This is a genomic window from Gordonia gummivorans, from assembly GCF_022513585.1.
Lineage (GTDB): Bacteria > Actinomycetota > Actinomycetes > Mycobacteriales > Mycobacteriaceae > Gordonia.
Genome location: NZ_JAKWBF010000027.1, coordinates 1 through 57,671, shown reverse-complemented (window position 1 = coordinate 57,671; position 57,671 = coordinate 1). Strand labels below are relative to the sequence as shown.

Genomic DNA, 57,671 nt, shown 5'->3' with positions numbered 1-57,671 from the left:
TGTCGTTCTACGCGGCCGAGATCATCTCCGAGAACGCGCAGTGCGGAAGCAAGAACACGTCAACACTCACCTTTGCCGACGGCGACAAGAAGCTGTGCATGACACCCAATTTCGAGACCACGTCGTGCTACCAGATCCCACTCTCGGGTGGGAGTCTGGTGGACTACCGCAAGGTCGCTGCGGAACCACCGCCAAGGACTCGACAATCGTCGCCCAATCGGTCACCCGCGCAGACGAATCCGTGTCCTGCACGACGGAGCAGACCAAGTGGTCGTTCAAGCAGCCGTCGTCGATCGGCTATTGCCTGCGTCCGGTGACGGCCTAGGGTCGCGTGTCAGGTGTGCGCCGGCGAGTAACCGTCTACAACGGTCCGCCTGAGGTGCCGCCGAGGGCATATTTCCCTCGGCGGCACCTCACGGCGACCGTTGTGGTTGCCGCCCTCGGCGATTCAGTGCGGATCGGCGTCGACCAGGTCGTGAGTGACATCGTAGGCCGACCGCATCCGTGTCATCTCCGCGTCGCGGATGCGGTAGGCGCGCGCAGTCAGTCGCGCGCGACCACCGAAGGCAATGGTGCGCATCGGCTGTACAAGGGACAGAACCGGTCCGACCCGCGCCAGCACCTTGGCGAGCGGATCGTCGGTGATGCCGAGCGCGTCGGCGTCGTGATCGCCGATGAACACTCGCTGGAGTCCTGCGATCAGTCGAGATGCGTTGGCCTGACGCATCTTCGACGATCCGGGTAGCACGTTGGCAAGTTCGGGGACCAGGTAGTCGTCGGTGAGTGCGGCCACGAAGGCACGGTCGTCCGGGCCCGGTCCAGGCGAGGTCAATCGGTAAAGCTCTTCGATGCGAACATGATCGGCCTCGCACGCCGGGTTGAGTTCCTCGCTCATCCCGACCACGCGCCCCACATAGCGCCACAGGTGATAGATGTCGTCGAGTTCGCGATCGGAGAAGCGCACACCCAGCTTCTCCATGGCATCGATCGCGATGTGGCCGAACTCGGCCATGGTGAACGCCATGTACGGCTGCGGAATGGGCACTCCCCAAGCGCTCTCGTCCCACTCGCCGCTGCGCCACAACATCAGACGGACATGCGCGTGGATGACGCGCACCCGCACCGTGTAGGCGAATCCCGCTCCCCCTCTGCGCATTCCACCCGGCGTGAGTACCTGACGCAGCCATTCACCCACCTCGACCGAACGAATCGCCGGCTGCGACACATAGCGTCCGGTGACGGCGAGAGGTTTGCCGGCGATGGTATTGCCCGCACCGCGGACCAGTGACGCCGCACCGAGCACGATGCCAAGCGCCGCGGTGTGCCGGATGAGGGCGTCGGCGGCACGGTCGAGGCGATCGTGGTCGAGCCACTCGGGTTCGACGTCCAGCGTCGCGAACAGCGCACGCAGCGAGGCCGGGGCGTCGTCGACCGTTTCGATCCCACCGTCGAGGGCCGCTCGCACGGCGGCCGTTGCCGATCCACCGGAGTAGACGTCGGCGACGACGGCGTCGGCGAGGTCGTCGGCCTGCCACATCGCGTCGAGCCAGTGACGGCCCGCGTCACCGTACCGCTGACGCGCGAGTGCGACGTTGACCAGATCCAAAGGGGGCTGTCGATCCATGATTCTATGGAAACACGAGGAATCCTCACTTACTATTCACTTTTTGTGGGAGTACGCGACAGCAGCAATGTACCTGTTCAGAAAGCACGAAAGGTGCCCAGTCAAGACCGGTCACGGCAGATGAGACAGCAACTGCTCACTTATGCGCTGGAGATGCTCACCGCAGATGCCGCCCGGCCGACCACCGCGCAACTCGCCAAGAAGGCGCACGTGAGCATCGGAACCGTCTACCGATACTTCGCCGACATGGACGCCATCATCGAGGAGTTGCGACTCGCCGCGGTGCACGACATCACCGCGACCCTGGCGTCGGGCATCGGCCGCGCGATGGATGCTGAGCCGATGGCCGCGATGATCACCGTCGTGGAAACTCTCACCTCGGCCTTCGAGAAGCACGGCGCGGTCCTGCGAGCGTCGGTCGCCGCGCAGGACACCGAGCTCGGCGACGCATGGGCGGAGGTCGAGGCGCCGCTGCTCCCGCTGGCCCGCATCATCCCGATGCGGCTGCGTCCCGACCTCGACGACGCCGCCATCGACGATCTGGTGTTCATCACGATGGGCGCCACCGCGAGCATGTGCCTGCGCATCGCACTGCTGCGCCCGCCGCACGCCGACCGCGATGCCCTCATCGCGACGGCAGCGCGAATGTTGTTGGCGGCCTTTGATACTCCCTGAACCGACAGAGGACTCGTCGCGACACGCCGACGACGTGCCTCGGACTCGGAACATCGTCGTCGAGCACAGAAAGAGCGGGCGCGTCCGAAGCGGTCCTCCTCAGGTGCCGCCGAGGGCATATTGCCCTCGGAGACACGTCACGGCGACCGTTTCGGACACCACGTCGATCGGCCCCAGCCATCTGGCCGCCGGCAACGCCGTCGATCTGCCGACGTCCCGAAAAGTAGGGGAAGAAACTCCTCCCCTACTCTTGGAGTCCTCCCCCAGATATTTCTAGGGGACGACTGTGAACCCCGGGGAAGAAGTTCTTCCCCTACTCTTGGTGGGACAACCACGGCGAGGGCTTCGGCATTTCCCCAGGTCAGCGAGCCGGTTGCCAATCTCTTCGGATCAGCGACCACCCGCCGACGTCGTCGGCGATCGTGGAGGCGGGAAAGAGCGGGCGCGTCCGAAGCGGTCCTCCTCAGGTGCCGCCGAGGGCATATTGCCCTCGGAGACACGTCACGGCGACCGTTTCAGACGCCAACTGCTGCGGCAACCCGGTAGGACCACAGGAACACATCGCCACCCCCCGTCGGGTATCTGTACGCCTCAGCCCGACCACGTGCACTGGGCATGTGACTGGGCTCCCTGGAACAGATTTCCGCAGTTCAGGAGGCCGAAGGCAGTACTATTCGCTGGCTTCTGGCCTCCGGGAGGAGCTGGGCGGACCGAGGGTCAGTCGGCTGCGCCTTCTGACAGACGCTCTGCCGCATACTTTTTCATCGCTTCGCGTTCCTGGTCGTGCTTGGGGTAGCCGAAGAACATCACCAGGGCGCCGGCGAACACGATGAGCACTGCCGCGCCGTAGGCCCGGGTATCGCCGTGCACAAACGCGTCGCGCGCCGCAGTGATGATCTGATCCTGATACTGCGGATATCGTTCCGCCAGTACCTCGGCGCTGGAGAACGACTTGGTCAGCGCGGCCTCGGTCTGGCTGGTCACCTGGTCGGCATTCGGCGAGTCGGAGATCTGTTCGGTCAGCGACTTCGCGTATCCCGCAGTGAGAATCGCACCCAGGATGGACTGCAGGATGGCGCCGCCGAGGTCGCGTTGCAGGTCGGACATGCTCGACGCCATACCCGCGCGCTGGACGGGCACCGAGCCGGTCAACGACCGCGACGCCGGGGTGCCGGCCAATCCGACACCAAGGCCGACGAACAGGTACACCGTACCGACATGCCAGAACTGGGCGTTCTCGTCCCACGTGAGCATCGCGAACAGCAGACCGATGATGCAGGAGGTGTAGCCGCACAGCAGCGTGAACCGGGAGCCCTTGGCCTCCACCAGCTTTGCCGACCGAGGCGCGGCGACGATCATGGCCGCGGCGCCGACGAGGATCGTCGCACCCGAAGCCAGCGTCGAATAGCCGAGCACGTTCTGCATGAACTGCTGGCCGATGAACATCGCGCCCATCAGGGTGCCGAACACGATGAGGCCACCCACCGCAGCCACCCAGAAGGTGCGCCGGGATGCAATTCTCAAGTCGAACAGCGGAACCCGCACGTGAAGCTGGCGGTACACAAACACCACCACGGCGATGACGGCGATGGCGAAGAGGATCAGCACCAGGGTCCGCATGTCGGCATCCGGCGCGAAGTTCAACCCGAGCACCAAGGCGCCGACCATGAGTACCGACACCACGCCACCGAGATTGTCCACGGGCGCGGCGTCGTCGCCACCGTCGGAGGGAATCAGTCGCCAGGCCGCGACCAGCGCGACCAACGCCAGCGGCAAGGTCACCAAGAACACCGAACCCCAGTCGAAGACCTCGAGCAGCGCACCCGACAGCAGCGGCCCCATCGCCGAGATCGCCCCGCCGATCGCCGACCACGCAGCAATGGCCTTGGTGCGTTGCGGCCCAGACCAGAGCGCAGTGATCACCGCCAACGTGGTCGGGAAGGCGAGACCGGCGGCGATTCCGCCGACGAAACGCGCCCCGAACAGCACCTCGAAATTGCCGGCCAAACCGGCGACCAACGATGCCGGAATGGTGAGACTCATACCGATGAGGACCATCAGCTTGCGGCCGTACCGGTCGCCCAGCGCTCCGAAATACAACACCGACGACGCCAGACCCAGCGAATAGCCGACGGCGATCAGGTTGAGCTGGGTCGAACTGGCGTCGAGCTCTTTGCCGATGTCCGGGAGTGCGACGTTGGCGACGGCGAGGTTGATGTTGGCGACGCCCGCGACAAGGATCAGTGCGGTCAGCACCAGCTTCGCCTTGGGGGGCGCGGTTCCTGCATCGACGGTGTCGGTTGTCGAGGTCACGTGGAGAGCCTACGACGCGAAGGGCTGGTGAAACACCATACTTTCGGTATGGCCGTGTTCTTGTCCGCACTCATCCCGCCGACACAGCGTCGAACGCTCGATGAGCTGACCGACCGGCTCGATTTCTCGGTCGGCGACAAGTCCTCGAAGCGGTCCGCATTCTGGATCATGCTCACGTTGTCCGGGATCATCGCGGTGTCGGGTGTGGTCGCCGACAGCACCGCCACGGTCATCGGGGCGATGATCGTCGCACCACTGTCCACGCCGATTCTCGGTATCGGCCTCGGCATCGTCACCGCCCGCGGTCGGTTGATCCTGCACAGCGTCGGCTACGTGTTGGCGGGCGTGGTGCTCGTGACGCTCCTCGGTGTGGTGATGTCGCAACTGCTGCCGAATCCGACCAACGTGCTGTCGAACTCGCAGGTCCTCGGACGGACGTCGCCCACGCTGGTCGACCTGCTCGCCGCGATCGCGACCGGGTTTGCCGGGGCAATCGCCATCACCCGCCGCGACGTCGGCGACGTGCTGCCCGGCGTCGCCATCGCGATCTCGCTCGTACCGCCGCTCGGCGTGGTGGGTGTCTGCCTCGGTTCGGGGGCACCGTCGTTGGCGCTCGGCGCTTTCGTCCTGTTCGCATCGAACGTGGTGGCCATGGTCATCACCGGGGTCCTCGTCCTCACGGTCGCCAGTTACGGTCGTGAGGCAGTCGCGGAAGCCCCTGAGGGCCAACGACATCCGGCGCGACGCGCGTATCTGGTCCTGGCGGTGGCACTGGTCGTCGTCATAGTTCCGATGGTGATCAATTCGCTGACGTCGTTGTGGGCCAGGCAAGTTGCGACGGCCACCACGTCGTGGCTCGAGGACGGCGGCGCAACCAACGCCGAGGTCACCGGTGTGAGCTGGAGTGGCCAGACGGTGACCGTGAGTGTGCTTGCGCCAGGAGAACTACCACCGGTGAACACGCTGCAACAGACGGTCGACGATCTGGTGCCATGGAGTCCAGAGGTGGTGGTCATCCACACCACCGGGCAACGGGAGTCGGCGAGCTGAGTAGCGCTCAGCCACTGGTCCGACGTCGAGGTCAGATGCAGATGGAGATGCTGACCGGTCCGATCGGCACGCCGAAGCAGATCGACAGCGAACCCACGGCCGGTGTCGGGGCCGGAGCCTGATCGACCGGGGACGCAGACGCAACGGCCGGAGCGGCGAGGGCCAGCCCGAACGCGGCGGCCACAGTGGCGACACTCAGCGAAATCCTGCGTTTCATGCCGGGGAGTCTACTCCCCTCACCGTGGTTGTCTCCCGTCGAGCCGAACGGCCCAACCTGTGCTTGTGTGGTTCGAGTGAGTACGACGCACCTCGGGCACATCTTCCACATCGCCGGGTCACCAACGGTCGACCTGGCCGCCGATGCGCTCGTCGAATTGCCCGACGGCGCACTCGTGGTGTCCGACACCGGGGCCATCGAGTATTGCGGTCCGCGCGCCGAGCGGCCGAAACTGCCCGGCGAGGTGGTGATCGATCACGGCTCCGCATTTCTGATGCCCGGATTCATCGACACCCACATCCACTTCCCACAGGTCTATTCGACCGACGCGTATGGCGGCGGCCAGCTTCTGGAGTGGCTCAACAACTGCATCTTCCCCGCGGAAGCACGACTGGCCGATCCGGAGTTCGCGCAACAGGCGGCACGCGACTTCACCGCCCGCCGGATCGCTTCGGGAACCACGGCCGCGATGGTCTTCGGTTCCGCCTTCCCGGCCGCGCAGAACGCGCTGTTCACCGAGACGCAGAGTGCGGGGCTTCGCATCGTCAGCGGCCGCGGTATTCAGACCGCCGGCCCCGAGACCGCCGCCTCCCTCATCACTTCCGAATCCGACGCGATCGCGTTGACCGCCGAGGAGATTGCCCGCTGGCATTGCGCCGACACGGGCGATCCGAGCACAGCACGGTTGCAAGTGGCTGTGGTACCGCGGTTTTCGCTCTCGGTCACCACCCACACCCTGCGGAGCCTCGGGGAGCTCTACGACGACGTGCGCGATCGCGGTGTCTACGTGCACAGCCATCTCAACGAGAACAACCGGCCGGGAACTGGTGAAATCGACACGGTCAAAGCACTTTTCGGCGTCGAGTCGTACCTCGACACCTACGACGGCAAGTTCCTGCCCGGCTCGGTGGTCGGTGGCCCCGGACTTCTCGGGCGTCGCACCATCATGGCGCACGCGGTGCACTGCACCGACGATGAACTCGCCCGGATGGCGCAGACCGGCACCTCGATCGCGCATTGCCCTGTCTCCCAACTGTTCCTGGGCTCGGGAACGATGCCGTGGAAGCGGACGATCGCCGCCGGGGTGACCGTGGCCGCGGGCACCGATGTGGGCGCCGGTGACGAGTGGCTGATCTCGCGGGTGCTGTCGGACGCCTTCAAGGTCCACATCACCGAGCCGGGCGATGCCAGCGTCTCGCTACACCCGGCCGAACTACTGTTCACCGGCACTCTCGCCGGGGCCCGCGCCCTCGACATGGAGGACCGGTTCGGCAACTTCGACGTCGGCAAGGATGCCGACTTCCTGGTGATCGAGCCCGACCGCTGGCCACCCCTGGCCGCGACCATCGAACGCGGGATCCGCTCCGACGATCCGGACCATGCGCGCGATCAGCTCTTGTTCGCGCTGCTCATGGGACTGCGCGAGCCCGCGATAGCCGAGGTGCACGTGGCCGGTCGGCGCGTCGAGGTCAGATCCGATGACCATCCCACTCGTGGTCGTGCATGAATCCTTCTGCCAGACCGACCTTGTAGCGGAAGCAGCTCCGCAGGATGCCCGCATAGGCGATGGGCAACATGATGGCCGGCTTCTCGTCGCCGCGGCAGGTGATCACGTCGTCGGATGACCGGAAGTCTCGCCAGAACTGACGAATCGTGTTGTCCCCCCGTCCTGCTCGACGCCAGCCGTAGAGCAGCATGCCGAGGCCGATCATCCGGTTGACGTCGGCGTCGGGCTCGATGACGGGTGCGTCCGGGTCGTCGTCGAAGAAGGCGCGGTCGACGCGATTGTGTGGCGAGAACATCATGATGCCGCTCGTCGCGCGGGGATTGCACTCGATGCAGAACAGTCCATTCTCGTCTTCGATGAAGTCGAAGCCGATCTGCCCGGTGAAACCGATGTCGGCCACGAAATCGGTGACCCACGAGAAGATTCCCTCGTGCCGCGCCGACGTGAAGTTGAGGCACGAACTGCCGTCGATCGCATAGTCCACCGGATAGGTCGCGTGGGCGCGGACGCGGCCTTCGTGGCAGACCGAGTAGGTGCAGTACTTGTCCCCCGACGCCCATTCCTGTGCGATCCACGGGTTGTCGGCGTCGTGCTCGAGCCAGGTCAGCGGTTCACCGGGAATCACCTTGTGTACCTTCTGAGATCCGCGTGAGTACACCTTCTTCAGCGCGAATGGGGCCGTGAAGTCCAGTCCCGGAACATCTTCCGGGCCGATCACCTGGGCGTACTTGCGGGTCGGGATTCCACGCTCGGTGAGGAATCGCTGGAACTCGTACTTGTGGTGAAGACGGTTCTCGAGCTCGAAATCCGAAAGGAACAACTGACATTCAGGGCCGAAGATGTCGGTCATCATCGCGATGATGTCGGTTTCCTCGTGGATCGGGATCAGCAGGTCGATCTTCTCGGCCTCGACGATCCGGGCCAGCGCGTGACAGTACTCGCGAGGAGCGAACTTCGGTGGCGGCACTCGATGAAACGACGACACCGCATTGGAGAAGCGCCCGACGCCGATCGGAATGCTGTCCACGAGGGTGACGCGATGGCCACCGGCCGCCAGCAACCGCGCCAGCTCCAGGGTGAGGAATGACCGGCCGAAAGTGATCAGGACGCGTCGAGAATCCCGCTCGTGCGCGCGTTGGAAGGAGTGCACCGGGGCGAGTGTAGACCGAGGGCGTGTAGAGATTATGTAGGGCAGCGGAATATCCAGTACAGCGCTCGCCGTTGTGTTGCTAGGTTGCTCGTCGGTGTCCGATTTGTCGGGGGCACCCGGGAGAATAGGTGGGCGTGGGGACCCAGTAGCCGATGACCTGCGGGTATTCGGGTAACAGCGGAAGGTGGGGTCATGTTCCTGGTCGGTGTCATCTCGGCGTGTCTGGCTGCGGTGGCATATGGGATGTCGACGGTGCTGCGCGCGCTCGGAGCTCGGCGCGTGGCCACCGAGGCACGCGAGGAGGGCGAGGACCACACCAATTCCGCGGGCGGACCCACGCTGCAGTCGACGATGTCGACATTCGTCGACCCGGCGTTCATCCTCGGCACGATGATGGTCGTCATCGGCTTCGCCGGCGGCGCGATCGCGGCCCGATTCCTGCCGTTGTTCCTGTCGCAGACCATCGTGTCCGCCAATCTCGTGGTGACGGCGCTGCTCGGCACGATCATGCTCAACATCGCACTACAGACCCGCGACTGGATTGCTATCTGGTTGGTGGTCCTGTCGCTGTGTCTGCTGGGGGCGTCGTCGTCGCATCAGACCGGCGGCGGCGAGGAATGCGCCTTCCACTGGGGTCTGTTCTTCGCCACGCTGGTGCTCTGCGCATTCGCGCTCTTCGGTGTGTATCGCCTCGGCCGACACGGCGCGATCGTCGGCGGCGCGGCCGCGGGGTTCCTGTTCGGCGTCATCGCGATCTGCGTCCGCGTCCTCGACGGCGTGCACCCGTTCGACGGTGTGGCACTCATCACAGATCCAGCTGCATGGACGATCGCGGTGGCCGGCGCCACCGGGTTCTTCGTGCAGACGGTGGCCCTCCAACTCGGAGCGGTGAACGGCGTCACCGCGGTCCTCGTCGTCGGTGAGACCGCCGGCCCCAGCCTGGTGGGAGTGCTGTTCCTGGGTGACACCGCACAACCCGGACTGGGCTGGCTGGCCATCGTCGGCTTTGTGGGCGCGGTCATCGGAGCGGTGCTGGTGGCCTGGTACGGCTCGGGCGATCCCGATCACTTCGGAGAGGCACCGCCGATGAAAGGCGGCTGGCGGCGCGGCCGCGAAGACGCACCCGAACCCGCCGTGTCGGCCCGCGAGGACGACATCGACAGCCTCCCCCTCGACCCGTTCGGAATGCCGATCCGGCTGACGCCGCGCACCGAACCGGGGTCCACCCGCGACGGGGACCACGAGCCGGACTGACCCGACGGTGTTGACACGGTGAGCGGTCTTGACGACTGTGGAAACCGTGTCAGATACCACCGCGTCGCGCAGCGCCTACGAAACCCTTGAACCGTTTCACGTCCTCGCCTACTTCAGCCCGCTGTTGCGGGATGCCCAGCGCGACACCGGACTCGACCCGCACGCCTTCTACGTCGGTGCACGTGGCGCCCCGCTCGGCGCATGTGTCCCGGCCGTCGTGACGTCGACGTTCTACAACTTCGCTCCCGAACTGATCGAGAAGAGCTGGACCGCCGCGCTCGACGTCGGGCTCGATCGCGTTGCCGCCCGACGCGACGCCATGCTCGACGAGCAGCTACGCGCCATCCTCGGCGACGGCGCCGACGATCCGTCCATCACCGAGCTGACCGCCGGTTACCGAGAACTCGCCGTCGGACTGCCGATCGGGGGTCGGGCGCTGGCTGCCGGGTGGTCGACCGCAACGCCGCCCGAGTCCAGCGTCGTAGCGCTCTGGTACGCGGTCGCGGTTCTCCGAGAGTGGCGCGGGGACAACCACATTGCTGCGCTCGTCCTCAACGGATTGCACGGTGTCGACGCCGTCGCATTCCACGAGGCACAACTCCCCGATCCGACGGTCAAACGCCGCGTCCTGGGCCGTAAGCTCGTTCAGCTCACGCGCGGCTGGTGCGACGACGAGTGGGAGGCCGGCGTCGACCGGCTCGTGGCGGCCGGGCTCGCCGAACGGACCGACGACGGCCACCGCCTCAGCGCCGACGGCGGGGCGCTCTACGACGACATCGAGGCCACCACCGACGCACTCGGGGAATCGCTCTGGTCATCGGACGGTGCCGCAGACCTCGTCGAGCGGACGAGACCGATCGTCAAGGCCGTCATCGACGCGGGCGTGCTCCCGGGGACGAAGAAGAAGGGCTGAATCCGCCACGGATCACGGCTGCGCGCAGTAGATGTTGACTTATGACCGACCTCGCCGACGACATCGCCGCGATCAAGAACCTCAAGTACCGGTACCTGCGTGCCCTCGACACCAAGGACTGGGACGCCTTTGCCGACACCCTCACCAAGGATGTGACCGGAAACTACGGGGAGAGCCTGCAGTTCGGGGATCGTGACGAACTGGTCGAATACATGCGCACCAACGTGGGGCCCGCGGTGATCACCGAGCATCGCGTCGACCACCCGGAGATCGACATCGACGGCGACGAGGCGTCGGGCCGCTGGTATCTACAGGATCGGGTCATCGTTCCCGACTTCTCGTTCATGCTGATCGGGGCGGCCTTCTACGCCGACCGCTACCGCCGCACCCCGGACGGCTGGCGCATCAGCGCAACCGGGTACGACCGCACCTACGAGGCGACCGTCGCGCTCGGCGACCTACCGAGCTTCACCGTCCGGACCGGACCTGCCATCCACCTCTGAGGCTCCGAGCGTCATGTCGCAGCCGCCGCCGCTCAGCGCCGACCACGTATTCCGGAATCGGCGGGACGCGGGAGTGGATCTCGGACAACGGGTTAGGGCTGCCGTCGACTCCGACGACCGCGGCCCGATCATCGTGCTGGGTCTGGCCCGCGGCGGCGTCCCGGTGGCGCGCGAGGTTGCCGACGCCGTGGACTGCGAACTCGACACTCTGGTGGTACGCAAGATCGGGGCACCCGGTCAACCCGAGTTCGCGATGGGCGCGATCACCCACGGCAACCACGTGGTGGTCAACGACGACATCCCCCGCAGACTCGGTGTGACCACAGCACAGTTCGACGCCGCGCTCGCTCGGGAGAGCCGCATCCTCGCCAACCGCGAGGCGCGCTATCGTGCAGGGCGCGAACCGCTTTCGCTTGCGGACCGGGTGGTGATCCTGGTCGACGACGGGCTGGCCACCGGGACGTCGATGTCGGTGGCCATCGACGCGGTGCGTGCGGCCGGGGCGTCGCGGGTGATCGTTGCGGTGCCCACCGGACCCACGGACATCTTCGAACAGATGGGGGCGGCGGGCGCAGACCAGGTGATCGTCGCGGTGACTCCGACGCCGTTCCACGCGGTCGGACAGTCGTACGCCGATTTCACCCAGGTAGGTGACGACGAGGTGGTTGCCACGCTGGAGAGGCGCTAACCGTCCTTGAGGAGCAGCGCCGCGATGTCGGCGCGATCGGTGACGTCGAGTTTGGTGCAGGCACGGTAGATGTGGCCTTCGACGGTGCGTACCGACACGGTGAGTCGCTGGGCGATCTCCTTGTTCGACAGTCCGGCCGCCACCAGGTTGGCGATCTCACGTTCGCGCGAGGTCAGCGGCAAGGGCCGGGCAGCCTCGACGAGCGCCGGGGTCCGCAGTCCTCCGCACTCCGACGCGAGGCGGTTGGCCACCGCCGCCGAAGCGACTGTCGCCGAACGATTCTCCTCCTTGTCGTGCATGACGCTGGCCTGGGCGGCGGCGTCTGCCGCGGAGAGCCGAATGCCGAGTTGCTCGAAATCGGCTGCGCACACATCCAGTTCGACGGCGTCGCCCTCAGCGAGCGCGATCGCGTGCCGCGCGTACACGGCGACGACCGGCCCGTCGACCTGCTGCGCCAGCTCACCGAGTCGCTCGCCAACCGACTGGTCGCCGAACCGGGCGGCCGTGTGCAACGCCTCGGCCTCGATGGCGAATTGCCCAGTGGTCCGAGCCTTGTCCGCTGCCTCGTGTGCGAGTTCGACTGCGCGGGTGAGCGTTCCGGCCGCGGCCGACTGCCATGCCTCGGCGATCGCCAGCATCGAACCGAAGATCGCCACGTTCTTCCCGTACTTCGCTCGCGCCTTCACGAGGACGGCCTCGGCCTTCTCGGTCTGCCCGAGAGCGCTGAGCGCCTGCGCGAGGTAGATGCGGGCGGGGTAGTTCCACGACAGTGAGAAGCCCTCGCCGTCGAGGATCGCCAGCGTTTGCTCCATGCGTCGGGTGACCGAGGTGCACGCCCCCTGCGGCATCTCGACGGCAGCCACCAGAATCCCCGACATCGCCCACCCCAGGTACTGCGCGGTGTTGGCGAAATCGACGTAGCGCGCGGCGGCCAGATTGCCGTCGTCGAGCCGACCGGTGAGCGTGAGCGCCAGCATCTCGCCGAAAGCGGTCGGGAAGCGCAGCATTCCGTCGACCTCGAGTCCACGACCGCGGCCGGCCACCTTCTCGACGGCACTGCCCTGACCTCGCAGCGCCCGCGACAGACTGCCCCCGAAGACCGCCCACTCCACCGCCCACGGCAGCGGGTGCTTCTCGGCGAACACCTCGTCGGACAGGCGAACCGCGTCGTCGATCCGGTTCTCGAACAGCGCGCACGCCGACGCGATACCGGTGACGATGGGACGCAGGCCCGGATCCTGGATGCGTTCGAACAGGATCTCCAAGAACTCTTCGGCGCGGTCGGCGTCGCCCATCGCCCAGAACATGTTGCCGACGCGCAGCCCGCCCCAGCGCAGGATCTGCGCCTCGTTGTCGAAGTCGTCGGGGTCGAAGCGGCTGAGGATCTGCTCGGCCTCGTCGGGATGGCCCTGCCACATCAGGGCCCGGGCCAGCATCTCCGCCTCGTCGAGCCCGCCGCCCTCCTCGAGCGCTGCGCGCGCGAACCGCTCGCCCATCGGGATCTGCGCCAGGTTCATCGCGTCCCGAGCAGCCGCACCGAGCAGTTCGAGGTCGATGTCGACGTCACTCTCGATGGCCAGGTCGGCCAGGCGGATGCGTTCGGCGGGCGTCGTCCGCGGTCGTTCACGCAAAGCCTTGACGAGCTTGCCGCGCAGCCGCCGCGACGACACCAGACCCAGACGACGACGGATGACCTCGCCGAACAGCGGGTGATGGAAGCCGACGTTGAGCCGTCGGCCGTCCCGGACGATGCGCACGAGCCCGGCGATCTCCGCCTCTTCCACCGCTTCTTCGCCGGCGAGTTCGGACAGGACGTCGATGTCGAGGGGCTCGCACAGGCTCAGGTACTTCAGTGCGGTGAGCACGGTGTCGTCGAGTTGCTCGATGCGGCCTTCGAGCAGCGACGCGAGTTCGGAGGTGATCGCGGCGCGGCCGCGCAACTGCCAGATCCCCTTGACCTGCCGCAACGTATTGGCCTGCCGTGCACCGTCGACCATGTGCCGGAGGAAGAGCGCGTTACCGCCCGACGCCTCCCACATCAGGTTGGCCGAATGCTCCTCGAGTTGCCCGCCGAGCACCGACTCGATGAGGTCGACGCTCTGCTCCTTGGTGAAGGGCGACAACGTGATTCGGGTGAGGTGATTGTCCTTCCAAAGCGACGTGACGGCGTCGGGCACCACCTCGCCGCTGCGCACCGTGGCGACGATGTGGACGGCGCGGTCGATGGCGAGCTGATGCAGCAGCGTCGCCGACAGTTCGTCGAGCAGATGGGCGTCGTCGACGCCGATGACCACGTCACCGTCGGCGAGTAGCGATTCGCGGGCCGCGGCGAGGTAGGTCACGGGATCACTGGACGTGGCCGGACCGACGAGATGCGCGAAGACGCCCAACGGAATCGACCGGGCCGACTCGGTGCCCGCGACCCACCGGACGCCCGACGACAAGCCGGCCGTGACATGACGCGCGAGCGTGGTCTTGCCGACGCCGGAATCGCCGGTGAGGACCACGCCGCACCCGGTGGTCTCCCCGCGCAGGGCAGCCTGAATGGTTCGGAACTCGCGTTCACGCTCCACCAAGGGCCAATTCCCGGACATGCCTGCAGATTTTAGACTCATCGGTAAGTCTCGGCACCAGTCGCGGTCAAGTCTGACCGAACTGTTCACATCAGGCGTCGCGTTTGTTGACCACGGCGATCGCTGCGCGGAGAATCACCAGCGCGACCAGGGCAAAGTAGACCAGTGAACCGTAGATGTTCCAGTGGAAATCGCCGGTGTCGCCGGTGAGGAACCGCCAGCCGTTGGTGAACGGGAGGAACGGCACCACCGGCTCCCCGACCTTCGGCAGCAGAGGTATCACGACCGTCTCCACGAGGAGCGTCCACACCAGCACGATCGTCACCGCACCCGCCGTCTGCCGGATCAGTGCACCCACCGCCACGCCGATCAGCATCGCCAACGCGATGAAGATGGGCGTCCCCCAGAGCTGACGGATGGCATCCGAACTGGTGAGGTCGAAGTCGTCACCGGCAAAGAGCTTGGCGATGACCAGACCCAGCAGGCAGATCACGAAGGTCACCACCAGGCCGACGATCGCGAACACCACCCCCTTGGCGACGAGCACCTGCCAACGGCGGGGCGTTGCCTCGAAGGACAACCGGATGGTTCCGAAGCGGTACTCCGTGGTGATCCCCAGGACCGCCATGATCAACAAGACGGCGAGACCGAACTGGTTCACGCCCAACAGGTAGACGTTCGCCGGGTTGTCGGTGAGCTCGTCGACCGGACCGCCCGACGAGATCAGCGCGGCCAGACCCAGACCCAGGACGGCCACGATCGCCACGCACCAGTAGGGCGAGCGCGTGCTCATGAGCTTGATCCGCTCCGAGTCGATCGTCGCGATCATGCCACGACCCCCGTTCCACCCTGGTATTCGACGTCACCGGCGGTGACCTGCATGAAGACCTCCTCGAGCGATGCGGTCTCCTCGGTCAGTTCGTGCAGGACCACCCCGGCCGCAGCGGCCAGGTCGCCCACCTGGTCGGTGGTCGTGTCGGGCACCACCATCACCGGTCGGCCCTTGGCGTCGGCGGGACCGGGCGCCGGCGCCAGGCCTGCCGCGGCCAGCGCGACGTGCAGATCCTCCAGCTGCGGACCGCGCACCCGAACCGAAGTTCGTGCGCGCGAGGTGAATTCGCTGACCGAGCAGTCGGCGATGAGCCGCCCGCGGCCGATGACAATGAGATGGTCGGCGGTGAGCGCCATCTCGGCAAGGAGGTGGCTGGAGACGAAAACGGTGCGCCCCTCCGAAGCGAGCTGTCGCATGAATCCGCGAATCCAGACGATGCCCTCGGGGTCGAGGCCGTTGACCGGCTCGTCGAACATCAGCGTGTGCGGGTCACCGAGGAGTGCGCCGGCGATGCCGAGCCGCTGCGACATGCCGAGCGAGAAGCCACCCGCGCGCTTGGTGGCCACCGACGTCAGACCGACCATCTCGATGACCTCGTCGACCCGACTCGCCGGAATCCGGTTGGCCGCCGCCAGCCAGCGCAGATGCGACCGCGCACTCCGGTTGGGATGGACCCATTTGGCGTCGAGCAGCGCCCCCACCTGCCGGATCGGATCCTCGAGATCCTGGTAGCGCTGACCGTCGATGGCGACCGAACCCGAGGTGGGACGGTCGAGGTCGAGCATCATGCGCATCGTGGTCGACTTGCCGGCACCGTTGGGGCCGAGGAAGCCCGTCACGTGCCCGGGTGACACCTCGAAACTGAGGTTGTCGACGGCGCGCTTGTCGCCGAAGTCTTTGGTGAGCTTCTGGACTGTGAGCACACCCCGACCATAGCGTGACCCACTCAACTGCTGGTCGCGCGCTCGGGCGACGACGCCTCCGCCCAGAAGCGACGCGGGATCCGTCCCGCCTGCGCCGCGAGCCGGCCCGCGAGAACCGCGTGGCGCATGGCGGCGGCCATCCGTTCCGGGTCGTCGGCCCGGGTGACCGCCGACGCCAGCAACACTCCGTCGCAACCGAGTTCCATCGCGAGGGCCGCGTCGCTTGCGGTGCCGATCCCGGCGTCGAGGATCACCGGCACCTGCACCCGCGCGACGATCATCTCGATGTTGTGCGGGTTGAGGATGCCGAGGCCAGTGCCGATCGGGGAGCCGAGGGGCATCACAGCAGCGACGCCGATGTCTTCGAGCCGGGCAGCGAGGACGGGGTCGTCGTTGGAGTAGGCCAGCACGGTGAACCCGTCCCGGACCAGCGCCGACGCGGCGTCGACCAGTTCGATCGGATCGGGCATGAGGGTGCGTTCGTCGGCGACCACCTCGAGCTTGACCCAGTCGGTCTCCATGGCCTCGCGGGCCAGTTGCGCGGTCAGCACCGCCTCGGCCGTCGTGTGGCAGCCTGCCGTGTTGGGCAGGGGTGCGATGTCGAGGCGCCGGAGCAGGTCGAGCACTCCGGTGCCCGACGCGGCGTCGACCCGCCGGATCGCGACGGTGGTGAGTTCGGTGCCCGACGCGATCAGTGCGCGTTCGAGGACCGCCAGGCTCGTCGCGCCGCCGGTACCGGTGATGAGTCGTGATCCGAACTCGCGGTCCGCGATCCGCAACGGATCTGTGCAGTCAGCCACCCTGCACCGCCGTCACGACCTCGACCACCGAACCATCCGGAATGGATTGCGCCCACGAGCCTTTCGGGACGACCGCGCCGTCGACGGCGACCGCAACCCCGCGGTCGGGCAGGCCCAGATGCGTCAGCAGCGCGGCCACCGACGTTTCCGGGGCCACCGCTGTCGGTTCGCCGTTGACCGTGATCGTCATCTCTCGCCTCCCGAAGTCATTGCCGCCGGTGTGGGTGCCCGCCGCGGATCACCGAGCAGCCCCACCACCTCGTCGGCCGTGAGTGGTGCGAGCACAATTCCGTTGCGGCCGTGGCCGGTTGCGACCACGGTCCGCTCGTCGAGACGCCGAATGATCGGCAGTCCGTCCGCCGTGCATGGACGTAGGCCCGCGCCCGCCTCGACGAGTTCGTACGTACGCAGCCCCGGCATCACCTCGGTGGCGTCGGCGAGCAGGTCGAGCACTCCGCCTGCCTCGGGAAGGATATCGCCGGCATCGACAGGAGCTTCGTATTGCGTTGCGCCGACGACGATTCCATCGGCACGAGGCACCAGGTACACATTGCGGCCGCCGACCGCCGCGCGGATCACGTGGCGCGGCGGTGGCACCGAGGACCGCGTGCGCCGCAACCTGAGCACCTCACCCTTGGCGGCCTGGAGTTGCGCCTGCGGCCATAGTGCGTTGGTGCCCAATCCGGCGGCGAGGACCACCTGGTCGTCGTCGAGCGCGTCTCGCGAACCGATTCGCGTGTCGTCGAACACGACGCCCGACGCGCGGGCCGTGTCCCGCAGCGCTGTCAGGAGCCGCCGATTGTCCAGTGCCCATTCGCCTTCGGCGCGGTAGCCGCCCACGAGCCGGGTACTCAGCGCCGTCTCGAGTGCGCGGATGTCGCGGCCGGTGATCGAGGTGAGCACCGTGCGAGCGTCGGTCTGCTGAGACCACACGAACCGGGCGAGATGGTCGAGACGGTGCAGGTCGGCTGCGGTACCGGCGACGAACAGCGAATCGGTGGCGGTCACGACGTTCGGGTCGCCGAGCCGGTCGATGAGGGCGGGCCAGCGTCGAACCGATTCGACGGACATCGCGAGCAGCGTCTCTTCGCCCGGAATGCCCTCGCCCAACGATCCGAGCATGCCGCCGGCCACATGTGAGGCACGGTCGGCGACTCCCGCGTCGACGACCCGCACACGCCAACCGGCGTCGGACGCCGCAAGCGCAATGGACAGCCCGATGACGCCGCCGCCCACAACGGCAACACTCTGCACGTGCAATCACCTTCCTTCGCCGGCATTACCCGGATCAGGTCAGACGGTCTGCGGCTTCTCCGCACTCTCAGCCCGGCCGGGCTCCCGTGATGTACTCCGATCCCGAGCCTACGCGGCCGGTCGGTCTTGACTTATCGAAGGTAGCGTCTACCCGATGACCATCTCGCCCCGACAGCGACTCGACACGGCGACGCTCTACCTGTGCACCGACGCACGGCGAGAGCGCGGCGACCTGCTTGATTTCGTGGCGAAGGCCATCGACGGCGGTGTCGACATCGTCCAGTTGCGCGACAAGGGATCGGTCGGCGAGGAGCGATTCGGGACGCTGGAGGCGCGTGAGGAACTCGCGGTCCTCGCGGAGCTGCGTCGGGTGGTCCACGCCCGCGGAGCCCTGCTGGCCGTGAACGATCGCGCCGACATCGCGGCCCTGGCTCAGGCCGACGTCCTGCATGTGGGCCAGGGTGATCTCGCGCCTGCTGCCGCCCGGCAGATCGTCGGGCCCGACGTGGTCATCGGGCTGTCGACGCATGATGTCGACCAGGCCGCAGGCGCCGCGGCCGACGACGACGTCGACTACTTCTGCGTCGGCCCGTGCTGGACGACGCCCACCAAGCCGGGACGGCCGGCGGCCGGGCTGGATCTGGTGACCTCGGTCGCCGCGACGAACTCGGTAAAGCCGTGGTTCGCGATCGGCGGCATCGACCTCGCCCGGCTCCCCGAAGTGCGGGCAGCCGGGGCGGAGCGGATCGTCGTCGTGCGTGCCATCACTGCGGCGGACGATCCGGAATCGGCGGCGCGAGCGCTGGTCCGAGGCTGACCAGCTGCCCTCCGGCCTGGAGGGAATCTGTACGTGGCGGCCCGACCAAGTGCACAGTGCATTTCGTCGCGCCGGCAGGTACAGATTCCCGACGCGGCGAATAGTCATTTGCCGCCCGGCGAACGGCGGGTCTAAGGTGGTCGCCATCATGCTGTACATCGCGAACGCGCTCGTAACCCGCCGCAGCGGGGTCTGAATCTGACCGACCCCCCGCTGCGGGGTCTATGCGTGCGCACGTCGGTCATCTTCACTTCGACCGAAATCGGTACACGCGATGCACAGCCTTCATCTTTCTCAACGATCCTGTTCGTGCGATGAGCACGCCGGTCGGCCCATGGGCGACCCGTTCGCCCGCCGGTACGGCTCACCACTGCCCCGGGGTATGCGCGAGGAGGCATCCGGCATGACCTTTCCAGAATTCATCGATCACTACTCCCCCGGCGGAAGCATCCGACTCGGGTCATGGTCCATGGAGCCCACCCACCACGACCTCGTCGAGTGCCGCGCGACCTTCGCGCTCGAGGACCGGATCATGTCGCTGTTCGCCGTTGCCAGCGGTCCGGTCGGCGCGATGACGTCGATGCTGCACGAGATCGGCGCACCCATCTCCATCGTCAAATCCCACCAGCGCGTCAGCGACGGCCAGATCACGGCATTCCTGCTGTGCGAAAGGGACGACCGGCAGGTGTGGGCGCTCGGTGACGGCACGACGTGCGACGAGGCCAACGTCAACGCGCTTGTCGCGGGTGCGAACCGGCTGCTCGCCGGGAGCGAGTGAGTCTGGGCGGGCCGCCTACCCGCCGAACGCGACGCCAGGCACGTGCGCCCACAAAAAGTAGGGGAAGAAGTTTCTTCCCCGGCCCTTGGTGTCTTCCCCGAGAAATTTCTCGCGGACGACTACAAACCCCGGGGAAGAAACTCGTCCCCTAGATTTTGCGGGCACGACGCTGGCTCATTTCCGCAGGTCAACGGGATTGGTCGCCAAATTCTTCGAATCAGGCCTGCAGGTCGAGACGGGCGATGCGCTCGCGGAGGCCGGGCCAAGCCTGACCGAATCCCGGGTGTAGTGGCAGTGTGTCGACGTCATGTTCGCCCACCCAACGCAGTTCCGCCGATTCGCCGTTGGCGACCGTGCGGACCGGTTCGGACGTATCGGCGATGACGGTGGTGTAGGTCCACCCGCTCGGCGATTGGTGGGTGACCAGCGCCGCGACAACCGTGAGCTGGTCGGCGCGGACCCCTGCCTCTTCGTCGGCTTCGCGCACGGCGGTGTCGATGGCGCTCTCGTGGGAGTCCCGCGCACCTCCGGGGAGACCCCAGGTGCCGCCCTGATGAGACCAGACCGCTCGATGTTGCAGCAGTATTCCGGTCGCACCGCCGTCGAGTGGCGCCCGGAGCAGGAGTCCCGCCGCGCCGTGGACACCCCAATACCGTGAGCCGTCCGGATCGATCACCCAACCGTCGCCGTCCCCGCGCACTCCGCCTCCTCGCATACCGGTTGTCGTGATGCAACCGGGCATCTCCACCGTATGTGAGTCAGACAACCCTCGCCAGGGTCATTCGGTCCGACATATCGGACCTCGATCTCGGGCAGTGTCGAACCCGGTCGGGTACCCCCGACATGGCCTAGGCTGAAACACATACAGGACTGAGAAGGGATCTTGAGGTGACCGGCGACGCGTCCCCGATGCGGACCGTACTCACCCGCGCCGGAAGGACGGTGCGGCCCGGACAGTCGTCGCCCCCGATCCGGCAGGTACTCGCCGACCGCCGCGAACTCGTCGCCGCAGCTCGCGAGCGCGCCCAATCCCCCTTCGCCACCCTGCGCCACTATGCGGTGACGACACCCGGCAAGCTCGTCACCATCCTGATCGTGCTCGCCGCGGCGTCGGTCAGCACCGGGTTGTACGCATCGACCGTGCTGGAGAACCGCACCCAAACCCTGCAGCGCATGATCGACCGGGCCGAGCCCCTGGCCGAAGCGAGTCAAGTGTTGTACTCATCGCTGTCGGTCGCCGATGCGTCGGCCAACGCCGCGTTCATCTCCGGCGGGCTGGAGACCCCCGAACTCCGTACTCGCTACGCCAATGCGCTGGCCACGGCTTCGTCGTCGCTGATCCTCGCGACCGGCAGCTCAGGTGAGCCCGGCGCGGACGGCACACCCGATCGAGACGACAAAGCGGTCGCCGCCGATCTCAACACCCTCGCGGTCTCCATCCCGGTGTACAGCGGACTGGTCGAGACGGCGCGGACCAACAACCGGCAGGGCAACCCGGTCGGCTCCGATTACCTCGGCCAGGCGTCGTCGATGATGCAGGACCAGATCCTGCCGGCCGCGCAGCGCCTCTACGAACAGCGATCGCTGGCGATCGCCGACCCCCAGCGAAGCCTGAGTCGTCCGCCCTGGACCGTCTACGCGGCGCTGTTGGCCGTGCTCCTGGCCCTGATCCTCACCTCCCGCTACCTGGCCAGACGTACCCGGCGCCGCTTCAATCTCGGCGTGGTCGCGGCGATCTTGGCGATCACCACCGGCACGGTGTGGCTCTTGGCGTCGGGGCTCATGTCGGTGGCCGCGACCAGCGACGCCCGCACCGGCGGGGCCGACCCCCTCCGCGAACTCACCGCCGCGCGCATCCTGACCCAGCAGGCGCGGTCGGCGGAAACCCTGGCACTGGTGCGGCGCGGTGATCAGGGTGGGCTCGAACGCTCCTTCGCCCAGTCGACCGAAGGCATCTCCGCCACCGTCGCACGCCTGCGCGACAACGAGGACGTGCGACGTTCGGTGAGTACCGAGCAACTCGACGCTGTCGCGTCCGCGGTGGAGCGCTGGAAGGCCACCGACGCCGTGGTGCGCGGGTACATCGAATCCGGCGCCTTCGGACGCGCACGCACGATGACCGTCGGCGACGACGAGAACAGTTCGGCGACCAGCTACAGCGCGGTCGACAAGGCCTTGGTCGACGCCATCACATCGGCGCGAACCTCCTTCCGTGACGACATCAACACCGCCCAGCGGGTCCTCGGTTTCACCGGCACCGGCATCTTGATGCTCACCATCTTCGCGGCCGCCGCAGTCATTCTCGGCCTGATACCGCGCATCAGGGAGTACCGATGAACACGAATACGATTCGGCGCCGCAGCACGGTCTTCGGCATCCTCACCGCCGCCGCGCTGATCCTCACCGGGTGCGTCACCTTCCCCGCACCCGACGCCCCACCCCCGACCGCCACCGCGATCACCCCCATGCCCGCGGGAGTGCAGACCAACGTCCCTCTCGAACCGCCGCCGAATGCCGAATCCTGCAACGCCACCGAGAGTCTGCGGCCACCGGCCCGGATGCCGGCGCCCGGCCGGATGCCGCCGAGATCGTCGATGGGCGAGATCGTCGCGCATGGACGGCTCATCGTCGGGCTCGACATCGGGTCCAACCTGTTCAGCTTCCGAGATCCGATGTCGGGTGACATCAAGGGATTCGACGTCGACCTCGCCCGCGAGATCACGCGCGCGATCTTCAACGATCCGGGGCGCGTGGAGTTCCGGGTGCTCAGTTCGGCCGAACGCATCGAGGCCCTCAAGACCGGGGCGGTCGACGTCGTGGTCAAGACGATGAGCATCACCTGCGAGCGCCTTCGTGAGGTCAGCTTCTCCTCGCCGTACTATGTTGCCTCGCAACGCATTCTGGCACTGAAAGAATCCGGCATCACCGGTCCGGAGAAACTGGCGGGCAAGCGGGTGTGTTCGGCACGCGGTGCGACGTCGATCGGACGAATCCAGTCGATCCAGCCGCGCGCACATCTGATCAGCACCACGACCTGGGCGGATTGCCTGGTGTTGCTGCAGCAGGGCCAGGTGGACGCGGTGACCACCGACGATGCGATCCTGGCCGGCCTTGCCGCGCAGGACCCGTGGGTTCAGGTCGTCGGCCCCAGTCTCGGCGAGGAATACTACGGAGTCGGAATCCCGCACGGCAAGGACGATCTGGTGCGCTTCGTCAACGGTGTCCTCGAGCGCATTCGCGCGGACGGAACGTGGTGGCGCATGTACAACCAGTGGCTCACGGTCCTCGGGGACAGCGGCGGTTATGGTCCCCCACTCGTGACCTATCGGGACTGATGCGATGACGACCGATCCTGAACCGCACGGGGATTCGCCGACGCAGGCAAGTGACGCCGACGAGTCCGAGCACATCGGCACCCAACGTGTGTCGCTCGACGCGCTGCTCGACGACGAGACGCCAGAAGACGAACACGTCGGCACACAGCAGGTCAGTCTCGCCGACCTGATGGGCGACGACGATGACGATGACGGTGGTCCTGCCGATGGCGACGACTACCAGACGATCGGAAACGAGGACGCCGACACCGATCCACAGGGCGATGCACCAACGCAGGCAACCGAATTGCCGGGTGCCGACGCCCAGACCGATCGGGTCTTCGCGACTCGGCCGCCGGTGGCCGACGACGCGCCGGTCGGATCGGGGCGCCAGACCCGACGCCTCGTACCCAGCCGTCGCGCAGCGGTCCACGAACGGCGGCTCGGCAGCGGGCTGGTCGAGATGCCGAAGATCGTCGACATCGAGCCTGAGGACGCCGTCCTCGACCATCCGGTCATCTTCGAATCCAAACGCGTGTGCTGGCGTTGCGGAAAACCGGTGGGGCGCACCTCCGGTCCGGGGAAGGGCGAGGTCTCGGGCACATGCCCGCATTGCGGTGCGCGCTACTCGTTTGTTCCCGGGCTCGCACCGGGCACCGTGGTCGCCGGCCAGTACGAGATCACCGGCGCCATCGCGCACGGCGGACTGGGATGGATCTACCTCGCGATCGACCGAAACGTGTCGGATCGGCCGGTGGTCCTCAAAGGCCTGCTGAATTCCTCGGATTCGGAGGCACAGCGGGTCGCCGTCGCCGAGCGCCAGTTCCTGGCGTCGGTGAATCATCCCGGCATCGTGAAGATCTACAACTTCGTCGAGCACATCGGCGAACAGGGCGAGCGCTACGGCTACATCGTCATGGAGTACATCGGCGGACGGACGCTCAAGCAGATCACCTCGGATCATGAAGGTGCCGAACTACTCTCGGTGGAACAAGCACTCGCCTACATTTTGGAAGTGCTGCTCGCCGTCGGGTACCTGCACTCGGTGGGCCTGGTGTACAACGACGTCAAGCCCGAGAACATCATGGTCGGCAGCGACGAGGTGAAGCTGATCGATCTGGGCGCGGTGTCGGCGATCAACGGTTACGGACATCTCTACGGCACACCCGGTTTCCAGGCACCGGAGATCGTGAAGACCGGACCACAGGTGGCCACCGACATCTACAGCGTCGGACGGACCCTCGCCGTGCTGACCGTGCCGATCGAGATGCGCAAGGGCCGCTACGTCGACGGCCTCCCCGACCCGTCGACCACCCCGGTGTTCGAGGAGAACCCGTCGTACTATCTTCTGCTGCAACGAGCTACGGCCACCGATCCCGGTGATCGATTCGCGTCGGCCGAAGAGATGACCACCCAGGTACTCAATGTGCTGCGCGAAACTGTCGCGGTGCACACGGGTGTTCCCCGGCCCGCGTTGTCGACGGTGTTCACGCCGCAGCGCTCGACATTCGGGACCGATCTGATGCTCGCGCCGGTCGACGGCTTCTTCGATCCCGACCAGGCCGCCTTCTACGATCCGGTCGACATCGCCCGGGCGCTGCCGGTTCCGCTGGTCAATCCGATGGATCCGGCTGCGGGCCTGCTGACCTCGGCCGCGCTGTCGGACCCGCGGCAAACCCTCGACTCGATCAATGCCGCGCGCGCTGAGGGTTTCGTGTCGCTGCTCGGCCGTCGTGCCCAGGAGGGCCACCCGTCACTGGAGATCGATCTGGCCGAGGCAAGAGCACACCTCGAACTCGACGACGTCGACACCGCCTTGGCGCTGCTCCGCGAAGTATCTGTACACCACGGCAATTCGTGGCGCGTGCAGTGGTACATGGGTATCTGCGCGTTGATGAACGACGAACCCGAACTCGCCTACGAGCGATTCGACGAGGTGCTCAGCGCGATGCCCGGCGAGATCGGACCCAAACTCGCGGTCGCCGGCACCGCCGAATTGATCGGCCGGTGGCTGTCCGACGAGCAGGGCGAGTCACCGGCGTCGGAACGGCGAATCTCGGAACTCTTCGATGTGGCGCAACATCACTACCACGACCTGTGGCTCACCGACCATGGAATCGTCACCGCTGCTTTCGGTCTCGCACGGCTGTCGGTGGCTGTCGGAGACTACGACGAAGCGATCCGCCCACTCGATGAGGTTCCCGCAACCAGCCGGCATTTCAACACCGCCCGCGCCACGGCGGTCATCGCGCTGGTGCACGGTCGGTCACCATCGGAGGTCACCCGCGAGCAGATCGTCGAAGCTGCCCGGCGGCTCGAGCAGATTCCCGACACCGAACCGCGCAAATCCCGGATGCTGCTCATCGTCCTCGGTACCGCGCTCGGCTGGATGCATGAGAACCCCGACGCCGCAAAAGATTCCAGCGAGCCATCGACCCTGCTCGGCTTCCCGTTCACCGAGTCGGGTATCCGCGCAGGGACGGAACGCTCACTGCGTCATCTCGCCCGGCAGACCCGAACCAACCGCGACCACCGCTTCATGCTCGTCGACCTCGCGAACTACGTCAGGCCGGACACGCTGTTCTGATCCGGCGGACTCTCAGGCCACCACGGCGGCAGACTGCCGGGCGATGGCGAGTTCTTCGTTGGTCGGGACCACCAGCACGTCGATCTCCGAGTCGTCCGCCGATATGCGCCGTGGCTCCTTGCTGCGCACAGCGTTTCGCTCCGCGTCGATGATGATGCCGTAATGCTCGAGGCCCGCGAGGGCATCGGTGCGAACCGGGGTCGAGTTCTCCCCGACACCGGCGGTGAAGGTGATCGCATCCACCCGGCCGAGCTCGATCATGTAGGCACCGATGTAGCGGCGGAGGCGATGAATGTAGACATCGTAAGCCCGGCGGGCATTCTCGTCACCGGCCTCGATCAGCGCCGAGATCGCGCGAAAGTCGTTCTCGCCGCACAACCCTTTCAACCCCGACTGCTTGTTGAGCAGGGTATCGATCTGATCGACGGACAGCTTGGCGACGCGGTGCAGATGCAACACGAGGCCCGGATCGAGATCGCCACTGCGGGTACCCATCACCAGCCCTTCCAACGGTGTCATCCCCATCGAGGTGTCGATGGGATGGCCACCGGCAATAGCCGACGCCGACGCACCATTGCCGAGGTGGAGAACGATCTGGTTCAGCTCGTCGTAGTCGCGGCCCAGGAAATCCGCGACGCGATGCGACACGTAGTCGTGGCTGGTGCCGTGAAAGCCGTAGCGGCGGATGGCATGGAGGTCCGCAACCCCCCGGTCGATGGCATACGTGGCGGCGGCGTCGGGCAAACCGTGGAAGAAGGCGGTGTCGAAGACCGCGACCGACGGGACGTCGGGCAGAAAGGTCCGGGCGGCCTCGATACCGATCAGATTCGCCGGATTGTGCAGCGGCGCAAGGGGTGAGATCCGGGTGATCTCGCTGATCACCTCGCGAGTGATGATGGTCGGTTCGTAGAACGTCCGACCACCGTGCACCACCCGATGGCCGACGGCGGCCAGACCCGCTGCCGCGAGATCGGTGCCGTTGTCGGCGAAACATCGGATGGCCCACTCGATCGCGGCGAGGTGGTCGGCGATCGCCGCGGTCTCGCGGATCTCGACATCCCCCTGCTCATGGGTGATCGACGAGTCGTTCTCACCGATCCGTTCGACGATGCCGTCGGCCCACACCTCACCGGTATCGGGGTGTAGGAGTTGATATTTCAGCGACGACGAGCCGGCGTTGAGCACGAGAACGGCACCGGTCAAGCCGCTCACTGCTCGCCTCCTGCGGGCTGCTGGGCCTGGATCGCAGTGATTGCCACGGTGTTGACGATGTCGGACACGAGTGCGCCACGGGAGAGATCGTTGATGGGCTTGTTCAGCCCCTGGAGCACCGGTCCGATCGCGATGGCGTTCGCGCTGCGCTGCACCGCCTTGTAGGTGTTGTTGCCGGTGTTGAGGTCCGGGAAGATCAGCACGGTCGCCCGACCGGCCACCGCCGAATCGGGCATCTTGGTGACCGCGACGCTGGGCTCGACCGCCGCGTCGTACTGGATCGGCCCCTCGACGAGTACCTCCGGGGCACGCTCACGCACCAAATCCGTTGCCACCCTGACCTTGTCGACATCTGCGCCCGATCCGGACTTGCCCGTCGAGTAGGAGAGCATGGCAACGCGCGGCTCGATGTCGAACTGCGAAGCGGTCTGCGCCGAGCTGATCGCGATGTCGGCGAGTTGTTCGGCGGTGGGATCGGGCACGATGGCGCAGTCGCCGTAGGCGAGAACCTTGTCGGCCAGACACATGAAGAACACACTCGAGACGGTCGACACACCCGGCTTCGTCTTGATGATCTCGAAGGCCGGCCGGATGGTGTGCGCGGTGGTGTGCGCCGCCCCCGACACCATCCCGTCGGCGCGGCCGGTGTGCACCATCATGGTGCCGAAGTAGGAGACGTCGCGCATCATCTCTTGTGCGCGTTCGAATTCCATACCCTTGTGCTTGCGCATCTCGGTGTAGGCCGCGGCGAACTCGTTCAGGTGATCCGACGACGCGGGATCGATGATGTCGACGCCGGTGAGGTCGACGCCGAGATCCGCGGCACGGGTGTGCACGGCGTCGCTGTCGCCGAGGAGCGTCAGATCCGCGACGTTGCGTCGAAGCAAACGCCCTGCGGCGCGCAGGATCCGGTCGTCGTCGCCCTCGGGGAGCACGATGTGTCGGCGCTGCGCGCGGGCCCGCGCGATCAGCCCGTACTCGAACATCTGCGGGGTCACCACGGTCGGGGTGCCGACGTTCAACTTCTGCAGCACCTCTTCGGGATCGACGTGCTCTTCGACGAGCGAGAGCACCGCCTCGATCTTGCGAGCCGAACCCTTTGCCAGCCGACCGCGCGTATGCGCCGCCGTGCGGGCGGTCTCGTAGGTGCCCTGTTGGCAGACCAGAATCGGCAGGTTCGGCCGGAGTCCTTGGACCAAAGCCTCGATCATCGGATGCGGTCGCAGTCCACCGTTCAGAATGATCCCCGCCAGCCGCGGAAACCCTTTGGCCGCATTGGCATTCACCAGCGCCAGCAGGACGTCGGACCTGTCGGCCGGGGTGATGACCACGGTGCCCTCGGTGAGACGCTCGAGGATGTGCTCGACGGTCATACCGCCCACCATCACCATGAGCGCTTCCCGATCGAGGAGTTCGGTGTCGCCGCTGTACATCTCGGCGCCCAGTTCCTCTTTCAGCTCGGCCATCGTCGGCGCGACGAGGATCGGCTCCTCGGGCAGACACAGTGTCGGGATACCGGTCTTCTCGAGTTCCTTCTCGATCACCACCAGTTGGTCGGGCGGACAACGATTGGCCACGAGCGCCACCGTCGTCGCATGTGACGCGGCGATCTCCGCCATCAACAGTTCCGCCAGACCGTGCACCTCCTGAGGAGTCCGGTCGGCGGCCTTGAGCGCCAAGATGATCGGTGCCGATAGGTTGGCGGCGATCCGCGCGTTGTAGCTCAACTCCGACGGGCTGCCCACGTCGGTGTAGTCGGAGCCGACGATCACCACACGATCGCACCGCGCCTCGACCGCGTGGAAACGAGCGACGATCTCGGCGATGGCCGCTTCCGGGTCCTCGTGCACCTGGTCGTAGGTGACCCCGATGCAGTCCTCGTAGTCGATGTCGACCGAGTCGTACTCGATGAGAAGGTCGAGGATGTAGTCGCGTTCACCCGCAGCGCCACGCGAGATGGGGCGGAACACCCCGACCCGGCCACCTGTTGCGGTGAGCAAGGCCAGCAGGCCCAGCGCGACCGTCGATTTTCCGGTGTCACCCTCCGCGGATGCGATGTAGATGCTGTGCGAGGTCGGAGTTGCGTCGTCGCCCATGCGTGCCAGCCTAGCCGTTGGGGGTGGGTACGGTCGTCAGAGCAGGATGCCGGGATTGCAGACCCCGGCCGGGTCCACAACGCGTTTCGCGGCGTTCAGCAACTCGACACCCAGGGCACCGATTTCGTCGTGATAGGCGGCGCGATGATCGCGGCCCACCGCGTGGTGGTGGGTGATGCTGGCGCCGGCGGCGCGGATCGCGGCGTTCGCGGCGGACTTGGCGGCCGCCCAATCGGCCAGCGGGTCCTCGCCGAACGGCGCGACGACGGTGAAGTACAGCGACGCACCCGAGTGGTACACGTGACTGATGTGGCACATGACCAGCGGTGGTGTGCCCGACGCGGTCAAGGCATCGGTGAGCGCTCCGGTCACCGACGCCTTCAGGTCGGCCAGCCCCGACCAGAACGTGACCGTCTCCAAGGTCTCCACCAACACACCGGCGTCGAGCAACGGGTCCCGGAGGTACGGCGCCCGGAACCGTCCGGTACGCCACGACTCCCCCGGTTCGGTACCGAGGGGGGTGGCGCCGCAGTCGGTGAGGAGCGCGGCGGCCGCGGCGCGACGCCACCGGACGTCGTCGGGCCCGCCTTCGAAGCCGGTGATCGCCAGGCAGCCGGACGATTCGCCGCCGAGCCGGTCGGGATCGGCGAGGTTGAGGGCGGTCTCGACCTCGTCGGAGAGCCGTAGAACCGTCGGCAGCGGACCGTCCTGGGCCAGGCGTCGGAGGGCACGTGCACCGTCGTCGAAGGAAGCGAATCGCCACCCCTCGAAGACCCGCACCGCGGGGAGTGGGTGAATGCGCAGCCGCACCCGGGTGATCACCCCGAGCACTCCCTCCGATCCGAGAACGAGCTGTCGAAGATCCGGTCCCGCAGCCGATTTGGGTGCGGTACCGAGTTCGATGGTGCCGCGGGGGGTGGCCAGCACCAGGCCTTCGACCATCTCGTCGAAGCGTCCGTAGCCGGCCGACGACTGGCCCGCGGACCGTGTCGCGGCATATCCGCCGATCCCCGCCCCCTCGTAGGACTGCGGGAAGTGGCCGAGGGTGAATCCGCGCTCACGCAAACCCATCTCGGCGTCGGTGCCACGGATTCCGGCCTCGAACGTTGCGGTCCGGGAGATCTCGTCGACCTCGACGAGACGGTTCATCCGACGCAGATCGATGCACACCACACCGTCGAGGCCGGAACGCTCGGGTTCGAGACCACCCACCACCGACGTGCCGCCGGTGAACGGGACCGCCGCGAGCCGATGGTCGGTGCACAGCGCCAGGATGCCGAGCACCTCGTCGTGGCTGCCCGGGAAGACGACGACGTCGGGGGCCGCGCTGACGTCGCCGGCGCGCAGCCGCAGCAGGTCGGGGGTCGAGAAGCCACGCGTGTGCTGGACGCGCTCACCGGTATCGACGACGACGTGGTCGGCGCCGAGCAGCTCGGTGAGTGCGGTTCGGGCGGCGTCGGGGATGGTGGATTCCGGTACCGGGATGTGGTCCGGGTCGACGCCTCGATCGGTTGATCCACCGGCGGTGAGGGCTTGCGCGGCGTCGGGCAGGTGACCGGGATTGTCGGGGTCACCCCAGCGGGGTCGGTGCATCCGCACCGTCGCCAGATCGGTCTCGTCTGTCGCGGTCTCGTCGGACATCTGCTATTTGACGATCGCGCGGACCACCAGATCGGCGATCTCGTCGTCGGTGAGGGCGGTGTCGGGGATGAGCATCAGCGAGTAGATGGTGCGCACGAGGAACTCGGCAGCGCCGCGGGGATTCGGCGTCAGCTGGTCGCCGATCTGCGGCTCGATGTCGGGCAGGGTCTCGTTGACGATCTGGTGGATCAGCGTCGGGCCGCTGCCGGTCGAGGTTGAGACGAGCGCGCCGACGACCTCCTCCGGCTCGTTGCGCAGCACGTACTGCAGCGCCTCGTGCTCGCGGATGTAGGGCAGCACGTTTCTCACCTGAGCACGGACCTTGCCGGCCGCGTCGGACTCGGCGTCGGACCATTCGCGCAGCTTGACCCGCAGCAGCGAGACCTCGCGTTCGACGATCGCCGCGACCAGCGCGTCGCGACCGCCGAACATCCGGTAAGCGGTCGCACGTGCCACCCCCGCATGCCGCGCGACCGAGGTGAGGCTGAGTGCCTTGGCGCCGAAGCGCGACACCATCGCCACGCCGACGTCCACCATGCGGTCACGATCCATAGGAGAAACCGTATCCAACCGTTCGCGGCGCGCGTACCGCGGCAGGTCAGGAAGCAGTCGTGGTGGTTGTCGTCGTGGTGGTGTTGTGGGGTCGCGGGTTCGACGTCTGTGGTCGCGGCGCGCCGGTGGGCCGGACCGTCGTGGTCGTGGTGGTTGTCGTCGGGGTCGGGATCGGGTGGGTGTTACGCGTCGGACGGCCCTCGGGCGGCCGTTGACGCGTGGGCGGTCGGTGGTGCGTCGTGGTCGGGCGCTTCGGCGGAGTGAACGTCGGCCGCGGCGGGGCGACCGTGAACCGCACCCGGCGGTCCACCTCGGGGTAGCCCCGCGTCAGGCTTCGGCACGACACGAGGAACGAGCGCGGCACCCTCGGGGTGAGGCCGGCCGACACGCTTCCGCGGCGACCGGGGCCGAGGATGGTCGAGTCCAGCGGGTACTGCCGGCCTGCCGAGAACAGGTCACAGCGCACCGGAGTGCGTCGATATCCGTTGTTACGCAAGAAGATCACCACGGTGTTGCGATCGGCCACGTAACTGCACGATGGGGCGGGGCCGCGGCCGGCGAACTGACCACAGTATTGCGGCCTCGGTGGTGGCGGTGCCGCGTCGGACGACGATGTGCCGACGATCGCCACGGTGCCCGCGGCACCTGTCGCGAGGGCGACGCCGACGATGATGCCGGTGGTGAGCTTGCGCATGTGTAGGGCTCCTCGGCCGATGACGGGTTGTCTCGCGCGGTCGACCCCCCGACGCCGCGCACTGAAGATTACCCGTCCCCACGTCCTCGGCTCAATGAAATGCGGCTGCTCAATGGAAGGAAGCGACGGGGAATGAAGCGACGGGGAATCAGATTGCGCGTGATGGCGACCCCGACGAGGCACAGCGCCCCGCCGATCAGCCCGGCCGTGGTCGGCAGTTCGCCGAGGAACAACCACGACATACCCACGACGATCGCCGGAACCACCAGGGTGGTCGCGGCCATGGTGCTCGCACGAGTACGGGCCAGCGCATATGCCCAGGTCGTGAAGGCAATCGCGGTGGGGCCCACGCCGAGGTAGATCAGCCACCACACCTCGGCGGTCTCGGCGCCGGCGAGTTCGGAGTAGGCGGTCGGGGCGAACGGCAGCGTCACCACGAGACCGGCAAGCGCACCCAGCCACGTGGCGGTGAGGGCGTCGACGGTGTGCAGCGCCTCCTTCTGCAACAAGACGCCCATCGCGTAGAGGACCGCGGTCGCAAGGCCGAGCACGATGCCGAGCCAATCCGCGTGCGCGCCGTTCGACGCCGACGGCCCCACCGCGATGAGCACCACACCCGAGAACGCGAGCGTCATGCCGACCACGAGGCCGCGCGGGAACCCGTCGCCCATGAATGCGCCCGCGTACTCGGCCACCATGATCGGGGCCAGATTCACCAGCAGGGCGGCAGTGCCCGCGTCGAGGTGCTGCTCAGCCCAGTTGAGCAGCACCGTGTACAGCGCGAACCACGCGACGCCGTAAGCGATCACGAGTACGAGCGCACGGCCCCGCGGGAACCACGGTGTGCCGCGGGTGCGCCACCGCACCGCGATGAGGATCGCCGTCAACGGCACGACAGCGGCCAACAGCCGGCCGAATGCCATCGACCCCGGCGAGAACGTATCGCCGAGCGCGCGGATCGCGACGAAGGCCGACGCCCACAGCACCACCGTCACGAGCGCGGCGACAGACGGCAACAAGCGGGAGGTCATGTGCGCCATTGAAACCGACAGCACCCGGTGCCATCGACTGGTGGCCCGGCAAGATGACTGAGATCGGGCCTGTGAGGGTGTTCCTCCGGGAATATCCCGAAGCTCGGCCCTGAGCGGCCCGATCTCAGTCACGCCGTTGAGGGCGCCAAGAGTAGGGGAAGAAAACTCGTCCCCTACCCTTGGTGTCTTCCCCCAGGAATTTCTAGCGGAAGACTATAAACCCCGGGGAGGAAGCTCTTCCCCTAGATTTTGCGGGCACGACGCCATGGTGTTTCCCCAGGTCAAAAGCCGACAACCGAAGTCGTCGGGTCAGACCGACAACTTCCGCAGTCGGGGTTCGAGGTCGCGTTGGAAGTTCTCGAGGAACCGTCGCTGATCGTGTCCAGGGGCGTGGAAGACCAGATGGTTGAGTCCACAGTCGGTGTAGAACTTGACCTTCTCGACCGCCTCGTCGGGATCGGATGCGACGATCCACCGCTTGGCGACCTGCTCGATCGGGAGTTCGTCGGCGAGGCGTTCCATCTCGGTGGAGGAGTTGACGCTGTGCTTCTGTTCGGCGGTCAGCGACAACGGTGCCCAGAACCGGGTGTTCTCCAGGGCGAGTTCGGGATCCGGATCGTAGGAGATCTTGATCTCGATCATCCGGTCGATCGCGTCGAAGTCGCGCTCGGCCTTCTCCGCTCCTTCCTTGACCGCGGGAATCAGCTTCTCCTGGTAGAGGTCCGCCCCCTTGCCGGAGGTGCAGATGAAGCCGTCGCCGGCCCGTCCCGCATACCGTGCGACGACGGGTCCGCCGGCCGCCACGTAGACCGGGATCGGTTGTGAGGGAACGTCATACATGTACGCACCCTGGGTGTGGTAGTACTCGCCGTCGAAGTTGACCTCCTCGCCGGTCCACAGTTCGCGCATCAGCTTGATGGCCTCGCGCAGGCGCGCGAAGCGTTCCTTGAACTCGGGCCACTCGCCCTGGAATCCGGTGGCGTACTCGTTGAGCGCCTCGCCGGTGCCGACGCCGAGCATGATGCGGCCCGGGTACAGGCAGCCCATCGACGCGAAGGCCTGAGCGATGACGGCCGGGTTGTAGCGGAAGGTCGGGGTCATCACCGAGGTGCCGATCTGCACGCGCTTGGTGCGCTCACCGACCGCGGCCATCCACGCCAGCGAGAAGGGAGCATGGCCACCGTTGTGGCGCCAGGGCTGGAAGTGGTCGGAGACCGCGACCGAATCCATGCCGTGTTCCTCGGCGGCCACCGCGATCTCCACGAGCTCACGCGGGTCGAACTGCTCTGCCGACGCTTTGAAACCGAGTCTGAGTTCTGCCATGCCTCCAACCTACTCACGGAGGGTCGTCGGGCGTGACGGCGGCCACGTCGAAGCGCCCGGTCAACGGTGTTGGGCGCACGGCCAACGCGGCAGGAGTGGACTTCAAGTGAACTTGAAGTTCTAACCTGGCGGCATGAGCATGGAATCTGTCGCGTGGGACATGATGTACAAATCGTCGAACTCCCCGTCCGAGCGTCGTCTGCGGGGCGACCGGATGGCGACGCTGCGCCGCATCGGCGGGTTCGCCCGGCCGCATCGCCGACGCATCGCCGCATTCCTGGTGTTGTCGGTCTTCACCGCGGTGCTGACGGTGGTGACGCCACTGGTGGCCGGACGGGTGGTGAACCTGATCACCGCCGGCGCCGGGAGCGCAGCGAGCGGGCCGAATCACAACGGCGGGGATGGTTCGACGATCGTCGGGTTGGCGATGCTGATCGCGTTCATCGCCGTGGTGGAGGCGGCCGTCGGAGTCGTCGTCCGCTGGCTGTCGGCGAACATCGGTGAGGGTCTGATCCTGGATCTGCGTCGCGCCGTCTTCGACCACGTGCAGCGGATGCCGGTCGCGTTCTTCACCCGCACCCGCACCGGCGCTCTGGTGAGCCGGCTGAACAACGACGTCATCGGCGCGCAGCGAGCGTTCAGCGACACGCTATCGGGTGTGGTGTCCAACGCGGTGACCCTGGCGCTGACGCTCGGCGTGATGATCGCGATCAGCTGGCAGGTCACGCTCCTCGCATTGATCCTGTTGCCCATCTTCGTGATTCCCGCCCGGGCGATGGGTGGCCGGATGGCGGCACTGTCGCGGGAGGCGGCCGAGCACAACGCTCGGATGTCGACCCAGATGACCGAACGGTTCTCCGCGCCGGGTGCGACGCTGGTGAAGCTGTTCGGACGTCCGGAGATCGAGTCGGCGGAGTTCTCTGGACGCGCAGATCGTGTGCGCGACATCGGAGTTCGACGCGCCATGCTGCAAGCGGCGTTCATGACCGCACTCACCTTGGTGTCGGCGTTGGCGCTCGCCCTGGTCTACGGTCTCGGCGGTTGGCTGGCCGTACATCAGCATCTGTCGGCGGGCGCGGTGGTGTCGCTGGCACTCCTGCTCACCCGGATGTACGCGCCGCTGACCGCGCTCGCCAATGCACGGGTCGAGATCATGAGTGCGCTGGTCAGTTTCGAGCGCGTCTTCGAGGTGCTCGACCTCGAGCCGCTGGTCGCCGACCGGCCCGACGCGATCGACGTGCCCGGCGCGGAACTCAGCGGGGTCGTGCCCACCTCGGTGCGACTGTCCGACGTCTCGTTCGGGTACCCATCGGCCGACAAGGTGTCGCTCGCATCGCTGGAAGAGGTTGCCCAACTGGACAACCGGGGTGGCGAGACGATCCTGCACCACATCGACCTCGACGTCGCACCGGGACACATGCTGGCCCTGGTGGGCAGTTCCGGCGCGGGAAAGTCGACCATCGCGGGGCTGGTCACCCGGCTCTACGATGTCGACTCCGGATCGGTCCAACTCAACGGGGTCGACGTGCGAGATCTGAAGCTCGAATCGGTGCATCGCACCGTCGGGCTGGTGACCCAGGACGGCCATCTGTTCCACGACTCTATACGTGCGAATCTGGCTCTGGCACAACCCGATGTCACCGACGACGAGATCTGGGCAGCCCTACGGCGAGCACGGCTCGCCGAACTGGTGGAATCGTTACCCGAGGGCCTCGACACCGTCGTCGGCGAACGCGGATACCGACTGTCCGGCGGCGAGCGGCAGCGAATGACGATCGCGCGAATCCTCATCGCGCAGCCGTCGGTGGTGATCCTCGACGAGGCCACCGCACACCTGGATTCGACGTCGGAGATCGCTGTTCAGGAAGCTCTAGCCGAAGCACTGGAAGGCCGGACGTCGATCGTGATCGCGCATCGGCTCTCGACGATCCGCGCGGCCGACGAGATCGTCGTACTCGAGCAGGGCCAGATCGTCGAGCGCGGCGATCACCCGACGCTGCTCGCCCGCGGCGGACGCTACGCCGAGCTGTACCGCACCCAGTTCGCCGACGAGGTCACCGGTGAGCGGTGCTGCCCGGAGTCGTTGAGCGCCTGAGTATCTCGCCAGCCCTTCGAGGCTTGTCGACTTCGAGACAGGGGTGGCGTCGTGACCAGGGCAAATGCGCTACTTGCAGATCAGCGACCCACCGACCGCCTGCGCGGCGATCGTGGAGGCGGGAAGAGTGAAGCCGTCCAGAACGGACCGTCGATTCGCCGGTGCGTCTCCAAAAAAGTAGGGGAAGAAACTCTTCCCCTACCCTTGGAGTCCTCCCCGCGAATTATCTGGGGGACGACTCCGAACCTCGCGGAAGAAACTCTTCCCCTAGATTTTGCGAGCACGGCCATGACGTATTCCTGCAGTTCAGGAGGCCGAAGGCAGTACTCTTCGGATCAAGGAGCGCAAGGGGCTCTTCGCGCCGATCGCGCCTCAGGCGGCGAGTCTCAGTCGTCGAGGTCGTCGAGAGGGTCGATGAGACCGCGGCGCGGTTTCTTGCCCTCGACCACCGGCGGTGTGAGCTTGCGGCGACGGAACTGGAGGTAGATCAGCGCGATGTTCACCACGATGATCGCGATACCCAGTGCGACCCATAGCCATCGGCCGTCGCGCCACCAGGTGTAGGTGAGCGCGCCGACGCAGACCATCAGGATGATGGCGCCGACGATCGTGAGGATGCTCGCGAAATTCTGTGCGTTGCGCTGGTATTGGTGGTAAGTCATCGGAAGGCGTCCTTTCCGGTCAGGGCCTTGCCGATCATCAGCTGGTCCATCTCGCTGGTTCCCTCGTAGGTCAGTACGGATTCGAGGTTGTTCGCGTGCCGGATCACCGGGTACTCGAGGGTGATCCCGTTGGCGCCCAGTATCGTTCGGCATTCGCGCGCGATCGCGATGGCCTCCCGGACGTTGTTGAGTTTGCCGAGGCTGATCTGCTCGGGACGCAGGCCGCCGGCGTCCTTGCGTCGGCCCAGATGAAGGGCGAGCAACTGCGCCTTGCCGACCTCGAGTGCCATGTCGGCCAGTTTGACCTGGGTGATCTGGTAGCCGGCGAGAGCCTTGTCGAACACTTCGCGGTCACCCGCGTAATCGATTGCGGCCTCCAGGCAATCGCGCGCGGCGCCCACCGCGCCGAAGACGATGCCGAACCGCGCCTCGTTGAGGCAGCTGAGCGGTCCCTTGAGTCCCTCGACCTCCGGCAGCATGGCCGACGCCGGAAGACGGACGTCCTCGAGCACCAACTCGGCGGTGACCGACGCCCGCAACGACATCTTGTGTTTGATCTCGATACCGCGGAAACCTGGTGTGTCCGTGGGCACCACGAAGCCGCGGATGCCGCGCGACCCTTCACCGAGGTCGGTGCGGGCCCAGACCACGGCGACGTCGGCGACACTGCCGTTGGTGATCCACATCTTGGCGCCGTTGAGAATCCAGTCGTCGCCGTCGCGTTTCGCGGTGGTACGCATGCCCGCCGGGTTGGAGCCGAAATCGGGTTCGGTGAGCCCGAAGCAGCCGATCGCCTCCCCCTTCGCCATGCGGGGCAACCACTCGTCGCGCTGTTCGTCGCTACCGAAGGCACGGATCGCGAACATCGACAACGACCCCTGCACCGAGACGAAACTCCGCAGCCCGGAGTCCACGGCTTCGAGTTCGAGACATGCGAGACCGTAGGCGGTCGCCGACGTCCCGGCACACCCATACCCGTCCAGGTGCATGCCGAACAGACCGAGCTCACCGAGTTCGAGAGCGAGGTCACGCACCGGCAACGCGCCGTCCTCGAACCACCCGGCGACAAGAGGCCGGAGGCGGCGGGCGCCGAACTCGCGGACGGTGTCGACGATGGCGCGCTCTTCGTCGTCGATGAGCACATCGAGCGCGAACAGTTCTTCAACGGACTGTGCGGACATCTGTCTCCTCAGTTCTGCAGCACGATCGACACCGCGATCGCAACGGCCACCACCACTATCGCAGCGACCACGAACAGCACTTGAGATGGCCCCGGCATCGGGCCGCCGCGTTCGAGTGCGTTGGTGACCCGGCGCCAGCGCCACGCGCCGATGATCGTGACCACGCAGCCCAGCGCGACCATAATGAGCCCCAGCGAGGTCTCCACGATGGTGTCGGTGACATCGGGTGCGATGTAGACGATCGCGACACCGCCCGCCAGAAATCCGAGGGCGGTTCGGATCCAGGCCAGCAGGGTGCGTTCGGCCGCGAGGCTGAACCGGGCGTCGACTGCGCCGGGGACAGCCGATCCGGATTCGCGGTCGTCCTCAGCCGGCCCGTTCGGTTCGGTCGTCAGCGTTCTTGCCCTCTCTCATCGCCTGGACCACGAATGCGGCGGTCACCTCGATGGCGTGCAATGTGTCCGGATGGTGCACGGCGAGCACTGGGAACGCGTGTACCTGCCACGAGTAGCTGTGGACCGCGGCGTCGACGCCTGCTTCGTCGAGCCCTTCGACCAACTCGATGGCGTCGGGCTCGAGCAGTTCGTTCTCGGCGGTGATGAGCACCGTCGGCGGAAAATCCTCCGCTGCGATGTCCCGGATGCGCCGGACGCCGGTCAACGGGACCGGCCCACGGTCGAACAGCGACTCGAGCTTGCGCATCTTGGACAGCGGAATGTAGGCGTCCGAACGGCTGGAGCGGTCGGGGTTGTCGGCGATGTCGAGGTCGAGCAGCGGCGAGAAGCCGATCAGCGCGACCGGCGCCGGGAGGTCGCGTTCCGCGGCCGCCTCGACGATCTTCGCGGCCAGGAAACCACCCGCCGAGTCGCCGGCCACGACCACCCGCCGGTAGCCACGTTCGGTCAGCAGTTCGGTGTAGGCGGCGACCGCGTCGGCCACCGATGCCCCCACCCCCGCGTTGGGGAGCTGCCGGTATTCGAGTGAGAACACCGGGATCTCGCAGGAGCGCGCCATCCGGGCCGCGATCGAGCGGTGGGTGCCGAGTCCGCAGACGACGAACGCACCGCCGTGCAGGTAGAGCATGGCGGTGTCACTGTCCCGGCGTGACGGTCCCGCCGGGACGATCAGCTCGACGGGACGGTCGGCGAGGGTCATCTGCTCGCGAACCACGCCGCGCGGCTTTGGCCCGACTGCGAACAGCAGGTCGATGAGAAACAGTCCGGCCATCCCGGTCTTGTTCAGCGGCCACAGTGCGAGGGTGGGCTTCAACAACAGCCTGGTGCCCAGCCACATCGGGTACGACCGGAGACTCGGCTTGCGGTGTTCCACGATCGGCATTCGTCTCCTCCTGACCCAACCGGCGGCAGAAATCGTCGAGTATCTCTTGTCGGGACCCTGTGGTGAAACTACACCCGCATGCCCCGAGAGGCCGCGAAATACGGCCGGTTTCGCGCGGAAGGTCACCGTCGGCGGCGGTCGAGACACGGACCACGACGCCCGCCGTTCGCACTGGTGGGCTATATTCTCGAACTCGTGTCGAGATGGTGGCGGTAACCGTGCGGATACCCGAGCAGTTCTTGCTGTCTGCGCAGGCCAGCGCGCCGAGGACGCTGTGCGATGTGCTGACCGAGACAGCGATGAACTTCCCCGATGCGCCGGCCATCGACGACGGTGATCAAGTTCTCAGCTACACGCAGTTGCTCGCCGTCGTCCGCCGAGCGGCAGCACGACTCGGTGACGCCGGCGTGGGGCGGGGATCGCGCGTCGGAATCCGCATGCCGTCGGGCTCGCGGGACCTCTACGTCGCGATCCTGTCGACGCTCTACGCGGGCGCCGCGTACGTACCGGTCGACGCCGACGATCCCGACGAACGCGCCGCCCTGGTCTTCGGCGAGGCGGCCGTGGACGCGATCGCCGACGCCGACGGCATCCACGCCACCGGCCACGGCGCGCCTGAGCACGGAGGTCCGGAATACCCCACGGTGGCCGACGACGCGTGGATCATCTTCACGTCCGGTTCCACCGGCACCCCCAAGGGCGTGGCCGTCAGCCACCGCAACGCGGCCGCCTTCGTCGACGCCGAGGCGCGAATGTTCTTGCAGAACAACCCCATAGGCCCCGGCGACCGAGTCCTTGCGGGGCTCTCGGTCGCGTTCGACGCATCGTGCGAAGAGATGTGGCTGGCCTGGCGCAACGGGGCCTGCCTGGTCCCTGCGCCCCGGTCACTGGTCCGCAGCGGCATGGATCTCGGCCCGTGGCTGGTGCAGCGCGACATCACCGTCGTCTCGACCGTCCCGACCCTCGCGTCGCTGTGGCCGCCGGAAGCCCTCGAAGCCGTTCGGCTGCTCATCTTCGGCGGCGAGGCCTGCCCGCCCGAATTGGCCGAACGCCTCGCGGTCGGCGACCGCGAAGTATGGAACACCTACGGCCCCACCGAGGCCACCGTGGTCGCCTGCGCGGCACCGCTCACCGGCACGCCGCCCGTCCGGATCGGGCTACCGCTGGCCGGGTGGGATCTCGCCGTCGTGGGGCCCGACGACAACCCGGTCGCCGAGGGTGAGGTCGGAGAACTGATCATCGGCGGCGTCGGACTCGCCCGGTACCTCGATCCCGCCAAGGACGCCGAAAAGTACGCTCCCATGCCGACTCTCGGCTGGGAGCGCGCCTATCGAAGCGGCGACCTCGTCCGCCTCGACCCCGCCGGCCTGGTGTTCATGGGCCGGGCCGACGATCAGGTCAAGGTGGGCGGTCGGCGCATCGAGCTCGGCGAGATCGACAATGCGCTGCAACATCTTCCGGGGGTGACCGGTGCGGCCGCGGCGGTCCGGCGGTCGGCCGCCGGCAACAGTCTCCTCGTCGGATACCTGGTGTCCGCAGACCCCGACTTCGATCTGAAACGAGCACGCGACGAACTGGCCCGAGCACTGCCCGCCGCGATGGTGCCGAGACTGGCCGTCGTCGACGAATTGCCCACGCGCACATCAGGAAAGGTCGACCGCGACGCTCTGCCCTGGCCGCTGCCCGGCGCACCCGCCGACGAGGCCGCACCCACACTCGACGAACACACGGCGTGGCTCGCGCAGTGCTGGACCGACGTCCTCGGCGTGACGATCACCCACCCCGACGCCGATTTCTTCGCCGAGGGCGGCGGCTCGCTGTCGGCCGCGCAGCTGGTCACGGCCGTGCGCGCCCGGTACCCCGACATCACGGTTGCCGACCTCTACGACCACCCGCGGCTGGGTTCGATGTCGGAGATGCTGGCCGCGCGCCGGCCGGCCGCGGTCGTCGTCGAACGCGACGTGACTCCGACCCCGCGCAGCACCGGTCTGGCCCAGATCCTGCTGTCGGTCCCGCTCACCACTCTCACCGGCCTGCAGTGGGCCACCTGGCTGGGCGTCGTCAACAATGTGGCGATCCTGGTCACCGACCGCGTCGACCGTTCGGTGCCCTGGCTGATCGAGGTCAACTGGGGGGTACTGCTGGCGGCCTTCCTGATCTTCATCACCCCGCCGGGCCGGATGCTGATCGCGGCGGCCGGCGCGCGCCTGCTGCTCTCCGGGGTGGGACCGGGCAACTACCCGCGCGGCAGTGGCGTGCATTTGCGGCTCTGGGTCGCCGAACGCCTCCTCGACGCCAGTGGCGCGGCCAACCTGTCGGGTGCGCCGTGGATGATCTACCTGGCGCGCGCGCTCGGCGCCCAGATCGGGCGGGGCGTCGACCTGCACACGATCCCGCCGGTGACCGGGTTGCTGACCGTCGGCGAAGGTGCATCGGTGGAACCCGAGGTGGACCTGTCGGGCTGGTGGATCGACGGCGACGTGGTCCACATCGGTGCGATCGAGATCAAACGCGGGGCATCCATCGGCGCCCGTTCGACCCTGATGCCCGGCTCGGTGGTCGGACGCGACGCCGAAGTCGAGCCGGGTTCGGCCGTGTTCGGCCGGGTCAAGGCACGACAGCAGTGGGCGGGCTCCCCGGCCGTCAAGGTCGGCAAGGCCGATCATCCGTGGCCCGACCATCGCCCCGAACGCAGTCCGTTCTGGGTACCCGTCTACGGGCTGTCCTCGCTGGTGCTGGCCGCCATCCCGCTGATCTCGCTGGGCGCCGGTCTGGCGGTGATCGGTACGTGGGCGCTGCACGCGGACCGATTGCGTGACGTCGGACGTCGGGCACTGATCCTCCTGCCCGCCGCCACCCTGACGAGTCTCCTGGTGTTCGCCGTCATCACCGTCGTCCTGGTGCGCCTCCTCTCGCTGCGGCTGGAGAAGGGCTACTACCCGGTGCGGTCGAGGGTCGGCTGGCAGGTGTGGATGACCGAGCGGCTCCTGGACTCGGCCCGCACCTACCTGTTCCCGCTGTACGCGAGCCTGCTGACCCCGGGCTGGTTCCGACTCCTCGGGGCCAAGGTGGGCACCGGCACCGAGATCTCCACGGCACTGGTGCTGCCCAAGTTCACGACGATCGGCGACGGCGCGTTCCTCGCCGACGACACCATGGTCGCGTCGTACGAGTTGGGCGGCGGCTGGCTGCACATCGACGAGGCGAAGATCGGCAAACGCTCGTTCCTCGGCAACTCGGGTATGACCGCACCCGGCCGCAAGGTGCCCAAGAACGGTCTCGTCGCGGTGCTCTCGGCGACCCCGGACCGCGCAAAGTCGGGGTCGAGTTGGCTGGGCAGTCCCCCCGTTCGGCTGCGTCGTACCGCCGCCGAGACCGACACGTCACGCACCTTCGATCCGCCGATGCGGCTGAAGGTGGCGCGCGCGGTGATCGAGACGCTGCGGCTGGTGCCGGTGATGGTGTCCTTCGGCCTCGGTATCTTCATGCTGCTCGGGCTGCAGTACATCGCGAGCCAGTCGCACTACGGGATCGCCGCGCTGGTGTCGGGGCTGATCCTGCTCGTCGCCGGCATGTGTGCCTGCTGCATCGCGGCGTGCGCGAAGTGGCTGGTCGTCGGGCGTATCACCGTCAGCGAGCACCCGCTGTGGAGTTCGTTCGTGTGGCGCAACGAGTTGTCGGACGCCTTTGTGGAGACGGTTGCCGCGCCGTGGTTCGCCAACGCCGCCACCGGAACCCCGATCCTCAACCTGTGGCTGCGGATGCTCGGTGCACACATCGGGCGAGGAGTCTGGTGCGAGACCTACTGGCTGCCCGAGGCCGACCTGGTCAGCCTCGGCGACGGCGCAACAGTCCAACGCGGCTGCGTGGTGCAGACCCACCTGTTCCACGACCGCGTGATGGCCATCGACCGCGTCGTCCTGGAAGCCGGTGCGACGCTGGGTCCGCACTGCGTCGCCCTACCGGCGTCCGGGCTCGGCGAATCGGCGACCGTCGGACCCGCGTCGCTGGTGATGCGGGGCGACGTGGTGCCCGCCCACACCCGCTGGCAGGGCAACCCGATCGCGCCGTGGGATGGGGACTGAGCGCTGCGGGTGTCGGGTCAGGGAGCGGGTGCGGCGTCGACCTTCTTCGGCAGGGTCAGAAGCGTGACGACGCTGATGATGATCAGCATGACGCCCGCGATCCAGGTGAGGACGAAGAGCGAGGCCTGCGATGCCACGATCATCACGATGCCGGCGAGGATCGCGATGACGCCGGACAGCACCAGGAACCAGGTGGGTGCGTGTCCCGATTTCGAGACGGCCCCGTACAGATCCGCCACGCCCTGGAAGATCCAGCCGATGCCGATGAAGAGCGCCAGGAGCCAGATCGCATCTTCGGGGCTGAACAGCGCGAAGATCCCGGCCAGCAGCACGATCACGCCCATGATGCCGAGCAGGAACCGAATTCCACCACTGAGGAATGTCGCTGCGAATGCTTGGTAGATACGGAAGATGCCCGCGATGATCAGTGAGATCGCGAACAGGATCGCGACCGTGAGGACGGCGGCGGGCGTCCAGATGACGGCGATGAGGCCGAGCACGATGCCGATGATGGCGGTCACGATCATCGCGGTGCGCACGGCGCCGATGAGTTCGTCGGGGAATTGTTTGGTGTAGACGGCGAAGGTCATGGCGGAGAGATTATCCCGTGCAGACACCAGAGTGCGGTGAATTCTTGCCCAACTCGCCGGGGACCGCCCGAGAAGGGTGAGAAGGCGACGGGGTAGTAACTATGTGTGGTCACCATCGCCTTCTTCGAACGCCGCGACTCCGCTGCGCACCCCGACGTCGAACTCCTGCATCCGACGCGCTTCTCCCGCAGCCTGTGGGCGCCCGGCACGCTGAACGGTCCGGCCGTGTGCGCGATCGCCGCACGGCATGCCGAGAAAGCACACGGCGAGGAGGGCTTTCGACCGGTGCGGTTCACGATCGACCTGTTCAAGGCGGCACGTGAACAACCGACGACCACTCGCGGAAGGCTCCTCCGCTCGGGCGGCCGGATCCGGGTCGCGGAGGTCGAAGTTGTCCAGTTTTCTTCTGAAGACACCCTCGAGGACGGCGTCGTGGTCGCACGCGGCACCACGGTGTTCCTCAAGGAGTCGGACAACCCGCCCGGCGACCGCTGGGTGCGGCCCGACGATGCCGTGACGTTCACTCCACCCGACGTGTCCGACGACGACTACTTCCCCCGGTTCTCCTCCGATGGCCCAGGTGCACCGGTCGGTCCGTGGAACTCCGACATGGCCACCCACCAGGACGGATACCGCAAGCGTCTCTGGTCGCGCGCGGCGCCGGCCGTCGCGGGCGAGCCCCTGACCCCGTTCCAGCAGGCGGTGATCAGTGCCGAGTCGACCAGCCTGGTCTGCAACTGGGGAACCACCGGCATCGGGTTCATCAACTGCGATGTCACCGTCGCCCTGGCTCGGCTGCCCGAGGGGCCGCGGGTGGGCGTGGAGGCCGACGCGCACGTCGAGAACGACGGCATCTCGGTCAGCACTTCCGGGCTCTATGACCGAAACGGGATGATCGGCACCGCGACGGTCACCGCGGTGAACAATGCCGCGGCCGAGATCGACTTCACCACCGCGAACAGCTCTGGACGCTACCGAGACGCGTGAGAAATCGGACATTTCGGTACCGGAAGTCGTATCGCCGCGCGCGCACCACACCGCGGCCTTGATATGGTCTCGCCATGAAACGGAGCCTCGCCCGACTGCGCGTGGGATTGGCCGTGACCGGCCTGGCCACAGCCATGACGCTCGGACTCAGCGTGAACCCCCAGGTCGCGTCGGCCGCCAATGCCGCTGGTCCGGCATCGATCGTGTCCCGCCTGACCGGCCCATTCGCCCAGAACGACACCATCGGCCGATACAACATCTTCGGCACCGACCTGGGCATCATGTGGGACAACGGGCACGGCGAGATCCTCACCGCCTTCGGTGACACCCAGTCGATCAACGGCTGGTCGTGGCTGTACGGGCAGATGTTCTACTGGCGCTCCAATGTTCTGCTGCGCAGCAACGACCGCTACCTCGCCGACGGCATGACCTTCACCGGACATTCGGGTCCGCCCGGACATGCCAAGCGCCTCCTCAAGCCGAACGTGCGCAAGGAGATCACCATCATCCCGACCGCGGGCATCGCGGCGAACGGCGCGCAGTACATGACGGTGATGTCGGTGAAGAACTGGGGCAGCCCCGGAAACTGGCTGACCAACTGGTCGGCGCTGGTGAAATCCACCGACAACGGTCGTAACTGGAAGCCGGTCAACGCCTTCCGGCCCAACGGCGGCGGCAACAAGAAGTTCCAGATGGGCGCCTTCCTGAAGGTCGGCAAGACGCTGTACTACTACGGCACTCCCGACGGCCGGTGGGGTTCGGTGTACCTCGCCCGCGTCGAGGAATCCGATATCGAGAAGCTCGGCCGCTGGGAGTACCTCTCCTACGGAAAGTGGCTGCGCAACAACCCGGATGCGGCGACCCCGATCATGGCCCGTCCGAACGGCGAACTGTCCGTCGCATGGAACGACTACCTCGGCAAGTACATCTCGCTGGCACAGGGCGATCTCGGCGTGAAACTGCGGACCGCCGACCGGCCGGAAGGGCCATGGTCCTCCGGCGAACTGGTCATCCCGAGCGCCGACCCCTACACCGGTTACGCGCCCTACATCCACCCGTGGTCCAAGGGCAGCACGCTGTACTTCACCTACTCGATCTCGCTGGGCTACCAGGTGTACCTCATGCGCCTGCCACTCAAGAAGTAGGCGAGGCGAACTACGACGACGCTGGGCTCCCGGAAGAATCCGGGAGCCCAGCGTCGTTCTGTCGTCAGGCGAGGCCGAGCATCCGCCTCATCTGTGCGATCTCCCGCTGCTGCGCTGATTTGATCTGCGCCGCAAGAGTTTTCGACGCAGGATCGGAGCCCTCGCGGAGTTCGGTGTCCGCCATGGCGACGGCACCCTCGTGGTGGCGGATCATGGCCTGCAACCACAATCGGTCGAACTGCTCGCCCGACGCGGTGCGCATCGCCGACATCTCGGCGGCCGACATCATGCCGGGCATTGCCTGGTGACCTCCGTGTCCGGCGTGATCACCCGTGGGCGGCTCGACGCCCCAGGACCGCAGACGCGCAGTCATCTGGTCGATCTCTGGCTGCTGCGCGCCTTTGATCGCGGTCGCCAGAGCGATCAGTTCGGCGTTGCCGGTCCGACCGGTCACGAGATCAGCCATGTCGAGGGCCTGTTCGTGGTGCGGGATCATCCCGGTCGTGAATCGGACGTCGGCGTCGTTGTGCGGCGCCGCCTGCGAGACGGCCGTCGAACTCGACGGCCCGGCCGGCGAACCGGAGTTCGCGCAGCCGGCGACTCCGAACGCGACGGTCGCGGCCAGTGCCGCTGCGAGCACAGCGCTGCGATGAGATAGGTGATGCATGGTCGAACTTCCTTACGAGACAAGCGTTTCTGCTGATTTTGGGCATGACTGATTTCGGGCATGACGAAGTGACCGGAGTACATCCGGTCGTTTCGTGATGCTCAGCAGCGAATCACCTGGAGCTCGAGATGCGTGCGTATCGCCCACGGGGGTGGTCTGCCGAGGACGTGGACCGCCGGGAATCCGCGTCGACACAGACCGGCGGCGAGCAGGAACGCCCAGACGAGCAACACCAGGACCACGACCGGCGGATCCGCGTCGTCGGCCCGGACGAAACTGCAGGGGTGACCGTGTGCGTCGCAGTGGTCCCCTGGCCCCATCGAATCGTCCGCGCTCGACACCACTGCGGTGAGAGTCGGTACGCCTGGGGTCGGGGTATGCGGGGCCGGTGTGTTTGGGGTCTGTGTGTTTGGGGTCTGGGCATGCGCGGTGTGGTCGACGTGCGTACGTGACACCGCGTGGGACCCGCGCCCGTGATCCGCACACACCGCCACGACCACGTGCATGAGAGGGATGGCGACGACCAGCGCTATGAGAACGACGGGCCAGGCCCGCGGGAGGTGTCGTCGCACGGTCGTGATGCTACGCACTACGACGTCGCGGCGACCTTGTCGGCCGCGGACTCGTCGTCGGATTCGGCACGGGCCGCTTCCTCGGCGAGTCGCTTCTGCCGGGGTATCAGCCAGGTCCGGTCGGCCACGCGATACGCCACGATCACGATGGCGGCCAGGCCCCAGCCGAGCAGGATGTCGAAGACGTAGTGCTCGGCGGTGTAGACCAGCGCGAAGGCCATGGCGAGCGGGTAGGCCATGAACAGCACTTTTCCGAGTGCCTTGACGCGCGGCCACATGAACAGGGCCAACAGCATGCTCAATCCCGCGTGCAGCGACGGTATCGCCGCGACCAGGTTCGACTTGCCCTGTCCGACCTCGACCAGGCTCGACGCCACGGCGATGCCGAGGAAGTCCCACCCACGCGACGAGATCCGCTCGACGTACGGATTGGCCCCCTCGTGTGTCGGCTCCACGTCGCCGAGCAGGTTGTCCTCGACCGGACCGGCCAGTTGGTACATGCAGGGCGGGTCGTGCGGATGGTCGACGACGTCGGCCGCCGTGCACTTCGCCGCCGCCCACGGTGGAGCCGCGGGCACCAGCGTGTAGCCGATCAGCGCGAGGAACGATGTCGCGATGAAGCACGCGGCGTAGCGCCGCCAGGCCATGCGGTCCCGGAGCCACAGTACCCCGGCCACCGCGTACGGGATGACGAAGAACGACATGTAGACGATGCTGACCACGACCTCCCACCATGGCGCGGTGGGTTCCTTCAGATGCGTCTGCAACCACACGGTGGGGTTGACCCCGAACATCCACTGGTCGACGTCGACAGCCAGGTGCCACTGCACCGGCATGTCGATGGCCTGCGCGAAGTTGCGGACCAGGTCGTAGAGGATCAGGATCAGCGCGAACGGCAGCCAGTCGATGATCACGGTGATCGCCTTGCGCCGGCCGATACATCCGGCCAGCAGACCAAGGCACATCAGGATGATCAGGCTGGTCCGATCGATGGCGAGCCCCTCCAGCAGGAATTCGCCGATCAGCAGGATCACCCACGCACCGATCGCGATCCGTCGGACCACGGTCAGGTCACGTCGCTTCTCCGGCTCGGCCTCCATCTCGGCGGCGGCGGCGAAATCATCGAGGATCGGTTCCAGGCCAGGGATCGGTTCGGGTGCCGAAGAATCTGGGGTAGGGGGATCTGCTCGAGACTCACCGACTGTGTCGTCCACACTCACCGAAGAAGTTCCTGCCCGTCACACCCCGCGGGGCACCCACCCTCGTAACCTGCCGTCAGTCTAGTGGCCATCGGGGGTTCGTCGAGGGGCCACCTGTCGGCTGCGTGTCCGATTCTCGTTCTTCCATGCCCGGACGCGTGTTGTGCGTCACACTGGCTGCAGTGGTCGACGCCGTGTGAAGCAGGAGGTCAGGTGCCCAATCGGTATCTGCGCTATGGAGATCAGCGCTACATCATCACCAAGGAGGCCGAAGCCCGGCTGAACCGCACACTCGAGTCGGTGTACGGCACCGGAAGCCGTGGTCACGAATGGCTGAACCTCTACCACGACAGTCCGGCCCCCTGCCGGCTGCTGATCGCGCCGGGCGTCCCGATCACCATCGAGACCGAACCCTGTCCCGGGGACTGACTATCGTCTGATTCATGCGCATTGGAGCACACCTTCGCGAGGACGCAGACCCGCTGGCCACCGCCGAGGAACTCGGGATAGACGTCTTCCAGATGTTCGTCACCGATCCGCAGAGCTGGAAGAAGCCCGAACCCAATCCGCGTGCTGCGGACATCCGCGATTCCGACGTCGACGTCGTGGTGCATTCGAGCTATCAGATCAACGTCGCGAGCCTCAACAACCGCTTGCGGATGCCGTCCCGCAAGGCGGTCGAGCAGCAGGCCGCTGCGGCCGCCGAACTCGGCGCGTTCGGACTCGTCGTGCACGGTGGTCACCTGCGCGACGGTGAGGCTTCGGCCGAGGGATTCGCCAACTGGCGCAAGCTCTTCGACCGCCAGGCCGACAAAGGCGGGTTCGGTGTGCCGATTCTGATCGAGAACACCGCGGGCGGCGACCACGCGATGGCGCGCACCCTCGAATCGATCGACCGGCTCTGGGAGGCGGTGGGTGACTTCGACGCCGCGGGCTTCTGCCTGGACACCTGCCACGCGTGGGCCGGCGGCGAGGACCTCGTCGGACTCGTCGAGCGGGTCAAGGCGATCACCGGACGCATCGATCTCGTCCACCTCAACAACTCGCGCGACGAGTTCGACTCGGGACGCGACCGGCACGCCAACCTCGAGTCCGGTCACATCGATCCGGACGTCCTGGCGGCGGTGGCCAAGGCCGCCGACGCCCCGGTGATCCTGGAGACCCCCGCCGAGGGAATCCCCGCCGACCTGGCCTATCTGCGCGACGCACTCTGACGCTTGCAAAAGTAAGCACCTTCACAGCCAGACGAGTTGTCGGCAACGCTACTCGGGCGTAAACTGAGGTTACCGACGAGTAACTTATGCGTTCGTCGATCTCAGACTTGCCCACCGAGCCAGCCAGATAGGAACACCATGGGCCATTACAAGAGCAACATGCGCGACCTCCAGTTCAACCTCTTCGAGGTCTTCGAACTCGACAAGGTCCTCGAGTCGGGCGAGTTCGGCGATCTCGATCACGAGACTGCTGTCGACATGCTGCGCGAGGTCAAGGCCCTGGCCGAGGGACCCATCGCGGAATCCTTCGTCGACGCCGACCGCAACCCGCCGGTCTTCGACCCCGAGACCCACTCCGTGACGATCCCGGAGGGCTTCACCAAGTCCTACAACGCCCTCGTCGAGGGTGGCTGGGACAAGATCGGCATCGCCGAGGAACTCGGCGGCCTGCCTGCTCCGCGTTCGCTCTACTGGGCGATCGGCGAGATGATCCTGGGCGCCAACCCGCCGATCTTCATGTATGCAGCGGGTTCGGGTTTCGCCAACATCTTCTTCAACAACGGCACCGACGAGCAGAAGAAGTGGGCTGCGATCTGCTCCGAGCGCGGCTGGGGCGCCACCATGGTCCTCACCGAGCCCGACGCAGGTTCCGACGTGGGCGCCGGCCGCACCAAGGCCACGCAGCAGGAAGACGGCTCCTGGCACATCGACGGCGTGAAGCGTTTCATCACCTCCGCCGACCAGGACATGACCGAGAACATCTTCCACCTCGTCCTGGCCCGCCCCGAGGGTGCCGGCCCCGGCACCAAGGGCCTGTCACTGTTCTTCGTTCCCAAGTTCCACTTCGACCCGGAGACCGGTGAACTCGGCGAGCGCAACGGCGCATTCGTCACCAACGTCGAGCACAAGATGGGCATCAAGGCGTCGGCCACCTGTGAGGTCACCTTTGGCCAGCACGGCGTCCCGGCCAAGGGCTGGCTCGTCGGCGAGGTCCACAAGGGCATCGCGCAGATGTTCGAGGTCATCGAGCACGCGCGAATGATGGTGGGCACCAAGGCCATCTCGACTCTGTCGACCGGTTATCTCAACGCACTCGACTACGCCAAGGAGCGCGTGCAGGGTGCCGACCTGACCCAGATGACCGACAAGGCCGCGCCGCGCGTGACCATCACCCATCACCCGGATGTGCGTCGTTCGCTGATGACCCAGAAGGCCTACGCCGAGGGTCTGCGTGCCGTGTACCTGTACACCGCGTCGCATCAGGATGCCGTTGCGGCAGAGATCGTCTCCGGCGCGGACGCGTCGATGGCACACCGCGTCAACGACCTGCTCCTCCCGATCGTGAAGGGCGTCGGCTCCGAGCGGGCCTACGCCAACCTCGGTCACGAGTCGCTCCAGACGCTCGGTGGTTCGGGCTTCCTGCAGGATTACCCGATCGAGCAGTACATCCGCGACTCCAAGATCGACTCGCTCTACGAAGGCACCACCGCGATCCAGGCGCAGGACTTCTTCTTCCGCAAGATCATCCGCGACAAGGGCCAGGCGCTCGCACACGTCGCCGGACAGATCCAGTCGTTCATCGAGTCAGAGGCCGGCAACGGCCGCCTGAAGGCGGAACGTCAGCTGCTGAAGACCGCACTCGAGGACGTGCAGGCCATGGCCGCGTCGCTGACCACCAATCTCATGGCGGCACAGGAAGATCCGAAGGAGCTCTACAAGGTCGGGCTGGGTTCGGTCCGCTTCCTGATGAGCGTCGGCGACCTCCTCATCGGCTGGCTGCTGCTCAAGCAGGCGCAGGTCGCACTCGCCAAGCTCGACGCCGGCGCGGCGGGCGACGAGAAGTCGTTCTACGACGGCAAGGTCGCGGTCGCCACGTTCTTCGCCAAGAACATGCTGCCGCTGCTCACCTCGGTGCGCGTCACCGTGGAGAACGTCGACAACGAGATCATGGAGCTCGACGAAGCCGCGTTCTGAGTTCCGTTACACCTGAAACTCCCACTTACACACGAAACCTCCTGTGTAAGTGGGAGTTTTGTGTGTGCGGACTGGTCAGCGGTAGCAGGCCCGCCACCCCTGCGACCTCAGTACCACCACATCGCAGTAGGTGGCACGCGGGTAGTAGGCGCCCATACTGACGGCGGGATCACCGCCCTTGCTCTGCGCCGCCTGCACCGATGAGGGGTAGAAGCCCGACGACGGCAACATGTTTCGCAGAAAGACCACTTTGGTCGGCACATTCGTGTCACCCCAGCCGATCACCGTCGCCGTCGGGTCCGACGAGCGACTCAGGTCTGCGGGTGCGGCGACCACGTATGTGTAGTAGCCGTCGCTGTCGAGGCGCGTCTGGAAGTCGGCCGCACACGCCACCACCGGATACGGGGTCACCTTGTCGTTCTGGCACATCGACCAATAGCGCAGGCCGACTCCAGGTTTCGCGGGTGATGCACCGGCGCGCGTGTTCGGATAGGTCGGCGCCTTCCCGCGGATCACGACGACGCGTCCCTTCCGATAGGTCAGACCCGCACCGATGTACTTGTTGTCGCCGTTCGGAAACAGGCCGGCGGTCGAGTTCGGATTGACGAAGGTCGCCTCCGGCGATCCGGCCGGGAAGGAGTTCGCGGCCGCGCCCGCGATCGCCCGATCGAACACCGACGTGAGCGCCGCGGCGATCGGACCGCTGTAGTTGCGCGGGTTGAACGGCACTGCGCACGGCCGGAGCGTGACCTGCGCTCCGCCGAGATGCATGACGACCGTGGGAAGTTCGACACCCCCACTCAGCGACGAAGGATCGTCGGGAACATACACCCGGACGATGAGGAACCCGACCGGCACCCGCTGTGCACCCGCCGCGGGCAGGCCGCGAATCTCGTTGCGGGAGCGATTCGGTGCACGATTGACCACCGTGGCCTGCCATGAACCACCCGCGGCCGCCGCTGGATCCACGAACGGGTTGACATCGTTGCCGGCAGGCCGGATCTGGTTGTCCCGCAACGTGTCCACCGTGTTGAAGTCGGTGCCGTAGGTGTTCAGCGAGAAGTACCGCGCGTGCGGGTAGCGGCCCGACAGCGAGATCGAATCGCCCGGCCCCAGCGCATACGGCAACACCCAGTAGGTCGCGTTGACGTCCGGGAAGGCGACATTGAGGTCATCACGATTGGACATGATCTGCCACGCGCAGACCGGTCCCGGGGTGTCGCCCTGACCGACCGGCTCGGCCCGGCCGACCGCTGTCCCGAACGTCGTGAGCGTCGCTGCGACGACGCTCACGATCACCACCACCGCGCTACGCCACGACCTCATCGGAGGGCTCCGGCGCCTAGTCTTCGGTCACCGTCAAGCAGTAGCTCAGCTCGGGCGACCTGGTGTAATGCAGCGACTGCTGACCGGAATCGCAATTGGGTGGGCCCGACTGCCGGGAGTCGATCTTGACCGCCACGAAGGCGCTCTGTGGCGCCGAGCCGCAGCTGATCTCTCGCACGTCAGAGAGCGATCCGGCCACTGAGGGCCACTCGTAGCACTTGCCGACCTGCATTTCTCGGGCGAGGCACAGCGTCTTGCTATCGTCACCGGACCCGCGGAACCACACTGTGTCATACGATTCGCCGCATTGGCTGCTCACGTCGACCTTGGCGGCCACCGACCAATGGAAGTCGGACGTGCCGCAGTCGATCTTCACCGGCTTGATGCTGGTGCCGGAATCCTTCTCGATTCGTACGCAGTCGCCGACCGCCACATCATCGGAGTCATTGACGTTGTCCTTGTTCGCCCAACCCAATGCGAACAGGCCGATGATGCCGATCACGACCAGGAACACAAAGATGCCCAGGCCGATCCACAGCCACTTCAGACTGGACTTCTTGGGCGGCGGCGTGAACCCACCGCCCGCCGGCGCGGGGTACGGCTGATAGGCGCCCGGCTGGGCCGCCGGATCGGGTTGATACGGCTGCCCGGCCTGGTATGGCTGGCCGGGTTGATACGGCTGCCCAGGCTGATACGGCTGGCCGGGCTCGTTCGGCGGAACACCGGGCTGACCAGGATAGGGCGGTGGAGTCGTCATGGACAGAGATGCTACTTCTTCTCATGTCCGATTCAGCGCATTGGTTGTGATGCACCGATTCCGACGCCTACTTGAGGAGCAGGCTGTCGCGGATCAGCTGGTTCGGATCGAGAGTGCAGAACACAGCCACAAGGCGATAGGCGTTCTCGTTCGACGAGAGCAGCGGCCGGTCGTGGCGCTGCGCGTAGGCCCGAATGGTCGCCTGCTGCTGTTCGGGAGTCAGCGAGATGTAGGTGCCACAGGTCATCTGATCCGGATCGGTCGCCGCCCCGGATTGCGGCGGTATCGACGTCGACGTCGTCGTACTCGTTGTAGTCGTCGTCGACGTGGTGCTGGTGGTGGTCGACGGTGAACTCGACACCACCGAGCCGGACGTCGGTATCGCCGTGCCTTCGACGTCGCGCGAACAACCCCCGACCACGAGGCCGAGCGCTGCGGCGGCGGCCATCACCGCCGCAGCGCGCCTCGCGTTGTTTCCCCCAACAGGCATAGCGCCAGATTACTTCGGTGGCATCCGGATGCCGCCGTCGACGCGGACAACTTCGGCGTTCATGTACGAGTTGGTGGCCAGTTCGACCACCATCGACGCGAGTTCGTCGGCCACACCGAGACGATGCGGGAACAGTACCGACTCGCCCAGCTTTGCCTTGAACGCCTCGGCGGCCTCGCCCTCGCCGTAGATCGGGGTGTCGATCAGGCCCGGAGCAACGGTGTTCACCCGGATGCCGACCGCCGCCAGGTCACGAGCGACCGGCAGCGTCATGCCGACCACACCGCCCTTGGATGAGGAGTAGGAGGCCTGGCCGATCTGACCGTCGAAGGCCGCGACACTGGCCATGTTGACAATCGCGCCACGTTCGCCGTGCGCGTCGAGCGGCTCGTTGCGGCTCATCGCCGTCGCGGCCAGACGGATCGCGTCGAAGGTGCCGATCAGATTGATCGCGATGACCTTCTTGTAGGCGTCGAGGTTGTGCGCCGACGCGAACTCGCCGTCGCGGCCGATGGTGCGCTGCGCCCAGCCGATGCCGGCCGAGTTGACCAGGACCCGCAGCGGGCCGAGTTCGGCGGCCTTGTTGACCGCGGCCTCGATCTGGTCGGTCTGGGTGACGTCGACGCTGACGAACGCGCCGCCGATCTCCTTGGCGAGTTCCTCGCCCTTTTCTGCGTTGAGGTCGGCGACGACCACCTTCGCGCCCTTGGCCGCCAGCTGGCGGGCCGACGCCGCGCCGATGCCCGACGCGCCGCCCGTGACAATTGCACTAGCTCCGTTGATATCCACGTTTCGGAGGATAGCCACCCCGCGTATGACTCGGAACACATGCCCCTCGATGTTTCTTCATGGTCACTTCGGAAGCTGCACCTGCGCGGGCGTCCATCGGTTGGTCGTGGAACCGTCCCCCACTTGTCCATAGGTGTTGGCACCCCAGCAGAAGACGCCTCCGCCGTCGACAGCGCACGTCGATCCCTCGGCGGTACTGATGTCGGTCACGTCCGCGACACCGGACAGTTTCTGCGGCGTGCTGACGCTGCTGGGACCCTCCTGACCGAACTGTCCGGTGGAGTTGGAGCCCCAGCAGTACGCGTCGCCGCCGGCGACTGCGCAGGTGGTGTTCGCCCCGGTCGAGATCGCCGTCACCTTCGACAGGTCACGCACCTTCTGTGGTGTCGTCGCCGAGGTCGACCCACCGTCACCGAGCTGACCCGAGTCGTTGTCGCCCCAGCAGTACGCATCACCGCCGCTGACCGTCGCGCACACCGTACCGGCATCGGTGGTCACGGCCGTCGCCTTGCCGATCCCGTCGATCTTGGTCGGCGTGACCACATCCGACGTGTTGCCCGGACCCACCTGCCCCTCGTCGGCACGACCCCAGCAGTACACGTCCCCGCCGGCAATCGCGCAGGTCGTACCGTCGTCGGTGTCGATCGCGGTCACATCGGCCAGTTGCGAAATCTGCCGTGGCATCGCCACTTCCCCTGTGGCACTGCCATTCCCGAGCTGGCCGTCGCCGTTGTCGCCCCAGCAGTACGCCTTGCGGTCCGCGACCGCGCAGGTGGTGTCGTAGCCCGTCGAAACCGCCGTCACACCTGATAGACCCGCCACCATGAGTGGAGTTGCGCTCGACGTCGGGGTTTCACTCCCGAGCTGGCCGAAACCGTTTGCGCCCCAACAGTAGAGCTCACCGCGCGACACGGCGCAGACGTTGCCCCGTTCCAGGTCGACGTCGTAGTCGCTGGAGATCACGGAGACACCGGTCAGGTCGGGGACCAGTGTCGGCTGATCTGTCACGGCCGGGTTGTCGTCGGCCAGACCTTGCGCGCTCTTGCCCCAGCAGTAGACCTTGCCGCTGCTCAGGACACATGCGGCGGGGCCCGCACTGACGGAGGTGTCGGGCTTCGCGTCGTCACCGCCGACGAGCAGCAACACAGTGGTGGTCGCCGCGACCGCGACGATGATGACCGCAGCGACCGCGCCGAGGACCCACCACAGTCCGCGACGGCCCTTTCGCGGCGTCGGACCCGGATACCGGTTTGCATTCGGCGGGGGTGGCCATGGGCCGGGCGGGGGTCCGGTGGCGACCGTCGAGGGATAACTCGCGCGGACAGTTGACTGATCGACGGGGTCGACGGGCGTGAATTCGTCTGGCAGTCCCCCGCGCAGTCCGGTCGTCAGTGCCGCAGCGAAGGTCGAACAGGAGGGGTAGCGCAGGTCGGGATCGTCGGAGAGTGCGGCCGCGAACACCGGATCGAGGTTCACCGCGTCGGCCCGCAGGGCACCGATCGGCGCGATGTGCGGTGCCGTCGGAGCCGTGCCGGTGAGCCGCTGGTAGGCAATCGCCGCCAGCGAATACTCGTCTGCGCGTGCCGTCGCCGGACCCGTCGCGGTCTCGGGCGCCGCGTAGGGCGACCCGGTCGATCCGGCAACGGCGGCGCCGATTCCGAAGTCCGACAGCAGAACCCGCAACGTCGACGCCGGTCCATCCGAACCGACGAAGATGTTCGCGGGCATCAGGCGCCCATGCACAACCCCGTGCCGGTGTGCGTGATCGAGCGCGGCTGCCGCCTGCTCGATCACCGCCCCGACCTCGCCGACCGACAGCGGTTCGGCGTCGAGTCGTCGGCCGGCGATCCGATCGGTGACGAACCACGGCACACCGTCTTCCACACCGTGCCGACGAACCGCGACGATCCCCGGATGCTCGAGTTGTGCCCAGGCGCCGAGCGCCTCCGCTACCCGCGACTGCATGTCGACATCGACCGCACTGGTGACGACAGTCAGCACTCGCGGCTCCGACCGTTCGGCCTCCACGAGGTAGTTCTCACCGAATTCGCCGACACCGGCCGAGGACACCACCCGATTGTCGGCGAAGACATCACCCGGGCTCAGCGGCATGGTCATCCCCTGTCGGTGTCGCCGCCCAGATTGGCGCTACGTATCGGACGGCTCGTGCGTCAGATCGTATCGGAGGCGCGAATGTCCGACCCTCCATGCGAAAGACTCCATCCGTTCCAGGACACCTCACCGACCGTCGTTGTCGCGCTGTCGGAGTCACCGCATCG

General features: G+C 66.7%; 51 protein-coding genes and 1 riboswitch (1 of these 52 running past the window's edge). Of the genes, 20 read left to right on the top strand and 31 right to left on the bottom strand.

The genetic code is table 11. From position 1 onward, the window contains the following. On the top strand, positions 1 to 317 hold the 3' portion of the coding sequence (locus MKW15_RS18305; RefSeq protein WP_240860650.1) for a pyridine nucleotide-disulfide oxidoreductase. 271 nt of this gene lie to the left of the window's left edge; 317 of the gene's 588 nt are visible here — the last part of the coding sequence; its start codon lies beyond the left edge, outside the window; its stop codon occupies positions 315 to 317. Positions 318 to 448: 131 nt separating this feature from the next. On the opposite strand, the gene MKW15_RS18300 is transcribed toward MKW15_RS18305, so the two are convergent. Continuing rightward, the gene (locus MKW15_RS18300) at positions 449 to 1,624 is read right to left on the bottom strand and encodes an oxygenase MpaB family protein (protein WP_240860649.1); all 1,176 of its coding nucleotides are present in this window, start codon (positions 1,622 to 1,624) and stop codon (positions 449 to 451) included. Positions 1,625 to 1,744: 120 nt separating this feature from the next. On the opposite strand from MKW15_RS18300, the gene MKW15_RS18295 reads away from it, so the two are divergent. Further along, positions 1,745 to 2,299 (top strand): TetR/AcrR family transcriptional regulator, encoded by a 555-nt coding sequence (locus MKW15_RS18295; RefSeq protein ID WP_240860648.1) that lies wholly within the window; start codon positions 1,745 to 1,747, stop codon positions 2,297 to 2,299. Positions 2,300 to 3,016: 717 nt separating this feature from the next. Here the strand turns inward: MKW15_RS18295 and MKW15_RS18290 are convergent. Beyond that, a complete protein-coding gene (locus tag MKW15_RS18290; protein WP_240860647.1) occupies positions 3,017 to 4,612 on the bottom strand; it encodes an MFS transporter in 1,596 nt (531 codons plus the stop codon). Between the two features lie 48 nt (positions 4,613 to 4,660). Between MKW15_RS18290 and MKW15_RS18285 the strand changes: the two genes are divergently transcribed. After that, positions 4,661 to 5,662 (top strand): TIGR00341 family protein, encoded by a 1,002-nt coding sequence (locus tag MKW15_RS18285; protein WP_240860646.1) that lies wholly within the window; start codon positions 4,661 to 4,663, stop codon positions 5,660 to 5,662. Between the two features lie 31 nt (positions 5,663 to 5,693). On the opposite strand, the gene MKW15_RS18280 is transcribed toward MKW15_RS18285, so the two are convergent. Continuing rightward, positions 5,694 to 5,879, bottom strand: a complete 186-nt coding sequence (locus MKW15_RS18280) for a hypothetical protein (protein ID WP_240860645.1) — start codon at positions 5,877 to 5,879, stop codon at positions 5,694 to 5,696. A 76-nt stretch (positions 5,880 to 5,955) separates the two neighbouring features. Between MKW15_RS18280 and MKW15_RS18275 the strand changes: the two genes are divergently transcribed. Next, positions 5,956 to 7,386 carry an amidohydrolase family protein gene (locus tag MKW15_RS18275; protein ID WP_240860643.1) on the top strand — a complete coding sequence of 477 codons (1,431 nt, stop codon included), beginning with the start codon at positions 5,956 to 5,958 and terminating at the stop codon, positions 7,384 to 7,386. Here the strand turns inward: MKW15_RS18275 and MKW15_RS18270 are convergent. Beyond that, positions 7,349 to 8,536 (bottom strand): ATP-grasp domain-containing protein, encoded by a 1,188-nt coding sequence (locus MKW15_RS18270; RefSeq protein WP_240860640.1) that lies wholly within the window; start codon positions 8,534 to 8,536, stop codon positions 7,349 to 7,351. The two genes, MKW15_RS18275 and MKW15_RS18270, sit on opposite strands and share 38 nt — an antisense overlap. A 192-nt stretch (positions 8,537 to 8,728) precedes the next feature. On the opposite strand from MKW15_RS18270, the gene MKW15_RS18265 reads away from it, so the two are divergent. Genes MKW15_RS18265 through MKW15_RS18250 form a run of 4 tightly spaced genes read left to right on the top strand, consistent with a single transcriptional unit; the run spans position 8,729 to position 11,894 of the window. Next, positions 8,729 to 9,790 carry an EamA/RhaT family transporter gene (locus tag MKW15_RS18265; protein WP_240860639.1) on the top strand — a complete coding sequence of 354 codons (1,062 nt, stop codon included), beginning with the start codon at positions 8,729 to 8,731 and terminating at the stop codon, positions 9,788 to 9,790. A 37-nt stretch (positions 9,791 to 9,827) separates the two neighbouring features. Then, positions 9,828 to 10,703 (top strand): SCO6745 family protein, encoded by an 876-nt coding sequence (locus MKW15_RS18260; protein ID WP_240860693.1) that lies wholly within the window; start codon positions 9,828 to 9,830, stop codon positions 10,701 to 10,703. 41 nt (positions 10,704 to 10,744) lie between these two features. After that, the gene (locus MKW15_RS18255; protein ID WP_240860637.1) at positions 10,745 to 11,206 is read left to right on the top strand and encodes a nuclear transport factor 2 family protein; all 462 of its coding nucleotides are present in this window, start codon (positions 10,745 to 10,747) and stop codon (positions 11,204 to 11,206) included. 13 nt (positions 11,207 to 11,219) lie between these two features. Continuing rightward, complete coding sequence (locus tag MKW15_RS18250) at positions 11,220 to 11,894, top strand: phosphoribosyltransferase (RefSeq protein ID WP_240860635.1); 675 nt, start codon at positions 11,220 to 11,222, stop codon at positions 11,892 to 11,894. Here the strand turns inward: MKW15_RS18250 and MKW15_RS18245 are convergent. From MKW15_RS18245 to thiO, 6 genes are all read right to left on the bottom strand, one after another. Further along, entirely contained in the window at positions 11,891 to 14,488 is a 2,598-nt protein-coding gene (locus tag MKW15_RS18245) for a LuxR C-terminal-related transcriptional regulator (RefSeq protein ID WP_240860634.1), read from the bottom strand. The genes MKW15_RS18250 and MKW15_RS18245 overlap by 4 nt on opposite strands. Before the next feature lie 70 nt (positions 14,489 to 14,558). After that, positions 14,559 to 15,296, bottom strand: a complete 738-nt coding sequence (locus tag MKW15_RS18240) for an ABC transporter permease (protein WP_240860632.1) — start codon at positions 15,294 to 15,296, stop codon at positions 14,559 to 14,561. Then, complete coding sequence (locus MKW15_RS18235) at positions 15,293 to 16,222, bottom strand: ABC transporter ATP-binding protein (protein ID WP_240860631.1); 930 nt, start codon at positions 16,220 to 16,222, stop codon at positions 15,293 to 15,295. The genes MKW15_RS18240 and MKW15_RS18235 overlap by 4 nt, the downstream gene beginning before the upstream one ends. 23 nt (positions 16,223 to 16,245) lie before the next feature. Further along, positions 16,246 to 17,022: a thiazole synthase gene (gene thiG / locus MKW15_RS18230; protein ID WP_308221072.1), complete on the bottom strand. Its 777-nt coding sequence runs from the start codon at positions 17,020 to 17,022 to the stop codon at positions 16,246 to 16,248. Beyond that, positions 17,015 to 17,212, bottom strand: a complete 198-nt coding sequence (gene thiS / locus MKW15_RS18225) for a sulfur carrier protein ThiS (protein ID WP_240860630.1) — start codon at positions 17,210 to 17,212, stop codon at positions 17,015 to 17,017. Before thiS ends, thiG begins: the two co-directional genes overlap by 8 nt. Continuing rightward, the gene (gene thiO, locus MKW15_RS18220) at positions 17,209 to 18,276 is read right to left on the bottom strand and encodes a glycine oxidase ThiO (RefSeq protein ID WP_240860629.1); all 1,068 of its coding nucleotides are present in this window, start codon (positions 18,274 to 18,276) and stop codon (positions 17,209 to 17,211) included. Before thiO ends, thiS begins: the two co-directional genes overlap by 4 nt. Further along, a riboswitch (TPP riboswitch) is annotated at positions 18,271 to 18,374 on the bottom strand. It overlaps the preceding gene by 6 nt. Positions 18,375 to 18,430: 56 nt before the next feature. Here thiO and thiE point away from each other — a divergent pair. Together thiE and MKW15_RS18210 are read left to right on the top strand one after the other, a co-directional pair. Next, positions 18,431 to 19,093, top strand: a complete 663-nt coding sequence (gene thiE / locus MKW15_RS18215) for a thiamine phosphate synthase (protein WP_240860628.1) — start codon at positions 18,431 to 18,433, stop codon at positions 19,091 to 19,093. 403 nt (positions 19,094 to 19,496) lie between these two features. Then, entirely contained in the window at positions 19,497 to 19,871 is a 375-nt protein-coding gene (locus MKW15_RS18210) for a 2-isopropylmalate synthase (RefSeq protein WP_240860627.1), read from the top strand. 217 nt (positions 19,872 to 20,088) lie between these two features. Here the strand turns inward: MKW15_RS18210 and MKW15_RS18205 are convergent, their stop codons facing one another. After that, on the bottom strand, positions 20,089 to 20,571 hold the full coding sequence (locus tag MKW15_RS18205) for an NUDIX hydrolase (protein ID WP_240860625.1): 483 nt from the start codon (positions 20,569 to 20,571) through the stop codon (positions 20,089 to 20,091). 188 nt (positions 20,572 to 20,759) lie between these two features. Here MKW15_RS18205 and MKW15_RS18200 point away from each other — a divergent pair, with 188 nt between their 5' ends. The 3 genes from MKW15_RS18200 to MKW15_RS18190 are packed head-to-tail and all read left to right on the top strand — an operon-like array spanning position 20,760 to position 25,772. After that, positions 20,760 to 22,208: a hypothetical protein gene (locus MKW15_RS18200; protein ID WP_240860623.1), complete on the top strand. Its 1,449-nt coding sequence runs from the start codon at positions 20,760 to 20,762 to the stop codon at positions 22,206 to 22,208. Beyond that, the gene (locus tag MKW15_RS18195) at positions 22,205 to 23,206 is read left to right on the top strand and encodes a glutamate ABC transporter substrate-binding protein (protein WP_240860621.1); all 1,002 of its coding nucleotides are present in this window, start codon (positions 22,205 to 22,207) and stop codon (positions 23,204 to 23,206) included. The genes MKW15_RS18200 and MKW15_RS18195 overlap by 4 nt, the downstream gene beginning before the upstream one ends. A 4-nt stretch (positions 23,207 to 23,210) precedes the next feature. Further along, a complete protein-coding gene (locus MKW15_RS18190; protein ID WP_240860619.1) occupies positions 23,211 to 25,772 on the top strand; it encodes a serine/threonine-protein kinase in 2,562 nt (853 codons plus the stop codon). A 12-nt stretch (positions 25,773 to 25,784) separates the two neighbouring features. Here MKW15_RS18190 and MKW15_RS18185 read toward each other — a convergent pair whose 3' ends face one another. From MKW15_RS18185 to fgd, 7 genes are all read right to left on the bottom strand, one after another. Beyond that, complete coding sequence (locus MKW15_RS18185; protein ID WP_240860617.1) at positions 25,785 to 26,984, bottom strand: acetate kinase; 1,200 nt, start codon at positions 26,982 to 26,984, stop codon at positions 25,785 to 25,787. Next, positions 26,981 to 29,080 (bottom strand): phosphate acetyltransferase, encoded by a 2,100-nt coding sequence (pta, locus tag MKW15_RS18180; RefSeq protein ID WP_240860615.1) that lies wholly within the window; start codon positions 29,078 to 29,080, stop codon positions 26,981 to 26,983. Before pta ends, MKW15_RS18185 begins: the two co-directional genes overlap by 4 nt. Before the next feature lie 36 nt (positions 29,081 to 29,116). Next, the gene (locus MKW15_RS18175; RefSeq protein ID WP_240860613.1) at positions 29,117 to 30,721 is read right to left on the bottom strand and encodes an FAD-binding oxidoreductase; all 1,605 of its coding nucleotides are present in this window, start codon (positions 30,719 to 30,721) and stop codon (positions 29,117 to 29,119) included. A gap of 3 nt (positions 30,722 to 30,724) precedes the next feature. Beyond that, on the bottom strand, positions 30,725 to 31,273 hold the full coding sequence (locus MKW15_RS18170) for a TetR/AcrR family transcriptional regulator (protein ID WP_240860610.1): 549 nt from the start codon (positions 31,271 to 31,273) through the stop codon (positions 30,725 to 30,727). Between the two features lie 46 nt (positions 31,274 to 31,319). Further along, the gene (locus MKW15_RS18165; RefSeq protein ID WP_240860608.1) at positions 31,320 to 31,967 is read right to left on the bottom strand and encodes a hypothetical protein; all 648 of its coding nucleotides are present in this window, start codon (positions 31,965 to 31,967) and stop codon (positions 31,320 to 31,322) included. A 68-nt stretch (positions 31,968 to 32,035) separates the two neighbouring features. Then, positions 32,036 to 32,998: a DMT family transporter gene (locus MKW15_RS18160; protein ID WP_374247452.1), complete on the bottom strand. Its 963-nt coding sequence runs from the start codon at positions 32,996 to 32,998 to the stop codon at positions 32,036 to 32,038. Between the two features lie 309 nt (positions 32,999 to 33,307). Beyond that, positions 33,308 to 34,321 carry a glucose-6-phosphate dehydrogenase (coenzyme-F420) gene (gene fgd, locus MKW15_RS18155; protein WP_240860605.1) on the bottom strand — a complete coding sequence of 338 codons (1,014 nt, stop codon included), beginning with the start codon at positions 34,319 to 34,321 and terminating at the stop codon, positions 33,308 to 33,310. 133 nt (positions 34,322 to 34,454) lie between these two features. Here fgd and MKW15_RS18150 point away from each other — a divergent pair, with 133 nt between their 5' ends. Next, a complete protein-coding gene (locus tag MKW15_RS18150) occupies positions 34,455 to 36,416 on the top strand; it encodes an ABC transporter ATP-binding protein (RefSeq protein ID WP_240860603.1) in 1,962 nt (653 codons plus the stop codon). Between the two features lie 386 nt (positions 36,417 to 36,802). On the opposite strand, the gene MKW15_RS18145 is transcribed toward MKW15_RS18150, so the two are convergent. The 4 genes from MKW15_RS18145 to MKW15_RS18130 are packed head-to-tail and all read right to left on the bottom strand — an operon-like array spanning position 36,803 to position 39,597. After that, on the bottom strand, positions 36,803 to 37,078 hold the full coding sequence (locus MKW15_RS18145) for a hypothetical protein (RefSeq protein ID WP_240860601.1): 276 nt from the start codon (positions 37,076 to 37,078) through the stop codon (positions 36,803 to 36,805). Then, a complete protein-coding gene (locus MKW15_RS18140; RefSeq protein WP_240860599.1) occupies positions 37,075 to 38,259 on the bottom strand; it encodes an acyl-CoA dehydrogenase family protein in 1,185 nt (394 codons plus the stop codon). Before MKW15_RS18140 ends, MKW15_RS18145 begins: the two co-directional genes overlap by 4 nt. 8 nt (positions 38,260 to 38,267) lie before the next feature. Next, the gene (locus tag MKW15_RS18135) at positions 38,268 to 38,654 is read right to left on the bottom strand and encodes a YidH family protein (RefSeq protein ID WP_240860688.1); all 387 of its coding nucleotides are present in this window, start codon (positions 38,652 to 38,654) and stop codon (positions 38,268 to 38,270) included. Then, the gene (locus MKW15_RS18130) at positions 38,626 to 39,597 is read right to left on the bottom strand and encodes an alpha/beta hydrolase (RefSeq protein ID WP_240860598.1); all 972 of its coding nucleotides are present in this window, start codon (positions 39,595 to 39,597) and stop codon (positions 38,626 to 38,628) included. Before MKW15_RS18130 ends, MKW15_RS18135 begins: the two co-directional genes overlap by 29 nt. A 203-nt stretch (positions 39,598 to 39,800) precedes the next feature. Here MKW15_RS18130 and MKW15_RS18125 point away from each other — a divergent pair, with 203 nt between their 5' ends. Further along, the gene (locus tag MKW15_RS18125) at positions 39,801 to 43,682 is read left to right on the top strand and encodes a Pls/PosA family non-ribosomal peptide synthetase (RefSeq protein ID WP_240860597.1); all 3,882 of its coding nucleotides are present in this window, start codon (positions 39,801 to 39,803) and stop codon (positions 43,680 to 43,682) included. A 17-nt stretch (positions 43,683 to 43,699) separates the two neighbouring features. Here MKW15_RS18125 and MKW15_RS18120 read toward each other — a convergent pair whose 3' ends face one another. Next, positions 43,700 to 44,272: an HdeD family acid-resistance protein gene (locus MKW15_RS18120; protein WP_240860596.1), complete on the bottom strand. Its 573-nt coding sequence runs from the start codon at positions 44,270 to 44,272 to the stop codon at positions 43,700 to 43,702. Positions 44,273 to 44,377: 105 nt separating this feature from the next. Between MKW15_RS18120 and MKW15_RS18115 the strand changes: the two genes are divergently transcribed. Both MKW15_RS18115 and MKW15_RS18110 read left to right on the top strand, forming a co-directional pair. After that, positions 44,378 to 45,259: a PaaI family thioesterase gene (locus MKW15_RS18115; RefSeq protein ID WP_240860595.1), complete on the top strand. Its 882-nt coding sequence runs from the start codon at positions 44,378 to 44,380 to the stop codon at positions 45,257 to 45,259. A 74-nt stretch (positions 45,260 to 45,333) separates the two neighbouring features. Further along, entirely contained in the window at positions 45,334 to 46,404 is a 1,071-nt protein-coding gene (locus MKW15_RS18110; protein WP_240860594.1) for a DUF4185 domain-containing protein, read from the top strand. A 64-nt stretch (positions 46,405 to 46,468) separates the two neighbouring features. Here MKW15_RS18110 and MKW15_RS18105 read toward each other — a convergent pair whose 3' ends face one another. The 3 genes from MKW15_RS18105 to MKW15_RS18095 all read right to left on the bottom strand — a co-directional run bounded on the left by MKW15_RS18105 (position 46,469) and on the right by MKW15_RS18095 (position 48,863). Continuing rightward, on the bottom strand, positions 46,469 to 47,071 hold the full coding sequence (locus MKW15_RS18105; RefSeq protein WP_240860593.1) for a DUF305 domain-containing protein: 603 nt from the start codon (positions 47,069 to 47,071) through the stop codon (positions 46,469 to 46,471). Positions 47,072 to 47,172: 101 nt separating this feature from the next. Then, positions 47,173 to 47,415: a hypothetical protein gene (locus MKW15_RS18100; protein ID WP_240860591.1), complete on the bottom strand. Its 243-nt coding sequence runs from the start codon at positions 47,413 to 47,415 to the stop codon at positions 47,173 to 47,175. A gap of 245 nt (positions 47,416 to 47,660) precedes the next feature. Further along, complete coding sequence (locus MKW15_RS18095) at positions 47,661 to 48,863, bottom strand: phosphatase PAP2 family protein (RefSeq protein ID WP_240860589.1); 1,203 nt, start codon at positions 48,861 to 48,863, stop codon at positions 47,661 to 47,663. 192 nt (positions 48,864 to 49,055) lie between these two features. Here MKW15_RS18095 and MKW15_RS18090 point away from each other — a divergent pair, with 192 nt between their 5' ends. From MKW15_RS18090 to MKW15_RS18080, 3 genes are all read left to right on the top strand, one after another. After that, positions 49,056 to 49,271 (top strand): hypothetical protein, encoded by a 216-nt coding sequence (locus MKW15_RS18090; protein WP_240860587.1) that lies wholly within the window; start codon positions 49,056 to 49,058, stop codon positions 49,269 to 49,271. Positions 49,272 to 49,285: 14 nt separating this feature from the next. Next, positions 49,286 to 50,056 carry a deoxyribonuclease IV gene (locus MKW15_RS18085; RefSeq protein ID WP_240860585.1) on the top strand — a complete coding sequence of 257 codons (771 nt, stop codon included), beginning with the start codon at positions 49,286 to 49,288 and terminating at the stop codon, positions 50,054 to 50,056. Positions 50,057 to 50,194: 138 nt separating this feature from the next. Beyond that, positions 50,195 to 52,030, top strand: coding sequence for an acyl-CoA dehydrogenase (locus MKW15_RS18080; RefSeq protein ID WP_240860583.1), 1,836 nt, complete (start codon positions 50,195 to 50,197; stop codon positions 52,028 to 52,030). 75 nt (positions 52,031 to 52,105) lie between these two features. On the opposite strand, the gene MKW15_RS18075 is transcribed toward MKW15_RS18080, so the two are convergent. The 5 genes from MKW15_RS18075 to MKW15_RS18055 all read right to left on the bottom strand — a co-directional run bounded on the left by MKW15_RS18075 (position 52,106) and on the right by MKW15_RS18055 (position 57,510). Next, positions 52,106 to 53,356, bottom strand: coding sequence for a hypothetical protein (locus MKW15_RS18075; protein WP_240860581.1), 1,251 nt, complete (start codon positions 53,354 to 53,356; stop codon positions 52,106 to 52,108). 16 nt (positions 53,357 to 53,372) lie between these two features. Further along, positions 53,373 to 54,113 carry an LppU/SCO3897 family protein gene (locus MKW15_RS18070; protein ID WP_240860580.1) on the bottom strand — a complete coding sequence of 247 codons (741 nt, stop codon included), beginning with the start codon at positions 54,111 to 54,113 and terminating at the stop codon, positions 53,373 to 53,375. Between the two features lie 67 nt (positions 54,114 to 54,180). Then, on the bottom strand, positions 54,181 to 54,603 hold the full coding sequence (locus tag MKW15_RS18065; protein ID WP_240860579.1) for a hypothetical protein: 423 nt from the start codon (positions 54,601 to 54,603) through the stop codon (positions 54,181 to 54,183). A 9-nt stretch (positions 54,604 to 54,612) separates the two neighbouring features. Beyond that, the gene (locus tag MKW15_RS18060; RefSeq protein WP_240860578.1) at positions 54,613 to 55,392 is read right to left on the bottom strand and encodes an SDR family NAD(P)-dependent oxidoreductase; all 780 of its coding nucleotides are present in this window, start codon (positions 55,390 to 55,392) and stop codon (positions 54,613 to 54,615) included. Positions 55,393 to 55,455: 63 nt separating this feature from the next. Further along, entirely contained in the window at positions 55,456 to 57,510 is a 2,055-nt protein-coding gene (locus tag MKW15_RS18055; RefSeq protein WP_240860577.1) for a protein kinase domain-containing protein, read from the bottom strand. Between the last annotated feature and the right edge of the window lie 161 nt (positions 57,511 to 57,671).

Excerpts from the sequence above, each read along its gene's own strand:
- MKW15_RS18070 (WP_240860580.1), bottom strand. The coding sequence starts at position 54,113 with ATGACGACTCCACCGCCCTATCCTGGTCAGCCCGGTGTTCCGCCGAAC.
- fgd (WP_240860605.1), bottom strand. The coding sequence starts at position 34,321 with ATGGCAGAACTCAGACTCGGTTTCAAAGCGTCGGCAGAGCAGTTCGAC.
- MKW15_RS18265 (WP_240860639.1), top strand. The coding sequence starts at position 8,729 with ATGTTCCTGGTCGGTGTCATCTCGGCGTGTCTGGCTGCGGTGGCATAT.
- MKW15_RS18160 (WP_374247452.1), bottom strand. The coding sequence starts at position 32,998 with ATGACCTCCCGCTTGTTGCCGTCTGTCGCCGCGCTCGTGACGGTGGTG.
- MKW15_RS18145 (WP_240860601.1), bottom strand. The coding sequence starts at position 37,078 with ATGACTTACCACCAATACCAGCGCAACGCACAGAATTTCGCGAGCATC.
- MKW15_RS18300 (WP_240860649.1), bottom strand. The coding sequence starts at position 1,624 with ATGGATCGACAGCCCCCTTTGGATCTGGTCAACGTCGCACTCGCGCGT.
- MKW15_RS18175 (WP_240860613.1), bottom strand. The coding sequence starts at position 30,721 with ATGTCCGACGAGACCGCGACAGACGAGACCGATCTGGCGACGGTGCGG.
- thiS (WP_240860630.1), bottom strand. The coding sequence starts at position 17,212 with ATGACGATCACGGTCAACGGCGAACCGACAGCGGTGGCCCCGGAAACG.
- MKW15_RS18075 (WP_240860581.1), bottom strand. The coding sequence starts at position 53,356 with ATGAGGTCGTGGCGTAGCGCGGTGGTGGTGATCGTGAGCGTCGTCGCA.
- MKW15_RS18250 (WP_240860635.1), top strand. The coding sequence starts at position 11,220 with ATGTCGCAGCCGCCGCCGCTCAGCGCCGACCACGTATTCCGGAATCGG.
- MKW15_RS18125 (WP_240860597.1), top strand. The coding sequence starts at position 39,801 with ATGGTGGCGGTAACCGTGCGGATACCCGAGCAGTTCTTGCTGTCTGCG.
- MKW15_RS18280 (WP_240860645.1), bottom strand. The coding sequence starts at position 5,879 with ATGAAACGCAGGATTTCGCTGAGTGTCGCCACTGTGGCCGCCGCGTTC.
- MKW15_RS18120 (WP_240860596.1), bottom strand. The coding sequence starts at position 44,272 with ATGACCTTCGCCGTCTACACCAAACAATTCCCCGACGAACTCATCGGC.
- thiE (WP_240860628.1), top strand. The coding sequence starts at position 18,431 with ATGACCATCTCGCCCCGACAGCGACTCGACACGGCGACGCTCTACCTG.
- MKW15_RS18065 (WP_240860579.1), bottom strand. The coding sequence starts at position 54,603 with ATGCCTGTTGGGGGAAACAACGCGAGGCGCGCTGCGGCGGTGATGGCC.
- MKW15_RS18195 (WP_240860621.1), top strand. The coding sequence starts at position 22,205 with ATGAACACGAATACGATTCGGCGCCGCAGCACGGTCTTCGGCATCCTC.
- MKW15_RS18130 (WP_240860598.1), bottom strand. The coding sequence starts at position 39,597 with ATGCCGATCGTGGAACACCGCAAGCCGAGTCTCCGGTCGTACCCGATG.
- MKW15_RS18055 (WP_240860577.1), bottom strand. The coding sequence starts at position 57,510 with ATGACCATGCCGCTGAGCCCGGGTGATGTCTTCGCCGACAATCGGGTG.
- MKW15_RS18245 (WP_240860634.1), bottom strand. The coding sequence starts at position 14,488 with ATGTCCGGGAATTGGCCCTTGGTGGAGCGTGAACGCGAGTTCCGAACC.
- MKW15_RS18295 (WP_240860648.1), top strand. The coding sequence starts at position 1,745 with ATGAGACAGCAACTGCTCACTTATGCGCTGGAGATGCTCACCGCAGAT.
- MKW15_RS18110 (WP_240860594.1), top strand. The coding sequence starts at position 45,334 with ATGAAACGGAGCCTCGCCCGACTGCGCGTGGGATTGGCCGTGACCGGC.
- MKW15_RS18105 (WP_240860593.1), bottom strand. The coding sequence starts at position 47,071 with ATGCATCACCTATCTCATCGCAGCGCTGTGCTCGCAGCGGCACTGGCC.
- MKW15_RS18255 (WP_240860637.1), top strand. The coding sequence starts at position 10,745 with ATGACCGACCTCGCCGACGACATCGCCGCGATCAAGAACCTCAAGTAC.
- MKW15_RS18190 (WP_240860619.1), top strand. The coding sequence starts at position 23,211 with ATGACGACCGATCCTGAACCGCACGGGGATTCGCCGACGCAGGCAAGT.
- MKW15_RS18240 (WP_240860632.1), bottom strand. The coding sequence starts at position 15,296 with ATGATCGCGACGATCGACTCGGAGCGGATCAAGCTCATGAGCACGCGC.
- MKW15_RS18085 (WP_240860585.1), top strand. The coding sequence starts at position 49,286 with ATGCGCATTGGAGCACACCTTCGCGAGGACGCAGACCCGCTGGCCACC.
- MKW15_RS18170 (WP_240860610.1), bottom strand. The coding sequence starts at position 31,273 with ATGGATCGTGACCGCATGGTGGACGTCGGCGTGGCGATGGTGTCGCGC.
- MKW15_RS18285 (WP_240860646.1), top strand. The coding sequence starts at position 4,661 with ATGGCCGTGTTCTTGTCCGCACTCATCCCGCCGACACAGCGTCGAACG.
- MKW15_RS18080 (WP_240860583.1), top strand. The coding sequence starts at position 50,195 with ATGGGCCATTACAAGAGCAACATGCGCGACCTCCAGTTCAACCTCTTC.
- MKW15_RS18140 (WP_240860599.1), bottom strand. The coding sequence starts at position 38,259 with ATGTCCGCACAGTCCGTTGAAGAACTGTTCGCGCTCGATGTGCTCATC.
- MKW15_RS18150 (WP_240860603.1), top strand. The coding sequence starts at position 34,455 with ATGAGCATGGAATCTGTCGCGTGGGACATGATGTACAAATCGTCGAAC.
- MKW15_RS18165 (WP_240860608.1), bottom strand. The coding sequence starts at position 31,967 with ATGCGCAAGCTCACCACCGGCATCATCGTCGGCGTCGCCCTCGCGACA.
- MKW15_RS18210 (WP_240860627.1), top strand. The coding sequence starts at position 19,497 with ATGACCTTTCCAGAATTCATCGATCACTACTCCCCCGGCGGAAGCATC.
- pta (WP_240860615.1), bottom strand. The coding sequence starts at position 29,080 with ATGGGCGACGACGCAACTCCGACCTCGCACAGCATCTACATCGCATCC.